Source organism: Streptomyces sp. NPDC050164 (assembly GCF_044459945.1).
Lineage (GTDB): Bacteria > Actinomycetota > Actinomycetes > Streptomycetales > Streptomycetaceae > Streptomyces > Streptomyces coeruleorubidus_A.
Genome location: NZ_JBITJK010000037.1, coordinates 1 through 55,085, shown reverse-complemented (window position 1 = coordinate 55,085; position 55,085 = coordinate 1). Strand labels below are relative to the sequence as shown.

Here is a 55,085-nt window from a genome sequence, read left to right as displayed (position 1 = left end):
GATCATGACGCAGGGCCCGAGAACAACAAGGGCGAAGCGGGCCGGTGCCGTTGCGCGGAAGCCGGGGGCGGTCAGTGCTCTGCCCGGACGAAGACCGGCTTGAGGTGTTTCTCCGGCAGTGCGGCCGGCAGGTCCTCCCAGTCGATGACGTGGGAGACGACCCGTTCGGGGGCGACCTTGCCGGAGGCGGCGAGTTCGAGGGCGTCGGGGATGTGGGCGCGTACGTTGTCGCGGGCGATGCGCAGGGTGACGCCGGTGAGGTACATGTCCAGCAGGGGCAGCTCGCCGGGGCGGAAGTGGTTGCCCGCGCTCTCGCAGATCCCCTCCGGGGTGAGGCACTTGACGGCCAGGCCGAGCTGGTCGACGCGGCCGGTGGCCTCCACGGCGATATCGAAGCCCTGCGGGACCGCCTCCAGTGTCTCGGCCGTAGCGGCCCCGAACGCGCGGGCCAGTTCGCGGTGTTCGGGGGCGGGGTCGACGTAGAGCACCTCGGAGGCGCCGAGCGCGCGGGCGATGTCGCACACGTAGAGGCCGATGCTGCCGCGGGCGACGACCAGCACCCGTGCTCCGGGGCGGGCCTTGAGATGGGGCGCGACCAGGCGCCAGGCCAGGGACCAGTTGTCGCTGGCGGAGGCCATGGCGACCGGGTCGAGACCGGTGGCCAGGGGGACGAGCATGGCGTCGGCGTAGGGCACGCGGACCAGGTCGGAGAAGAGTCCGCCCCAGTTTCCGCCGATCGGGGCGCCGTACATCGCCATGTAGGGCACGGCGGTGCAGTGCGCGGTCAGCCCGGCCCGGCAGCGGTCGCAGCCGCCGCAGTTGACGGACCACGGGACGACCACGAGATCGCCGGGGGCGACGGTGGTGACGGAGTCGCCGGTTTCCATGATCCGGGCCACGCACTCGTGGCCGAGGGCGAAGGGCGGCTCGATGAAGCCGTGCCCGGCGAGGATCGAGGAGTCGACGTCACAGGGGGTGGCGGCCACCGGGGCGACGATCGCCTCACCGGCCGACTGGATCCTGGGGTCTGGTGCTTCTCGCCATTCGACGGTGCGCTTGGCGACGTAGGTCAGTTCACGCATCGGTGCGCTGCCCTTTCGCCAGTGCCACCAGATCGGCGTACCGGATGACGGAGCCGCCCGCGCCCCAGGTGCCGTCGGGCTGCTCGTGCACCAGCACCCACACCCGCAGCGTGTCGTCCGGGCCGAGGCCGACGGCGCCCAGGACGGTCTTCGTCGCCTCCTCGACCAGCCCCGCCTTGCGGCGCTCGGACAGGGCGCCCTGCGGGACGACGACCTCCACCAGGAAGCGCGGTTCGTCGTCCTCGGCGGTGGTCTGCGCGCCGTCGGGCAGTTCGACGAGGTAGCTCCACGCCTGGGCGCGGAAGAAGGCGGTGTCGGGTGCGCCCTCCCAGCGCAGCAGCACGGCGGCCAGGTCGCGTTGGACGGTCGTGCGTCCCTGATCGGTAAGAGCACCGGTCGGGACGGTCAGCCTGATCATCGGCATGGCAGCTCCTCGAATCGCCGACAGCCGCTGTCCGTCGACGGCCAGTGTCCGTCGACGGCCACTGTCTATGACGGTCGTTATAGCGAGAGGTCACGGTAGACTATGACGGCCGTTATAGCCAGAGGGGATGTGCACAGGTGGCCGAGCGAAGTGCGCCGTCGCGTGAGCGGATCGTGGCCGGGGCCGCCGACATGATCAGTCGGCGTGGTCTGAGCGCCACGAGCATCCGGGAGATGGCCAAGCACGCCAAGGCGCCGCTCGGCTCGACGTATCACTACTTCCCCGAGGGCAAGCAGCAACTGGCCACCGAAGCCGTCCGGTACACGGGCGAGTGGGTCGCCCGCAGCCTGCGCAAGGAGCTGGAGTCGGGGCCGGTCGAAGGGCTGCGGGCGTTCCTCGCGCTGTGGCGCAAGATCGTCGTCGAGAGCGACTTCCACGCCGGTTGCCCCGTGTTGGCCGTGGCCATCGAGGAGCCCCCGGCCGATGAGATCCCGCCCGCTGTGGCTGCCGCGGCAGAGGTGTTCGCCCAGTGGGAGGCCCTGCTGACCGCCTCACTGCGCGAGCACGGAACCGAGGAGGAACAGGCCGCTCAGCTCGCGACCCTCGTCGTGGCGGCCGTCGAGGGCACGGTCGCCATGTGCCGCGCCAAACGCAGCGCACAGCCGCTCGACGACACCGCCGAGCAGTTGCAGGCGCTCATCGCCGGCGCGATCAAGCACTGACACCCGCCAGGACGGACGGACCCGGGTCAGGCGCCGAGTGCGGCGCGGACGGCCTCGGCCTTCTCCTCGGTGAACACGCCGCTGTCCAGGAGGGAGAGGACGGACAGCACGCCGCCGCGCGATCCCCAGCTGCCCTCGTCGATCACCCGGAAGGTGACCCACCAGGCCGGTGACGGCTCGGGGAGGCCGCAGGCGTCGGCCATCGCGGCCAGGACGCGTTCGATGACCTCGGCCCGGACCTCCGCCCGCCAGTCACCGTCCATCACCGTCACGTTGATGACCATGACGTCGGTTTCCGGGCCGGTGTCCGCGAGGAGCCGTCCGCCGATGGCCATCATGTCGGCCGCACGCTCGACGAAGTGCACCTGGAACCCGACCCGTGCGGCCGGGGCGAACTGCCCGACCTCCGGCACGAGCACCGCGTCCGTCAGCGTCTCGGCCAGCTTCCGGCGCTGCTCCTGGCTCAGGCGGCCCTTCGGGGCGTTCACCGGGATGATCGTCATGACATCCTCCTATGACAGTCGTTATAGACGGCGGTCAGGCTACACCCGTCTATAACGACCGTCATAAACGGTCAGTCGGAGATGACGGCCGAGCGACGGATCCACTCGCTCCCGTGTGCCGCCTGGTGCATGAAGGCGGCGACATCCGCCCGGCTGATCGTCGGATTGCCCTTCATCGGCAGCCGGTCGCCCACGCGGTACGCCCCCCTGGCCGGGCCGTGGGTCAGCCTGGTCGGGTAGACCACGGTCCAGTCCAGCCCGCTGGAGCGGATGCTGTCGTCGGCGATCTCCTTGTTCGCGTAGATCGACCGCAGGAGCGTGCGGTAGATCACCTTCTGAGGGCCGCTCGCCCACGCGAGGGTGTGGCCGACCCCGAACGACGACAGCCACACCAGCCGGGAAACTCCCGTCTCCCCGGCCGCGGCGATCAAGGCCGCCGAGGAGCGCGTGAAGAGGTCGTCGGCCACCACCGAACTGCCTCTGCCGAGGGCGGCGATGACGGCGTCCTGACCGGCCAGGGCGGTGGAGACGTCGCGGCGGGAGGTCGCGTCCCCGGCGAGTACGGTGACCTGATCCGCCAGGTCGCCCAGCGCCGCCGGGTTACGGACCATGGCGGTGACCTGGTCACCCCAGCGCAGCGCCAGGTCGACGACAGGGCGACCGGTGGGGCCGGTCGCACCCAGGATCAACAGCTTCATGACAGGGGCTCTTTCGTCTACGGGAGCAGTTCGGGGCGGTGGCAGAGACCGATCCGGTTCACATCCAGCTCGCCACCGAGGCGGAATCTGTTGCTCATGGCCTTGAGCCTGCGCGGCCCGTGATCCACCGGCGAGCCCGTGGCACCTTGCTGCCACAGGCACAATGGACCCATGCCACAGGTCATGGAGCTCCGCGGGGATCTCGAACTGTGGGCGCGGCTCAAGCCCCTGGCGGAGTCGGACGACGCGGAATGGGTCAACGTGGCCCGCGACCTCGACACCTGGCCCGGTGTCCGGGAGGCTGCCCGTCGGCAGATGCGGCGCGGCCCGTCACCTAGAGCACGCAAGCTGTACAGTCCCGCCGCCCTCGCCGACGAGCGCGACCGGGAAGCGCTGGGTGAGATGGCCGCCCACGGCTTCCAGGTGCGGATCACGGCCACCCCGCTCGCGCAGGGAACCGTCATCATCGACCGGCGCACCATGATCCTCACTGGCCCGGTGCTCCCCGCCGAGGCCGCTCACGACCGGCGCACGTACACCATGAGCGCCGCCCCGGCCCTGGTCGGCGGAGCCTACGCGCTGTTTGAGGCCGCCTGGGAAAGCGCCGCCGACCTCGCCGCCTTCCTCGGTTCGGGCCGGCCCGCCATCGACGCCCAGACCAGCAGAGTCCTGCGCGCCCTCGGCTCCGGTGCCACCGACGCGGCGGCCGCGCGGCACTTGGGCATGTCCCTGCGCACCTATCGCCGCAGGGTCGCGGACCTGCTCGTCGCCCTCAACGCGGGTTCGCGCTTCCAGGCGGGAGTGCGGGCGGGGGAGTTGGGCCTGACCCGCCCCGAGGATCTTCCGTAGCCCGGCGCCGCAGCCAACTCTCCCTGACCCGAGGCGCGTTGGGCCCTGCCTGGGCATGATGTACGGGTGGTGGACTTGCCTTCGGACGCGGAGAACCGGGACGAGGTGGTGATCCTTGTGCACGGCACATTCGCCGGTGACAAGGACGGCAACGATTCCGGAAAACGATGGTGGCAGCGCGGCAGCGGTACGTGGAAATGGCTGGAGTGCAATCTTCCGGCAGGAACGAGCCTGCCGCAGAACGGCAGACTGTTCCACTGGAACGGCGCGAACACACAGTCGGCGCGGTTGTCCGCCTCCGTGGACCTGTTGGCGCTTCGTCATATGGGAAGCGCTTCTGACGAGTCACGTGCTTCAGCGCAAGGGCATGCTGGTCGATCATCTGCATTACGCGCTGGTACGTCGGGGAGTCCTCTCAAGTGAAAAGGGTGATCCCGCTACGGACAGGAAATTCCTGGCTGACGAGTATCAGGAATTGAGTTAAGAGCTGGAGCTCGACCACCTGCGGAGCTGGACGACGATCGGAACGCCGTTCCTGTGCCATCTGCCGGAAGGTGGTTGGGTTTTCAGAGGATGGCGCCACGCGAAATTCTCGTTGGCGGGCGCAGTGAGTGCCGAGGATGTCAAAGCGCTACGCTGGCCTGTATGGCTCGTCCTGACCGTTTTCGCTGTCAGTATGCTGTTGGGATTGGGTTTGGCGATCTCTCAGGCGGTCGGACCGATGGGGATTGTTATTTGGTGCGCATCTTCCTTGACGGCCATCAAGACAACGATCTCGGTTGTGGTGAAGAGGGAAGTCGCCCACTCGCTGACCACCCGTGCGAAGCTTGCCCGGTCTGCGTTCGCGCGCTTTTCCGGGCGGTGGCTGGGCCTCTACGCCACGACGGACGAGGCCATCACGGGGCTTCGGACGCTGTGTCCGCCCCAAGCCCCCGATTATGCACAACTGTGCCTGCCGCCCGAGCAGCGCACAGCCCCGAGGAAGGCGACTGGGACGGGACCCGACCTTCCCACGCTGCTGCGCCTGAACGCACCTCTCAAACACGTTGCGCTTGCTCCCGAGGTCTCGTTCGGGCACGGGTACTACTACGCCGGCTCCACGTTGACCGACAAGGTCTATGACGGGGTCAACAGATGGATCATGCCGAAGATCAACAGACTTCTGGCCCATCGTCTGCTGCGCACTGCCCAGGGGTGCGATATTCCGTATGTCGACCTCGTCTACGTCTCGCCTTGGCCGGTGCCCCTTGAGGCCGGCGTCGCCGGATTGCCGGACCGCATCGACAAGTCATTGGAAGAGGGAGCGGCGTCGCACGCCGGTCTGCTCGGTCTCGAGGTGCGCCAGCTGATCACCCGCGCAGCCATGAGCGGCACGCGGCTGCCCGCAGTTCTCGCAGATCATCGGCTGGACACTGCCGGAAGGTTCATGGTCCACACGTCCTACTTCGACAACCCCGAAATCCTGCACATGATCCGCTGCCACATCGCCGATTCATGTCAGTCTTCCCAGGCCGGTACCACCCGCGCGGCAATTCCCTCAGATACCCGAGAGTGGCTGCTGGAGGCTCGCGCACGTACAGCCACGAAGGCGGCACTGCACAGCCCTGAGGGCTGAGTTGCGCGTCGGAGTCGAGCTCAGCCAGGCACCGGATCTTCGGAGGCGGGCAGCGGTTCTGCGGTCTTCGGGACCAGCGCGCTCACCCCGCACATGACAAAGGCGGGGCCCGAAAGCCCCGCCCGAACCCCATGAAGCCCCAGCTCAGGGCCACACCAGGCAATAGGGCTGATGCCCCGCCTCATGCAACCGATGGCTGAAGTCCTGCCACTCGTGCAGCGATTGGAAGAGGTGGCGTGCTGACCTGGGGTTTTTGGCGGGATGTGCGTTGACCTGCGGGAACACCTCCCCGCAGTTCTCATCGGTCTACGCCGTTTCCCATGCTCATGTGCCCTGGATGTGCCCTGGACGTGCCTTCGGCCGGTCGGGACGCAGCCCCCCCCCGCCCACGCTGATCTGGAGGCTGGCCACGACGTCTTGTGCGGGATTTACCCCTCGCCATACTCGGTGGATGATCACGCCCCGTGCCTCGCATCAACGCGTGACGAACTCTACGGAACGGCAGCGAGCTGACTTGGACGCCTACGAGGACAGGGCGCGTCGTGGGCCGTGCTTCGTGTGTGCCTTTGTCTCGGGGCACCCCGACTACGGGCATCACACGGTCTTCGAGGACGAGGACTACGTCGCCTTCCTCGACCGGTGGCCCACCCTGGCCGGCAAGGTCCTGGTCGCGCCGAAGAGGCATGTCGAGCATGTCGTTCGTGATCTCGACCAAGAGGCGTACGTCCGGCTCATGCTCGTCGTTCGGGAGGTCGCCCTCGCGGTGGAGGACTGCGTGGGAGCCGAGCGGACGTACCTGTACTCGCTGGGGAGCCGGCAGGGCAACGCGCATCTGCACTGGCACATCGCCGGCCTGCCGCCGGACGTGCCCTATGAGCAGCAGCAGTTCCACGCCCTGGTGGCCGAAGGCGGTGTGCTGGCCATGAGCCCCGAGGAGTCCGTCGACATGGCCGCGCGTATCCGTGAACGCATCGCGGCCCGCGGCGGACTCCGGGTGCTGTGACCGGATCTCAAGTCCCGGGAGCCCGGATAGTCGACTGGGCGAAGAAGCAGCCGACTCGACGATCAGCACGGGCACCGATCGCCCCGGCCGTGATGAAGGCTGCTGCCTGACCGACATCCATCTCATCGCCGGCCCATCGTCCTCACGTCGATGACCGAAGCGAACTGTCCGCCAGGATGCGCTCCAAGGATCGGTGACCCATCCGACTCATGGCCGGGTTGCTTTCGACGTAGTACCAGACCAACCCCATCGCTTGAACGAAAGCCCACGCCTTGCCTCGCTCCCATTCAAGGTCGTCGCTGCCCAGGTGATCACGGAGCACCTGCCGCGGTCCGGCCTCGAGCAGATGCCATGCGCTCACGAGATCCAGAGAAGGGTCAGCCGGTCCGAAGCCGCCAACGTCGAGAATCCCCGCCAGACGGTCGGCGGACACGAGCACGTTGCCAGGAATCAGATCGCAATGGGCCATGACGTCCTCAGCCGCACTTCGCGGCAGATCGCGCAAAGTTGCCCATATACGGCGAAGCCGAGGAACGTCCAGGAGTTGCTCACTGTGCCTGAAACAGGTCTCCATCCAGGCGTCATGGGTTTGCAGGTCGCCTCCTCGGCCTGTACCGGCAAACGTGCGGCCACGCGTGTCGATAGCGCGCAGGTCGCCGATGAGATCGGCCAAGTCGTGGGCAAACGCCACCGATTCGCCGGGGTCCTCATCGGCGGCCACGATCCCGGGCAGCCACGTCTGCACAGACCACGGAAGCGGGTAGCCTGCGCCGGGTTCACCGAGCGCGACCGGCTCGGGCGTGGGGAAACGCGTGCGACCTGCCAGCATTTGAGCTGCTTCCGCCTCGGACTCCAGCCAGCGCCGGGTCGGCTCGACTTCTGCGGACTCCAGAGGGAATCGAGCTGCGAACCGGTCACCGATACGGAAGAGGGCGTTGACCGTACCCTGCGCAGCGATGCTCCTGACCGGCAGGCTCCGCCACTCAGGAAACTGCTGATCGACCAACGTGCGCACCGTCTCAGGCGACACCGTCAGCTGGTTGGCGTGCATCTTCACGGTGAAAAGCATCCGCGTCAGGTTCTCCAACTGCAACCTGTTTCTTGTCGCGCGACCTTGCCTGTCGGCAGCCCGGCACCAGCCACTTCACAGCCGTCGTCGCTGTCGTAGCCGCACTGTCGAGGCGTCGGGAATCGTGGTGCAGGTGGCCTGACTCCCGCCCGATTCAGGCTTGCTGCGCGACGTCCTCGGCCAGCTCGGCGAGGGTTCGCTCCGCCAGCGACCGCGCCTCCGGCGTGCTGTCGGCCCCGGCAAGGGTGATCGCCGCCTTCCAGGCCGCCCAACCCTGGGCGCGGTGCCAGGTGTCCTGGTCCAGACCGGCCGCGCGGACGAACAGCGGACGCGTCTCGCGGTCGAACATCGTCCACGCGGCCACCAGGTCGCAGGCAGGGTCCCCGACGGCGGAGCAGCCGAAGTCGATGACCGCCGAGAGCCGTCCCTCGCTCAGCAGCAGGTTTCCGGGCGCGATGTCGCCGTGCAGCCACACCGGTGCCTCGATCCACGAAGACTCCGTGGCGCGGCGGACGCACCGCTCGCCCACCTCCCGCACTTCGGGCGCGAGCCCGGCGAGAGCCAGGATGGCCTCGTCGGCGTAGACCGTGAATTCGGCGCCACGCGAGGAGTTGTGCGTCCCCGGCGGCGGGGCGTCCTGCGTCGGCGCGGCGCGCAGGGCCGTCAGGAACTCGCCCAGGGCCACCGCGACAGCGGCCAGATCGGCTTCCCCGGCACCGGCGCGGTTCAGCGTCTGCCCGGGGTACCAGGCGTACACCGACCACGGACCGTCGAACAGCGGGCCCGGCGCACCCTTGGCGACCGGCTTCGGGATCGGCAGTGGCAGCACCTCGGCGAGCACCGGCAGCCAGCGGTGCTCTTTCTCGACCTGGGCGTCGTAACCCCGCGCGCTGGGTATCCGGACCGCGAGGTCGGAGCCAAGGCGGAAGGTGCGGTTGTCCCAGCCCTGCGGCTCGACCGGGCAAAGCGGCAGCTCGGCCCACTGGGGGAACTGCTCGCGCACGAGCCGGCGCGCGAGGTCCAGGTCGGGCACCGGCCGCTCGGCGGTGGGCACGGAACTGTCCTGGCTGGGGCTCATGGCGGGATCTCCTGCGGAGGTATCGGTCACGTCGATCACTGGTCACGGGTCGAGTACCGGTCACGGTCGGTCAGCGGCCCCGGGACCGCTCCGGCCGGCCGGGCGAAGCGGGTGCCTTCGGCGGACGGGTCCCGCCGCACCGTAGCGGCTGAAGCGGGGGACGAGCCGCGTAAGGGATCCGGCGAGCATGATCACCCCAGCGCCCAGCCCGGCCACGGCGCCCACCCCGACCAGCGCCGCAGCGGGCACAGCCCCAGCCATCCCGACGGGCTCCACAATCCGGGGACGGCGGCGTCGTGCAGCCTGCCCCGCGCGTCCGGCGGGCACGCGTGGTTGAGTGCGGTGTACCACCACACGCCGTGCAGGGTGATGCCCACGCCCCCGACCACGGCCGCCGCGATGTCGGCGTCGACCAGCCGGACCGCGCCGAGGCCGTCCCACAGACGCAGCGCCGGCATCTGCTCCTCCGTATGCCGGTCGGGCCAGGTCAGCTTCAGCGCCGGCGGCTCGCCGTCTCGGCCGACCGGCACCACGAGGCTGTGGTAACCGTGCATGGGCTGCCCGTCGACCTCCAGGTTCCACCGGTCGCACCACTCGGCGCCGGTGTCCGGCAGGGCCGCCGGCCACCGGCGCCCCGCCTCGCCCTGGTGCTGCCGGCGGTCGAAGCCCCGAAGGGCCTCGGGCACCTCTACCGGCTTGCGTTGCTGTGGACCTCAGCAGTCACCGCATCTCCCTCACGATCACAACTGTGCGCGGCGAGAGGTTGCCGCGCTTTGGAAGGGCGGAAGAGCCAGGGCCCGTCCGGTGGGCGGGGAGGGCACCGGACAGGCCCTGGCTGTCTCAGGGGGTGGATCGGGGCGGGCAGTTGTCCGACGTTCTTTCCTGTGGTGGCTATGCCGAGAGCCAGGCTGCCTGGTCAGGTGCCAGCAGGTCGTCTTCTACGGGGCCGCTGGAGAGCAGGATCGAGGCGTGTTCGGGGAGTGGGTACGGCTCGGCGGAGAGGTTGACCACGCAGGTGAAGCCTTGGCCGCGACTGAAGGCGAGGACTCCCTCGGGGCTGTCCAGCCAGGTGAGGGTGCCGTCGCCGAGGGCGGGGTGTTCGCGGCGCAGGTGCAGGGCCGTGCGGTAGAGCTCCAGCATCGACGTCTTGTCGCCGGTCTGTGCCTGCACGGTGCGCTCGCCCCAGTTGGCGGGTTGGGGGAGCCAGGGGGCGGCGGAGGCGCCGTCGGGGCTGAAGCCGAAGGGGGTGGTCCGGCCGGACCAGGGGATCGGAACCCGGCAGCCGTCCCGGCCGCGGTCGGTGTGGGCGGAGCGTTCCCAGATGGGGTCCTGGAGGACGGATTCCGGGAGGTCCTCGACCTCGGGCAGGCCGAGTTCCTCACCCTGGTAGACGTAGGCGCCGCCGGGGAGGCCGAGCATCAGCAGGGCCGCCGCGCGGGCGCGGCGGGTGCCGAGGGCCGGGTCGGGGGGTCCGTCGGGTCGGTAGGGCTCGGTGGGTGACCAGCGTCTGACCGTCTTGCGGGCGTAGCGGCTGGCGTGGCGCATGACGTCGTGGTTGGAGAGCACCCAGGTGGCCGGCGCGTCGACCGCGCTGAGGAGAGTGAGCGAGTCGTCGATGACCGTACGTAGGTCCTTCGGATCCCAACTGGCCATCAGAAAATCGAAGTTGAAGGCGGTGTGCAGGCCGTCCCCGCGGACGTAGGCGGCGAGGCGCTCCGGGGTGTCCGTCCAGGCTTCCGCCACGAACGCCCGGTCGCCCCCGTACTCGTCGGCCAGCCGGCGCCAGGTCCGGAAGATGTCGTGGACCCCGTCGCGGTCCCAGTGCGGGTGTCCCGTGTCCTGGCGGGGTGGCAGGTCGGGCAGTTCGGGGTCCTTGATCAGGCCGTGCGCCACATCGATACGGAAGCCGTCCACGCCCCGGCTGAACCAGAACCGCAGGATCGACTCGAACTCCTCCCGCACTTCCGGGTGTTGCCAGTTGAGGTCGGGCTGTTCCGGAGCGAACAGGTGCAGGTACCACTCGCCGTCGGGCAGCCGGGTCCAGGCGGGGCCGCCGAAGACCGACACCCAGTTGTTGGGCGGCTGAGTGCCGTCGGGACCGCGGCCGGGGCGGAAGATGTAGCGCTCCCGCTCCGGAGTGCCGGGGCCGGCGGCCAGTGCCGCCTGGAACCAGGCGTGTTGGTCCGAGGTGTGGTTCGGGACGATGTCCGGGATGACGCGGATCCCGTACCCGTGTGCCTCCTCGATGAGCTGCTCGGCCTCGGCGACGGTGCCGAACAGCGGGTCGATCTCGCGGAAGTCGGCCACGTCGTAACCGTGGTCCGCCATCGGGGACTTGTACCAGGGGTTGATCCAGAGGGCGTCCACACCGAGCGACTTGAGGTACGGCAGACGGGAGCGGAGGCCGGCGATGTCGCCGACGCCGTCACCGTTGCCGTCGGCGAAGCTGCGGATATAGACCTGGTAGATGACGGCGCTGCGCCACCACGGTGCGGTGTTACCGGTTGTCGGCATGCGGTTGTGCACTCCTTCGGTGGGGGCGCGGTGCGGGTCGCTACGGGTTCGCCCGCCGCTACTCCTTGACGGCTCCGGCGTTGGCGCCCCGGACGAAGTAGCGCTGGAAGCAGAAGAACAGCACCGCCACCGGCAGCGTCGACAGCAGGGCCGCCGCCAGTTTCAGCGGGTACTGGGTGCCGCTGCCCAGGCCACCGGAGACGAACCGGGCCAGTCCGGTCGTCAGCGTCTCGTACTGGGCGGACTGGGTGGCGACCAGGAAGTGGGTGAACTCGTTCCAGGAGCCCTGGAACGACAGGATGGTCAGAGTGATCAGGGCGGGCCGGGCCATCGGCAGGACCACCGACCAGAAGGTGCGGAACACCCCGGCGCCGTCCACCCGCGCGGCTTCCTCCACTTCCCGCGGGATGGACTCGAAGAACTGCTTCATCATGAAGATGCCGCCCGCGCCCACCAGCATCGGCAGGATCATGCCGGTGTAGGTGTCGAAGAGCCCGAGGGTGTTGAGCACCAGGAACCGCGGGATCAGCAGGGCGATGCCGGGCACCGCCATCACGGCGATGACGAAGCCGAACAGCAGCGTGCGTCCCCGGAAGCGCAGCCGGGCCAGCGCGTACCCGGCCATGGAGTCGAACAGCACATGCCCGGCCGTGGCCACGACGGCGATGAACGTCGAGTTGCCCAGCCAGCGCAGGAAGGGGACGCCGTCCCCGTTCTGGCTCAGCCCGAACAGTCGCTGGTAGGAGGCGGTCGTCGGCGGGGACGGGATCAGTCCGAGGGGGTGGGCCGCCGCGTCCGGGTCCGTCTTGAACCCGGTAACGAGCTGGATGACGAACGGCATCAGATACAGCAGCCCGAGCCCCAGCACGAGCGTGTATCCAAGTATCCGCAGGTGCGTCGGGTGCCGTCCGAGCACGGGGCGTTCCTGGGCCCGGACGGCCGTGGCCTTGGCCTTCATCGGTTCCTCCCGAGACGGAGACGGATACGGGAGCTGGGCCGGGGGGCGCGCTCGCGCAGCGCCCAGCGCTGCAGCACGGTCATGGCCAGGATCAGGGCGAGCAGGATGAAGGCGATGGCCGCGCCCTGGCCGAAGTCGCCGTCACCGAAAGCCGCCGTGTAGGACAGGAAGGCGGGCGTCAGTGTCGTGTTGGCCGGGCCGCCCTGACTCACGACGTACACCTGGTCGAAGACCTGCCACGAGCCGATCATGCCGAGTGTGAGGACGAAGAAGAGTACGGGTCGCAGGGCGGGCAGCGTCACATGGCGCAGCAGCTGCAGACGGTTGACGCCTTCGATGGCGGCCGATTCCTCCAGTTCCCGGGGGACGTCCTGGAGGGCGGCCAGGAAGATCAGCATCAGGGTGCCGGACGTCGTCCACACGGCGAGCACGATGAGCGTGCACATCGCGACGGACGGCCCGGACAGCCACTCGAACCACGAAAGGCCCATGAAGGAGTGGTCGGCCAGGAATCCCGAGGGCCTGTCGGGGTCGACGATGCCGAGGGCGCCGAGCAGGAGTGAGAGCACGCCGCGCGAGTCGGCGAACCAGTTGGGTCCCTTGATCCCGGCCCAGGACAGCAGCGTGTTGACGGCGCCGCTGCCCTGGAACAGGAAGAGGAAGATGGTGGAGACGGCGATGGAGCTGGTGACCGACGGGAAGTAGAACGTGGTGCGCAGGGCGCCCCGGGCGCGCAGCAGCCGCTGGTTGACGATCATGGCCAGGCCCAGCGCGAGGCAGGTCTGGAGCGGCACGGTGAGCAGCACGTAGTAGGCGGTGTTGCGCAGCGAGGTCGTGAACAGCGTGCGGTCCAGGCCGTCCTCGGTGAGGAGTGCGCGGTAGTTGCCGAGGCCCACGAACGTCGCCTGGCCGCTGAACGGGTTGGACTGGCCGTCCCAGTTCAGCAGGCTCACCCAAGCCGCCATCAGGATCGGCAGCACCAGGAACAGGCCGAGGATGATCACCATGGGGCTGACGAACAGCCAGCCCCAGAGTCCTTCCCGGCGGCGCCCCGCGCGCGGGGCGAGGTGTGCGCGGGGCGCCGCGTGCGGACCGGTCCCACCGGGCGTGTCAGGTGTGCCCGGTGAGCCGGCCGTTCGGGGGTCCGCAGCTGCGGACGCCGGGGTGGCGGTGGGGGTGGCGCCGCCGGGCGCCCGGCTCGAGCGGCGCGTCGGACGGGAAACCATGGCGGCTCATTCGCCCTTCGCCAGGGCTTGTTCGCCGTTGCGCTGCAGGTCGGCGAGGATCTTCGCCGGATCGCCGGTGCGCAGCGACTGAAGGCCGGTGTTGAACTGGCCGAGGACCTTCTCGAAGCCGGGTATGGTCACCGGGCCCTGGGCGTAGGCGTTCGCGTCGACCCATGCCTTTGCGGCGGGCACCTTGTCGGCGTAGGTGGCCTGGGCGCTGGTGCGCGAGGGCATCACGCCGAAGGCGTCGGCGAACTTCAGCTGCTGGGTGGCGGAGGTCAGATACTTCACCAGGTCCACGGACGCGGCCCGGTGCGTGCTGTCCTGGGCGACACCCCAGCAGGTGCTGAAGGCGAGCGAGCCCTTCCCTGCTGGTCCTTCGGGCAGGGGCACGGCCTTGTACTTGATGTTCGGGAAGTCGAGCTTCATGGCGCCGGTGAGCCAGTTGCCCTCGATGGTCATGGCGGCCTTGCCCTTGCCGAACGCCTCACCGCCCCATGCGGTGTCGACCTGCTTGGCGTACTTCAGGGAGCCATCTTTCAGCAGCGACTGCACATAGGTGAGCGCTTCGATGTTCTGGCTGCTGTCGGCGGTCATCTTCGTCTGGTCGGCGTTGGTGATCGCACCGCCGGCCTCCTTCATGAAGGCGCCGAGCCGCACGTACTCGTCGTTGGTCACCAGGCCCGTGACATCACCGCTGGTGAGCTTGGCCGCGACGGTCTTCAGCTCGGCCCAGGTGGTCGGGTAGTCCTTGTCCGTCAGCCCGGCCTTCTTCCACAGGTCGGTGTTGATCGCCAGCGCGAGCGTGGAGGTGTCCTTGGGCAGACACATCAGCTTCCCGTCGTAGGTGAAGGACGACCGCAGCGGCGCGGCGAAGTCGTCGACGTCCTTCACCTGGTCGCCGTAGGCGTAGAGGGAGCCGCCCTTGGCGTAGTTGGCGAACAGGTCGGACGGAACGTAGAAGACGTCCGGCGGATTGCCCCCGGCGAATGACTGCGTGAGCTGCTGGTTGAGATCCTTGGCGAGCTCCACGGTCACCGTGTTGCCGGACTGCTTCGCGTACGCGGCCACGGCCTCCCTGACGGCCTTGGTCTCGGCGTCGCCCGAGGTGCCGATGAGGACCGTCAGTTTCTGGCCGGAGCCGGTGTCCTGCTGTGCTTCCTTGCCGCCGCCGAAACTCGACGAGCAGCCCGTGGCGGCCAGCAGCGCCGCGCAGGTGACGATGGCCGCGGTGGCCTTTCGGTTGACCATGGAAATCCTCCGTGGGATGCGGGTGTGACGTGCGGCTCCACCCGGTCCGCGCGGGATGCGGGTCCGGGGTGGGGGGGAGGAGAGGGAGAGGTCTCGAAGATGAAGGGGTGCCGGGCAGACTGGTCACCCGGCCTGGCGGCTGCTGTCCGGGGCAAGGGAGGGGGCGCCGGAGCGGCTGCCTGGTCAGGGCGGCTGCACTCGGCTCCGGGCGCCCAGCGGCTGCTACTCGGCTAACTCGGTCGTGTCCGCGGTGCCGTCGCACGGTGCGCCGCTGCTGTCGCGCACGACCAGGGACGGCTCCAGCAGAAGGCGCTCCGGCGGTGCGTCTGGCGCGGCGATCCGCGCCAGCAGCAGCCGTACGCACTCCCGGCCGACCTCCTCCAGCGGCTGGGCGACGGAGGTCAGCGCGGGGAAGAGGTTCTCGGCGGTCGGCGAGTCGTCGAAGCCGACCACGGCGACATCGCGGCCGGGGGCGGCGCCGCGCTCGCGCAGCGTCTGGTAGCAGCCGAGGGCCAGCATGTCGCTGGCCGCGATCACGGCGGTCGCGCCCGCGTCCAGGAGCGGTTTCACGGCGGTGCGGGCCGCGTCGATGTCACCCACCGTCTGCGCGCGCCGCCCGCGGGTCGGCAGTCCGTGCCGGCGCATGGCCCGCTGCCAGCCCTCGGCACGGTCGTCACCGGAGCCGGAGCCGCGTTCCCAGCCCAGGAAGGCGATCTTGCGATGCCCGAGGGCGACCAGGTGCTCGACCGCGGCGTCCGTGCCCGAGGCGCCGTCGACGTCGACCCAGTCGCCGATCTGCCGCCCCGACCAGATTCGGCCGAAGGCGACGAACGGTACACCCCGCTTGGCGAGCCACGCCTGGCGCGGGTCGTTGCGGGCGGTGCCGCTGAGCACGAAGCCGTCGACCTCGTGCTGGTCCAGCAGTTCCTCGTACCCCTGAAGGGTCGGGCCGCCGGGCGGGCAGGCGAACAGCAGGATCCGGTATCCGGCCTCATCGGCGGCCTGCGACAAGGCGTGCAGGAACCGGTCCAGGACCGGGTTGCTGCTCAGTGTGGGCAGGATGCCGTAGCCGATCAGCTTGCTGGAGCGGGTGCGGAGCGTCTGCGCGGCGCGGCTGGGGCGGTAGCCCATCTCCTCGATCACGCGGCTCACCCGCTCCAGGGTCTCGGGACGCAGCATGCCGGGCGAGTTGATCGCGTTCGACACGGTCTGCGGGGAGACCCCGGCCCGGGCGGCGACCATCGCGAGGGTCACCGGGCCGTTCTTGGCCGAGGCAGTGTTCTTGGCGCGGGGCATGCGGCTCTCCGGCTTGCTGAGGAGATGTGGGTCGGTTTTAGCGTTCCAAAAGCGTTGTCATCGCTCTGACGTTTGACTTAGTGTCCTTTGAACGATCTAACGCTGAGAGGTTCTACTTCCTTGGACACCACTGTCAAGACCCAGGACACCAACGGCTCGGTCACGGCGCCCTCCTCCGCGACCGGCGGCCTGCAGCCGTTCCTGCATGACGCGGTCGTCACACTGCACGCGCCGAGCCTCGTGATCTCGAGAGAAGACGGGCAGCTCAGCGGGGGTGCGGACGGCTTCTACCACGGCGACCGACGGGCGCTTTCCCGGCTGACCGTCACCGCCGAGGGCATCGCTCTGGCGCCCGTTCAGGGCGGGCTGCGGGGCGCGGACCGCGCCGGCTTCCGGGCGGTCCTGCGCGGGCTCGGCGAGGTGACACCGGACCCGGCCGTCGCCCTGCACCGCCGCCGCAGCACCTCCGACGGCCGCTTCGAGGAGGTCTTCGAGGTCACCAACGCGGGCGGCGAGCACGTCCGCCTCCGGCTGACGGTGAGCGCGGGCACGGACCTCGCCACCATGGAGCAGGTCAAGTCGGGACACGTCATCGCGGAGGCGTCGCCGCAGGTCGCGGACGGCGACACCGTCGGCCTCGCCTGGTCCACGGACGACTTCACCGTACGACTGGCCGCCGAGCCCGCACCGGACGCGCTTCAGGTGCCGACGGGCGAACTGTCCTACGACATCGACCTCAAGCCCGGCACATCGTGGACGGCGACACTGACCTGCACCGCCACCTACGCGGACGGCGACCAGTTCCCGGCGCCGCCCGCGGGCCGACTGCCCTGGCGCATCCCCGTGCTGCGCAGCGCGGACCGTCGCTTCGACCGGTGGCTGGAGCAGTCCCTCGCCGACCTGGACCGGCTGCGCCTGACGGACCCGCGGTCGCCCGACCCGGACCGCCCGGACCAGTTCCTGGCCGCCGGCGCCCCCTGGTTCCTGACCCTCTTCGGCCGCGACTCGCTCTGGGCCGCCCGCATGCTCCTCCCGCTCGGCACCGAGCTCGCCGCCGGAACCCTGCGGACACTCGCCCGGCGCCAGGGCCTGGTCACCGACTCGGCCACGGAGGAGCAGCCGGGCAAGATCCTGCACGAAGTGCGCCGCGACACCCTCCAGATCGCGGACCGCCTCTCCCTCCCGCCGGTGTACTACGGCACGGTGGACGCCACACCGCTGTGGATCACCCTGCTCCACGACGCCTGGCGCTGGGGTCTGGCCCCGGAGGAAGTCGAACTACTGCTGTCCCACGCCGAGTTGGCGCTCGCGTGGATGCGTGACCAGGCAGACGCCAGTGGTGACGGGTTCCTCAAGTACGTCGACCAGACCGGCCACGGCCTGTCCAACCAGGGCTGGAAGGACTCCGACGACTCCATCCGCTACCGCGACGGCCGCCGCGCCCACGCTCCGATCGCGCTGTGCGAGGTCCAGGCGTACGCCTACGAGGCCGCACGCGCCGGAGCTGCGCTGCTGCGCGCGTTCGGCCGCCCGGGCGCGGACGCCTGGGAGGACTGGGCGGACCAGCTGGCCGCCCGCTTCCGGGCGTGTTTCTGGGTGGAGGACGAGAAGGGTCCGTACCCGGCGGTCGCGCTCGACGGCGACGGCAGGCCGGTCGACTCGGTCACCTCTGGCTTCGGCCACCTCCTGGGCACGGGCCTGCTCAACGCGGAGGAGAGTGCGCTGCTGGCCGCCCGGATCGCCGGGCCCGACCTCGACGCGGGGCACGGTCTGCGCACTTACAGCAGCGACGCGGTGGGCTACAACCCGTACGGCTATCACGTCGGTTCGATCTGGCCGCACGACACCGCGATCGCCGTACACGGCCTGATCAGGGCCGGCTTCCCGGACGCCGCGGCATCCCTGGCCGACGGCCTGTTGACGGCGTCGGCAGCATTCGACGCCCGCCTGCCCGAACTCTTCGCAGGCCACGGCACCGAGGCGGGCCCCGGCCCGGCCCCCTATCCAGCGTCCTGCCGTCCCCAGGCGTGGGCGGCCGCGTCCTCGGTCCTCGTGCTTCAAGCGGCCTTGGGCCTGAACGCGGACGTCCCGGGCGGCACGGTCACCGTGGCCTCCACGTTCGCCCGGAACTACGGACCGCTGTCCCTGAACGGGTTCCAGGTCGATGGGAACCGACTGGACGTCACGGTGACAGCGGACGGAGCAGCGCAGGTGACGCCACCGGGGGAGTTGGTCGTGACCATGGCCTGATGTGACTGAGCGCGCTACGTGGTGCTGGCCGCCCATCCGGACACGCGGTCAGAACCCGCTACATGGCCATCACATGACGAGGGCGGGGTCGGAAACCCCGCCCGCTACTCATGAAATCCCAGGTCAGAGCCACACCAGGCAATAAGGCTGATGCCCCGCCTCATGCAGCCGATGCGAGAAGTCCTGCCACTCATGAAGCCGATTGAGGGCGGGAGGGTGCTGGCCTGGGGTTTCTTGGCGATGTGTGCGCTGACCAGGGGAAACGTCTCTCCGTAGTTCTCACTGGTCTACGCCGTTTCCCGGGCTCATGTGCCCTGGATGTGCCCTCGGGCTCGATACGAGCGACTTGTGCGTGCCGGCTCGACAGCCGACTCGCCGTTCTCTGAGTGTGGTTCAGTCCCGGAGGTCTTGGACCATCACCGCGTACACGGGTGAGTCGGCGAATGGTTGTTGCTCGCCGACTTTGGAGTACCCCCACGACTCATAGAGTTCCTGCACCTTGGGGTGGGTGACGTCGACCAGGAGCACGGCGAGGTCTTCCGTACGTTCCTTGAGCAGCGCCTCGTGCAATCGCTCGGAGATGCCCTGCTTGCGCCAGCCGGGGCGGACCATCACCTCGGACACGGCATAGGTAGAGGTGTAGCCGTTGTTCGGCTCGTAACCCGTGGAGCGCCACCACTCCCGGCCAGGGGCGAGCTGGGCGCCGTAGGCGAAGCCGACGGGTTCCTCTCCGTCGTAGGCCACGACACAGGAGAAGCCCTCCATGCCGCTCCAGTGGTCGACGAACCAGGCGAAGCGCTGGTGGAAGGGGTCGTCCATCTGGTCGGCGTAGGCGTCGGCGTGTACGTCGATGAGCATCTGCCGGAAACCTTCGGGGAGGTTTCCGTGCTGGAAGTGACGTAGGTCGGTCACGCTCGACTCCATTCGGTTCGCATTCGGTCTGCCCAGTCTCGTGCGCAGGAGGTGGAAGGGGACAGGGCGAACAGGCCCCGGTGGAAGTCGCCGATGAGCGTGCGCATACGGCCGGGCAGGGGATCGCCATCCATGATGGTGAAGACGTCGGCGGCTGTCACTGTGGCTTGTTCGGCGTCGCCCTGGTGCAGTTGCGCGAGAGCAAGTTGGGCCGTTGCGAGCGCCCTGTTGCGCCGGAAGGTTGTCGGGATCTTGGCCAGGGCGCGGTGAGCCATGGCTTCGGCGTGGGCGTGGTGTCCGCTGTTGTAGTGGACGATGGCGGCGAGGTGATCGAGTTCGGCCTGGCCGTAGAAAGCTGTCCAGCGCGGGCGCTCGCGTTCCGGAGTCTTGGTGAAGGCGTCCTGGGCCGATCCGAGGGATCGCCCAGCGATGCGGCCATCGCCGAGTGCCGCGTAGGCGAGGGCGGCGCGGATACGACCCAGGGAGTCGAAGAACGGGTCACGTCGAGCGGCCGGGGAGGCTTGTGCGGCCTGAGCTGCCGCGAGAGCTTCCGGCCAGTTCTGGCGCTGGTAGGCGAGCATGGACAGGTTGACCCACACCCGCATTTCGGTGGGGCCGTCCTGGGATAGGCCGGCGTACGTCGCGGATTCGTTCAGGTGCCGTTGCGCCTGGTCGAGGTTGCGGGCGTCGATGCAGGACCAGGCCGCGATGGTGGAGTATTCAGCGGCCAGCGCGTACAGAGCTCGGCGGACGCGTTCGCCGGCGTTGCGCTGCTGCAACTCCAGTACGCCGTCGCGGCCTTTCATTGCCGCCTTCTCCAACTCCGCGTGACCACCCTGGCGGTCGTCGGCTGCGACGAGGGCGTTCATCCCGGTGGCGGCTCGAGCCACATCTGACATGCCGACCGCGCGGCGCTGGGCGATCTGGGGAACCGCGGCGGCTGCGGTCCCGGTGGCCGAAGCGATGAAGGTGCGACGCCGCACAGGGTCCTCCTGCGGGTGGTGCATGGTGCGTGGTGCGCTGAACCCTAAGTCCTCGACGGGGCACCCGAACACCCACTCCAGCGCGGCGCATGTACGGCTGATGGGGCGGCGGGACGTTCCGTTGAGCAGGTTGCGGACGGTGCGGGCGGAGACATCGCCGGGTCTGCCGGTGATCTCTGCCAGCGCAGTGTTCATCCGACCAGCCAATTCATCCTGGGTGAGGCCGAGTTCCTCCAGCCGGCTCTTGAGGATGGCGTTCGCTCCCATGCCACCGACCGTAGACCGGCAGTCACCGACTGAACCAGACCCCAGGTCACGGGAATGCAAAGTCTTCCGGTTCGAGGCGGCGGTGGGAGCACGACCTTTCCTGTTCCTCTCGGGCCACAGGCGGTTGACTCGGTATCAGCCCGTCGAGGTCCTGATTCCCCCTTCCTCGACGGCTTGGAGGAGAGCCCGCCCCCGGCGCCACCCCGTCGCGGGGGCGGGCGTCCACCCCGGAGGGATGTTCCTGTGACCATGACCGCAGCCCGACCTACTGCGACCGGCGCCCCCGGTTACACCGAGACGATGCCGTGCGAGCCGGAATCCGCTCGCCGGGCCCGCCTGCTCGTCTCCGCAGCCCTAAGCACTTGGGGCATAGGCGAGTTGGCTGAGGCTGGGGTGCAGATTGTGGCCGAGCTGGTCAACAACGCAATCGACCACACTCGGTGCCGGAACGTCCGTGTCCTGGTCACGCGTCCAACCCAGGGCGTGGTGCGTATCGGCGTCGCCGACACATGCAGGGAAGGCCCCGAGCTGGGCAGCCCCGACGACGACGCCGAGGAGGGGCGCGGCCTGCTCCTGGTGGAGGCCCTCAGCTGGAGATGGGGATACGACCGGAAGCGCTGGGGCAAGGTCGTGTGGGCCGAGCTGGAAGTGCCGGCCGAGTGCTGAGGCCCCGGGTGTCCTTACGTCTGATGGATGCCGACGAGCTGGTGGACGATCCCAGCCCAGAGGCGTGTGTAGAACTCACCCTCGGTCCCTTCCGTGCGACGAGCGACCCCGGCACCGAGATATTCGCCGCGCCCCTGCGCATCACGCCCGTGGATCTCCTCCGGCTGCACATGGAGTCGGACCTTGCGCTCGGGGAAATCCGAGCCGAGGCCACAAGGGCGGAGACCGAGTATCAGCGGCGACTTAGCCGCTGGCACGAGGAGGGCCGAGCGGCGGTCGAGGGCAGGGAGCCGGAGGTGACACTCCTCGTGCGTGTGCTTGAGGGACTCCGTCGGCAAGTTGTCGCGCCGGTCTGACACCGCTCCGAGGCGACCGGCGCTTGACAACTCCCGCTGGGCGCCTCGATGTCCGATGCGCTTGGTGAGCGAGCAAGGCAGTCGAGACACAGGCACTATCCGTAGAGAAAGGAAGACCGTGTTCAACTACATGGACCGATTCCCCACCGGCAGCCCGCTGCCACAGGGACACCTGACCGCCGCTCCTTGGGGCCTGCGTCGCATCGCCCCGTACCCGTCCGTCGAGGCCCCGGACTACGTGGCGGTGGAGCTGGACCCGGCGACCCAGACCGCCCGGTACTTGGACGCGTCCGGAGCGCCCACCATGTCGCCGGGGCATGGCACATCTTCCGGTACCAATCCGTCCACCGGCACCACGGGCCAGGGCGACCGTAACAGCGACTCCCCTGACAGCGACACGGGGAACGACACCGACCAGTGACTCCAGTGGCGAACGACGATCGTCCGGTCCTGGTTGTCACAAACCTTGACGACCCGACCACGGACATCGTGATCAGCGAGCTGCACGACCGGGGTGTCCCGGTCGTGCGGTTCGACTCCGGTGACTTCCCCGCCACCCTGTCGTGCTCCGCCTCGATCGGCGACACCGACAGGTGGCGTGGAAGCGTGCAGACCCTGAGCAGGCGTGCCGACCTGGGCGCCGTGAGGTCGATGTACTACCGTCGCCCCTCTGGGTTCGCCTTCCCTCACCTCGACAGGCAGGAAGAGCGGTTCGCCATCGCGCAGGCCCGCTACGGGCTGGGTGGCATCCTCACTTCGCTGCCCGGCTGTCTGTACATCAATCACCCCAACCGCATCGGCGACGCCGAGTACAAACCGTCCGGACTCGCGGCCGCAGCGGCGGCCGGCTTCACCCTGCCGCCCACGCTGATCACCAATGTGCCTGACGACGCGCGGGCGTTCATCAAGGGTCACGGCCCGGCCATCTTCAAACCCATCTCGGTCCCGCTCTACCTGGTCGACGGCAAGGCCCAGACGGTTCCCGTGACTGAGGTGACCACCGACGAGATCGACGACGCGGTGGCCGGCACCATGCACCTGTTCCAGAAGTGCGTGGACAAGGTCGCGGACGTCCGGGTGACGGTCATCGGCGAACAGATCTTCGCGGTGCGAATCGACTCCGGTCTCCTCGACTGGCGCACCGACTACGGCACCCACACCTACACGCCCGTCACCACGCCGCCTGAGGTGGAGCGCGCCATGCGTGCCTACCTGAAGCACTTCGGGCTTGTCTTCGGGGCGTTCGACTTCGCCTTGACCGACTCCGGCGAGTGGGTCTTCATCGAGTGCAATCCTTCGGGGCAGTGGGCTTGGATGGAGCCGCCGACCGGTCTGCCCATGACCGCGGCACTCGCCGATCTCCTGGAAGGAGGACTCCGTGGCTAGTGAGCCCCATGCCGAGACAGCGGCAGCCGACTTCCGACGCCAACTGGCAGCCGGACTGGAGAAGGACGGCTGGCTGCGCTCGCCGGAGTGGCGGGCAGCCGTTGAGGCAGTACCCCGCCACGTGTTCATCCCGCGCTTCTACCGCGAGAGCGACGGCCCGGGTGTCACCACCTGGGAGCCGGTCACCGAGGCGAACGTCGGCCAGGACGCGTGGCTCCGCCTCATCTACTCCGACGAGACGTGGATGACCCAGTTCGACGGCCGGGACATCGACTGGGCCGATCCGAAGCCGATCAGCAACGCGGTCCCGACCTCATCGTCCACTCTGCCGAGCCTCGTAGTCCGGATGCTCGAAGACCTGGATGTGCACGAGGGCATGAGCGTGCTGGAGATCGGGACAGGCACCGGCTACTCGACGGCACTGATGTGCCACCGGCTCGGCAGTGAGGCCGTGACCTCGATCGAGACGGACGAAGGTGTGGCACGGCGAGCCCGCGAGGCTCTCGCGAGGTCCGGCTATACCCCTGACCTGGTGGTGGGGGACGGCCGCGTCGGCCACCTCGACGGAGCCCCCTACAACCGGCTGATCGCCACGTGCGGTTTCCGGAACATCCCCCCTGCCTGGCTGGAGCAAGTGCCGCCCGGCGGCGTCATCCTGACCACTCTGCGCGGCTGGATGCGCTCCCTCGGCCTGGTGAAGCTCATCGTCACCGGCGACAGCGCGAGCGGCTGGTTCAGCGAGGACGACCCGAGCTTCATGATCGCCCGCCAGCAGGATGCGCCGGAGAGCCTCGGCATGGTGCCGGGGCCCGACGATGGCACGAAGCGGAAGGTCACGCACGGGCCGGAAGTCCTCACCGGTTCGGGGCCCGGCTTCATGGCACAACTTGCGGTGCCAGATGCCCGCTTCTTCTCCATGCCGGTCGATGGCGGACCGGTGAGCACGTTCGTGCTGGACGGCGGCACTGATTCGTTCGCCGTCCTCGCTCCCACGGACAGTGGCTGGGAGGTCCGCCAGGGTGGCCGGCGCCGACTCTGGGATGCGGTCGAGTCGGCGGTGGCCACCTGGGAGGAGTACGGCTCACCGAGCACTGCCGCGTTCGGGGTGACGGCATCCCGCGATGCGCAGGTGGTCTGGCTCGGGAACCCGAACGGCCCTCAATGGCCGCTTTCCGCCTCGTGATCAACGCCGCCGAGCTTGATGCTCCTGCGAAGGCCGTACGGCTGGGCGCTCTGGCACATGGCGGGCATTTGCTGCCTGCGCTCTCGGTCCCGGCGCGTGGCGTTCGCCGAGGCGACGGACGCGCCAAGTAAGGGCGCGGGCAGGGCTGCGGGCGTCGTCCAGGGTGCGTTGGCTGAGTGCCCGGTCGAGGAGGGTGGACGCGTTGTGGCCAGCAGCCTCTGCCTCGGCGAGCACGGTGGACAGGGCATCCCAGGCAGGGTCGTTGAGGATGCGTTCGGCGTGCTCGGGCAGCGCCTGTTGGAGGTGGTAGGCGTAGCGCCGCTTGGTCTGCAGGCTGGGTGCCCGGCTGGCGAGGCCGACCAGGACTGGTTCGGCGATCTGGGCGTACACGGCCTGCAGGTGGATCAGGGTCTGTTCGGCTGCCGCCTGCTGTTGGGCGTGCTGGCGGGTGCGGTGCCAATGCATCGCGTAGGCGACCGCGGTGAGCGCCACGTCCAGCAGCATTGCCAGTCCGGCGCCGTCCCCGTGCGGTACCGGGTCCTTCCAGATCGCCCGAACGCTGCGGCGCAGAGCGCGGGCGCTGTCGTGGTCTGCGGCGATGCGGGAGCGGGTGGCGCGCTCGAAAGCGATGGCGGCTCGTTCGAGTTCGGCCCGCACTGCGGCCGGGGCCGTGAGTGGGAGCAGATCGAGGGCTCCGCCAAGCGCGTCCAGCTGGCCTTGGCCCACTTCGTCGTTGCCGTTGCCGAGGTGGTGGGGGATGCGTTCGGTGGCAGCAGTGGCCTGGTGCCAGGGATTGCCCGGGCGGACGGGAACCGGTTCAGGAGTGGTGGCGGCGAGACGTTTGCGGATCTTGGGCAGGGAGAGGTTGCCGGCCAGGGTGGAACCGGCGTACCAGATGGGTTCCTTCTGCTTGTTGACGTCACCGGGCAGGGAGACGCTGTAGCCGATTACAGCGCCGGATGGCTCCGTTTTCGGCCGCACGTTCAAGCCGGTCGCATCAAGCAGGGCGAAGAACTCGGTCTCGGTGGACGCGGCGGCCATCGCGCGGCGCACACGCAGACGCAGGATCTCGCGGGATGTGGCGTCCTCGCCCAGACGCTTGGCCTTGAACACTTCCTTGCTGGTGGGGCGCTTGGCGGCCGTGCCGTCGCCGGGCTTGAGCCGACGGAGCCCGTAGTCGATCTCGATCTTGCGGGCCTCTCGTTGGACGGCGCGGATGTCGTGGTCGCGGCGGGGGCGGCGGCCGTCCTGGCGGACGAGGGTGGCTGCGATGTGGATGTGGTCGTCGGCGTGCCGTACGGCGACCCAGCGGCAGGCGTCGGTGTCTCCGGCGGGGGCGATACCGGCGGCAGCCACGATCCGGCGGGCGATCTCCGCCCATTGGGCATCGGACAGGATCGGGTCCTCGCGGGCGGCACGGACCGGGCAGTGCCACACCGTGGTCTTCGGAGCCCGGCGGCCGAGCATGGCCACCGGCTGGTCGAGCTGTGTGTGGAGCTGCTTTTCCACCTCTTTGGGGTCACGGTGCGGGCTGCGGCCGGGGTCTGGGGCGAAGGCGTTCCAGGAGGCGACAAGGTGCGGATCAATGTGCTCGTTGGCGGTGCCTTTGCCGAAGAGGTAGGCGATCAGGCGGCGGGTACTGCCCTTGCCGGTGATGATCTTCGGTATCACCGGCTCACCGACCCTCGGTGACCTGGGCGATGGCAGTGTCCAGCTCGGCAATCGACGCCTCGACGCGATCGAGGAGCCGGTGGACGGTGTCGGGCTGGGGCCAGGTGCCGTCCTTGTTGAGGTGCCAGGTGAGCTGGTTGAGGTTGTTGCCGATGCCGGCGAGCTGCCTGTTGGCGGCCATCAGCACCTGAACCATGGCGCGATAGTCGGCGACCGCTGCCGTGGGATCCTCGGCGCGGGCGGCGGCGAGCGATGCCTCGGCGACGTAGCCACCGGGTTTCATGCGGCTGAGTGCGGCGGCGTGCTCGACTTCGGCGAACTCGCTGTCGCTGTAACGGGGGTGGACGCGGTGTTCGCGCAGGCGCGGCTGACGCAGGCGGCGTCGCGTCGTGGGCGTCTGTGCGGTGTGCGGCGATGGTGTGGTGGCTCCCGTATCGGTCGGCTCCCCCGGGCCAGCCGACTCCGGTGCTCCCTCGGCGCCGGATGCCTCCGCCCCCTCTGGGGCGGAGGCCGGGTAAGGACTCCTTACCCGACAACTTGCTGCGCTGTCTGAGGCTGAGGTGGTGTGCATCTGCTGCTGAGCTGTGGGGAGTTCGTGGTGCTGTTCGTGCATGGGGGTACTCCGGTGGCGAGGGGAGGGAGGTGTGTCACGTGTGTCGCATCCGTCCCATGCCTGGTCAGGACAGGTACGGACACTCGGTCAGGTACGGAGAAGTCCGTCCCGGCGAGAGCATCCGTCCCCGCGCTGACCTGCGCGGGGACGGATGCGACGCCGAGATACGGCCCCAGGGGAGGCGGGTCAGCGGGCGCGTTTGGGGCCGGCGGGGCTGCCGGGCGGGCCGATGGGCAGCGAGCCCGCCGGGGCGGCGGGCGGCTTGCCCTGGGCCGGGCGCGCGGGCGTGGCGTCGTGGGTGGGGGCAGGCGCCGTCTCGGCGAGGTCGGGGCAGTGTCGGGCCCAGCTGTCGAGGAACCTGTTACGGGCGTACCCCTTGGCCTGCCTGCCCTTGTCGAACCGGTAGTTGGCCGGACGGATATCGAAGTCCCGCAACATTCTGACCAGGTAGTAGGCGTTGAGCCCCTTGGTGCCGTGCTCAGCCCAGGGGGCGTCGGGGTCCTGGAGCAGGGCGGCGACCAGATCCTGGCTGGACAGGGCCTCGGGGTTGCCGTGTGCCTCGAATACGCGGTGGATGTCTCGTAGCAGCCGCGTCTTCAGGTTGGTCTGCTCGTCCTGGACAGCCTCGAACCGGGTCATCGCCCCACAGGCCGCACGAGCACTGGCGGGCCAGTGGCCGCCGGCCAGGTCGGCGATGATGACCAGCGGTTCCCAGGTGTCCGCCGCCCGGTCCTCGACAGGCATCGTTGGCGCCATGCGGCTGGCCGTGCCGCGCAGCGGGCCCAGCCAGGCGGCCAGTTTGTCCCGCACCGCGTTCAGCTCCGGTGTGGCGTAGCGCGAGCGGAACGGGGTCACCTTCTCGCCCGGCTTGCGCTTTTGCATGCGGAGCACGACCGCCCGGTCCGTGATCGTGTCGGGCAGGTCACCGATCGAGGCCAGCGCGGCCATGGCGAAGGTCGGATACGGGGTCGGCTTGTGCTCCGGACCGGAGATGCGCCAGGCGGGCCGGTTGCGCTGGTGTCCGGCGTTCAGCAGGCCGCGCAGTTCCTCGTTGTCGCCGGCCTTGCTGAAGATGGCGTCGGCCTCGTCCACGAGGATCGTGCGCGGGTTCTTGCCGATGATGCGGAAGAGCACCGCCGTGGACATGTTCACCGTCATGATCGGCTGGTGGACGGTCTCGTGAAGCACGTCCAGAACACGGGACTTGCCGCAGCCCTTCGTCGGGCCTACGACCGCCAGACGCGGCGCGTGCTGCAGAACGGTCTGGATGTGCGTGGCCGCCACCCACAGGGTGACCGCTGTCAGCGCCTCGTCACTGGGCAGCACGACGTACTTGCCGATCGCCGCCCGCACCTCATCCAGCAGTTCCGCACCCTCACCGGAACCCCGTTCCCCAGGGTCTGCCGGTCCCCGAGGAGGCCGGGAGCGGGTCCCGTGATCCGGTCCCCGTGCGTCGACGGGACCGGTCCCCTCCTGCTGGGCGGTTCCCGCCACGGGGTTGTCGGTCCCCAGCGCCTGGTGGGGACCGTGATCACGGTCCCCAACAGCGGCATCAGCAGACGGCTGGGGACGGTCCCCGTGTGCCTCCACATCCGCCGAGTGCTCGACGGTCCCCGACGCCGGGGACCGTGTGTCCACCTGATCCCTGCGGCGCCAGGGGATGCCTTCGCCGGGGACCGCGGGAGTGGGCCAGTCGGTCGGGGAGGCGTTCGTGGAGCTGGGGGACGTAGAGTCCTCCATAGGCGTTCCTCTCCGGTGAGAGGCAGGACGGGCAAGGTCCCACCCCTCACCAGCTCATTCGTTCAGGGATGGGCGATCAGTTGGGAAGTCTTCGGCCCTCGGCGTTGTCGCGCCGGGGGCCGCTTCGTTGTCCGCGCCAGACGCGGGGTCAGGCCGTGAGGTCGTACGACGTCTGGGCATCCAGCCACGCGTCCACCTCCCGCCAGCGGTAGCGCAGGTGACGGCCGACCTTGTGGACGCTGGGGCCGATGCCCCGGTACTTCCACTGGTAGAGGGTCTTCACCGGTACCCCGAGGTACGCAGCCACGTCGGCGGGAGTGGCGAGCTGGTCACGCTCGGCGCCGGCAAGGCGCGGGGAGTGGTTCGGCAATGAGGTCTCCGTATAGGAATCAGGGTTTTGGATGGCAGGCGTGGGCAACACAGCCACACCACTTGGGAAGCGTCCAGGGTGAATTCTGAAACTCCCGGCTACTTCCCTCGGTGTCGCCGGGGAAGACCAAAACAGTAAGGGCAGATCCCCGGTTGCCGAAATCGCTCCCCTGGAAGCCGAAATTTTCTGCGGAGAAGCAGCCGACTGAAGTGCCGGAATCCGGTACCTCAGCAGTTCAGAGGCGGTGTCCAGTGCTGAGAAGTGGCGTGGCCAGTCCAGCGGATATGCCATCCGATAGCCGCTCAAATCGCCCGCTTCTTTGACGCGGCGGGAAGGTAGCACAACCTCCCCAGCGAAACGGCTCGTGATGTGCCGGAATTCGACGAGACGAACACCACTTCGCCTCCGGGCGACTTTTGGAGAGTTTAAGAACTAACTCTTGCCATGGCGGCCGACTGCAAGTTACAGCTATTTGTCATGTCCAACCGACCTGTCGAAATAGGCCCCGCCGGCCTCCACACGGCCCGCGCCATCGAGCACCTACGCCTCGTGCGCAGCCTGCCCCAGCACCAGCTCGCGACCCCTCCCGCAGCCCTGCTGCTCCCGTGGCTGACGCACATCGCCGCGCCCTACGCCACAGCCCAGTCCCCTAACCTCATCCAGGAGGCCCTTCTTGGCTGACGTGTACGACCGCTGGCACAAGTCCCACCCCAAGCCCACCGAGGCCGAGTGCGGCGAACACAAGAGCCGTACGAAGCGGATAGTCCCTACCGCCGATCACGGCATCGGCAAGCGCTGGCAGGTCCGTTACCGCGACCTGGACGGCCGCCAGCGCAAGGAGAACTTCCACACGAAGGCCGAAGCGGACAACCGTGCCGCCGAGGTCGACGTCGAGATCCGGCGCGGCTCCTACGTCGTCCCGGCCGAGACGAAGCAGACACTCGGCGCCTACGCGCAGAAGTGGCTCGACGCGAACTCCGTCGGCCCCACGACCGCGCTCCGCTACGAGGCGACCGTCCGCAACCACATCGTGGAGCACCTCGGTCGGCGCGAGCTGCGGTCCCTCAACCAGCCCTCGATCATTCAGGGTTGGATCCGCACGCTCCAGGACGCGGAACTGGAAGTGTCGACGATCGAGGGCATCTTCGACATCCTCTCCAGCATCCTCGGCATGGCCGTGGAGGACGGGCTGCTGCCGAAGAACCCCTGCAAGTCGAAGTCGGTCAAGCTGCCGACGGCGACCAAGAAGAAGATCATCCCCTGGTCGTTGGAACGCGTACGTGCGGTCGTCGCCGGACTCCCGAAACGCTTCCAGGCAGGCGGCAAGCTCGCCTTCGGCTGCGGCCTGCGGCAGGGCGAGGTGTTCGGCTTCGCAGTCGACGACATCGACTTCAAGGGCCGCTGGATCCACGTCAACCGCCAGGTGCGGCTGGTCGGTACGAAGCCTGTCTTCGCCCTGCCCAAGGGCAACAAGATCCGGTCAGTGCCCCTGCCGGCCCAACTTGCCGCCACCCTCAAGGCCCACATGAAGGAGTTCCCACCCGTCACCGTCACGCTGCCATGGGCCAAACCGGACGGCGAACCGAAGACCTTTCGCCTCGTCTTCGTGGACGAGAAGAGCCGGGCCTACAACCGCAGCGTCTTCAACATGGGTGCCTGGAAGCTCGCCCTGGCCGCCGCCGGCGTGATCCCTCCGCGCGAGCGCGGAGCGCGCTACCTCCAGGCGGCCCCGGAAGACGGCATGCACGCCCTCCGACACGCCTACGCCTCCGTGCTCCTGGACGCGGGGGAGAGCATCAAGGCGCTCTCCGAATACCTCGGCCACTCGGACCCGGGCTTCACGCTGCGTACGTACACGCATCTGCTGCCATCCAGCGAGACCCGCACCCGCAAGGCGATCGACGACGCCTTCACGGAAACGGAAACGGGAACGGGAGCCGAGGCGGAAGACAACGGCGACCCACCCGCCACCCAGGGCACATCAGCGCCCCCGGCGAAACCAATGTGCCCTCAATGTGCCCTGGCCGCCTGACGGCCCCTTCCCGGCGCCAAAGAGGGCGAGGCCCGAAGACCCCGCCCGATCCGCAAGAAACCCCAGGTCACGGCCACACAAGGCAATACGGCTGATGCCCCGCCTCATGCAACCGATGGCTGAAGTCCTGCCACTCGTGCAGCAGTTGGTACACATTGAACGCGTCCCGAGGCCCGCCCCGGTCCGGGACCGTCGACCAGATGAAGGCCGCCGCGCCCACCGCCTCCTCGCCGATGCCGCGCAGGGGGTCGACGACGGTCATCGGGAGTTTCACGACCGCGTAGTCGGGGTGCAGGACGACCAGTTCCAGGGGTGGCACCTTGTTCAGGGGGACGCCCTCGATGCCCGTCAGGACCATCGCCGCCATGGTCTCCGGCTTGATCTTCGTGAACATGCCGTTCATGCCGAGCTCGTCGCCGCCGAGTTCCTCGGGACGCATCGAGATCGGGACGCGGGCAGCGGTCGCGCCGTCCGGCGCGCCGAAGTACTTGTACGTCACCCCCACCCGACCACCATTCCTGCTCCCGGCCCGAAGATCTTCCAACCGGCGTTCAGTACGTCCGTCGAGCCGCTCCGGTTCACTCGGTAGTCCCTGGGTCCGACGTGCTTCCTGCGTGTCCTCCGCCTCGCGCCGGTGCCTTCCCCGCCGGGCACGTCGAGGACCCAGGTCATCAGTCCCCTCGCCCAGTCCGCCACCGCGATGCATATCTCCACCCGACTGCTTTTCTAGGACGCGTCGCCCCCGCCGCGCAACCCGATCATCGTGTCAGTGACCTCCCCCGCGGCCGCTCGCCGAAACGTGCGCTGAAACATCTGTCCGCGGGATCTTCGCAGCCTCCGACCACCCTGGGCCGTCTGAGCTGTGTGTATCACGTCCCAGTCTCGCAGACGCCGGAGGTTCGGGTACCGGTTGCAGGGCACTGTCCTACCCTGAACAGGTCACTCACACCCGGAGTCCGACGTCGTCGGAGAAGGTCGGAGAAGTCGCAGGTCATGAGCGAACTGGCATATCCGTATGAAGCACCGGCCTCGCAGGCTCTGTTCGACCGTGCGGCGGCCGTCACACCCGGTGGCGTGAACTCGCCGGTGCGGGCCTTCCGCGCCGTCGGCGGCACACCCCGGTTCATGGTGTCCGGCAACGGGCCGTATCTGACCGATGCCGACGGGCGGGAGTACGTCGACCTCGTGTGTTCCTGGGGGCCCATGATCCTCGGGCACTCGCACCCCGAGGTCATCGCCGCCGTGCAGGACGCCGTCGCCCGCGGTACGTCCTTCGGCACGCCCGGTGAGGGCGAGGTCGCGCTCGCCGAGGAGATCGTCGCCCGGGTGGAGCCGGTCGAGCAGGTGCGGCTCGTGTCCAGCGGGACCGAGGCGACCATGTCCGCGATCCGGCTCGCGCGCGGGTTCACCCAGCGCAGCAAGGTGATCAAGTTCGCCGGGTGCTACCACGGGCACGTCGACTCGCTGCTCGCCGCCGCCGGCAGCGGCGTCGCGACCTTCGCGCTGCCCGACACCCCGGGCGTCACCGGCGCCCAGGCCGGCGACACCATCGTCCTGCCCTACAACGACCTCGACGCCGTACGCGCCGCCTTCGCCGCCCACCCCGGCGAGATCGCCTGCCTGATCACCGAGGCCTCGCCGGGCAACATGGGCGTCGTACCGCCCGCGGACGGCTTCAACCAGGGCCTCAAGGACCTCTGCGCCGAGAACGGCGCCCTCTACATCTCCGACGAGGTCATGACCGGGTTCCGGACCAGCCGGGCCGGGTGGTACGGGGTCGACGGGGTCCGGCCCGACCTCATGACCTTCGGCAAGGTCATGGGCGGCGGCTTCCCCGCCGCGGCCTTCGGCGGGCGCGCGGACGTCATGGCGCACCTCGCCCCGGCCGGGCCCGTCTACCAGGCCGGCACCCTCTCCGGGAACCCCGTCGCCACCGCGGCCGGCCTCGCCCAGCTGCGGCTCCTGGACGACGCCGCCTACGACAAGGTCGACGCCGTGTCGCAGGAGATCCAGGGGCTCGTCACCGACGCGCTGACCAAGGAAGGCGTCGCGCACCGGCTCCAGAACGCATCCAACATGTTCTCCGTGTTCTTCACCGACCGGCCCGTGCGCGACTACGAGGACGCCAAGGCGCAGGAGTCCTTCCGCTTCACCGCCTTCTTCCACTCCCTGCTCGCGAGCGGCGTCTACCTGCCGCCGTCGTCCTTCGAGTCCTGGTTCGTCTCCACCGCGCACGACGAGCGGGCCGTGCAGCGGATCGCCGACGCCCTCCCGGCGGCGGCCCGGGCGGCTGCGGAGGCGACCGCATGAGCGACCAGAACAGCGGCGACATCACCGTCGTCCACGTCATGCGGCACGGCGAGGTCGCCAACCCGGACGGCATCCTCTACGGGCGGCTGCCCGGCTACCACCTGTCCGAGCTGGGCCGGCGCATGGCCGACCGGGTCGCCGAGCACCTCGCGGCCCGCGATGTGACGTACGTCGTCGCCTCCCCGCTGGAGCGTGCGCAGGAGACGGCGGAGCCGATCGCCAAGGCGCACGGGCTGGACGTCGCCAGCGACGAGCGGCTGATCGAGGCCGGCAACATCTTCCAGGGCAAGACGTTCGGCGTCGGGGACGGGGCGCTGCGCAGGCCCGGCAACTGGAAGCACCTGCTCAACCCGTTCCGGCCGTCCTGGGGCGAGCCGTACGTCGACCAGGTCGTGCGGATGATGAACGCGCTGAGCGCCGCGAAGGACCAGGCCCGGGGGCACGAGGCCGTCGTGGTCAGCCATCAGCTGCCGATCTGGATCGTGCGGTCGTACGTCGAACGGCGGCGGCTCTGGCACGACCCGCGCAAGCGGCAGTGCACGCTCGCCTCGCTGACGACCTTCACGTACCAGGGCGACCGGATCGTTTCTGTCGGCTACACCGAGCCGGCCCGCGATCTCGTCCCGGCGCATCTCCTCGCCGGTGCCAAGCCGGTGAAGGGGAAGGACAAGGCGTTCGGCGCGTAGGACCTTTCTGTTCGCTTCTGACGCCTCCGTTACGGAATCGGCAAATATCACCGGAACCTCCCCGTTCGTCACGTCCTCTGACTGGGTGACCACCAGAGAACGTGATGAACGGGGATGCAATGCGCCCTTACTCCCGCAGGGGAATGCTCGGAATCGGCGCGGGTGCCGCGGCCGCCGTCTCGCTCGCCGGGTGCGGCGGACTCACCGGGTCAGATGGGTCCAGCCACTCCGACGGTTCCGGAGACTCCGCACAAGGCGGGTCGAAGCCGAAGCCGGCCGCCCGGCCCATCGGCGACGGCTCCACCGCCTACACCGGCAAGCAGCCCCACCAGCCCGCGAAGCCCGAGCCGCTGGAGCCGGGTCAGACCCCGCCGCAGTTCGTCGTGTTCTCCTGGGACGGCGCGGGCGAGGTCGGCAACGGGCTCTTCCCGCGCTTCCTGGACCTCGCCAAGGAGCACGGCGCGAGCATGACCTTCTTCCTGTCCGGGCTGTATCTGCTGCCCGAGTCGAAGAAGCGCCTCTACGACCCGCCGAACAATCCGCGCGGCGCCTCCGACATCGGTTACCTCACCGACGAGCACGTCAAGGACACGCTGAAGAACGTCCGCCGGGCGTGGCTGGAAGGTCACGAGATCGGCACCCACTTCAACGGGCACTTCTGCGGCGAGGCCTACGGCTCGGTCAAGAACTGGACGCCCCGGCAGTGGCGCAGCGAGATCGACCAGGCGAAGTCCTTCGTGAAGGAGTGGCGCACCAACACCGGCTGGAGGGACCTGCCGTCGCTGCCGTTCGACTACGACAAGGAGCTCGTCGGCGGCCGCACGCCCTGTCTGCTCGGCCAGGACAACCTCCTGCCCACCGCCCGCGAGCTGGGCTGGCGCTACGACGCCTCCTCGCCCGGCGGCCGTCAGGTGTGGCCGGTGAAGCGGCAGGGGATCTGGGACCTGCCGTTGCAGCAGATACCTTTCCCCGGACGTGGCTTCGAGGTCCTGTCCATGGACTACAACATGCTGGCGAACCAGTCCATCAGCACCACGAAGGCCCCGGCGCACAACTATCCGGGCTGGCGGGAGCAGTCGGCGCAGGCGTACATCCAGGGATTCAAGCGGGCATATGAGACGAATCGGGCGCCCCTCTTCATCGGCAACCACTTCGAGCAGTGGAACGGCGGTATCTACATGGACGCCGTGGAGGAGGCCTTCAAGCACATCGCGCGCGAGAAGGAGAAGGGCGCGGATGTGCGCCTCGTCTCCTTCCGGCAGTTCGTCGACTGGCTGGACGTGCAAAAGCCCGAGGTGCTCGAAAAGCTCCGCACGCTGGAGGTCGGGCAGCAACCGGCCGGTGGTTGGAAGGGGTTCGTCGAGAAGGCCCCACCAAGTGCCGGTACGCCCTCCCGGAACGCCGCCTGAAATGCGGTTTTCCGCCCGCAAGGGGGGTGGGCGAGAGCCCCGGAACGGACATGCGAAACTTTTCACATGAGTGCCGCCAGCTGCGCCCCCCTGCGCTCGAACCGCTCGACCCGCACGACCCTCTCGACCCGGGTCCGTCGCCGCGCCGCCCTGACCGCCGGTGCCGCCGTGGCCGCGCTGCTCGTCACCGCGTGCGGCTCCGGCGGCACCTCCGGCGGGGGCGGCAACACCAACTTCGTCACCGGCACCGACGGCATCGCCACGGTCGCCGAGGGCGAGCGCACCCCGGCACCCGACCTGTCCGGCAAGACCATCGCCGGCAAGACCCTCGACGTCGCCGACTACAAGGGCAAGGTCGTCGTCCTCAACGTGTGGGGTTCCTGGTGCAACCCCTGCCGCGCCGAGGCCAAGTACTTCGCGAAGGTGTCCAAGGAGTACGCCGGCAAGGGCGTGCAGTTCGTCGGCATCAACACCCGCGACACCTCCACCGGCGCCGCGCTCGCCTTCGAGAAGGACTTCGGCATCACCTACCCCAGCCTCTACGACCCGACCGGCAAGCTGCTGCTGCGCTTCGACAGGGGCACCCTCAACCCGCAGGCGATCCCCTCCACCCTGATCCTCGACCGGGACGGGAAGATCGCGGCCCGCTCGCTGTCCGCGCTCAGTGAGGAACGGCTGCTGAAGATGCTCAAGCCGGTCGTCGCGGAGAAGTGACGTGAGCGCGCTCACCCTCGCCGCAGTCGCGGACCCCAACGGCACGGTGCTCAACGGCGCCCTGCTGGTGGCCCTGCCCATCGCCCTGCTCGGCGGACTCGTCTCCTTCTTCTCGCCCTGCGTGCTGCCGCTCGTACCCGGCTATCTCTCCTACGTCACCGGCGTCAGCGGCACCGACCTGGCCGAGGCCCGGCGCGGCCGGATGGTCGCCGGGGCCTCGCTGTTCGTGCTCGGCTTCACGGCTGTCTTCGTCTCCGGCGGGGCGTTCTTCGGATACTTCGGCCAGACGCTCCAGGCGGAGCGGGGCGTGCTCTCCAAGGTGCTGGGCGTCTTCATGATCCTCATGGGCGTCTTCTTCATGGGCCTGATGCCCTGGCTCACCCAGCGCGAGTTCCGTTTCCACAGGAAGCCGGCCGCCGGGCTCGTCGGCGCCCCCGTGCTCGGCGCGCTGTTCGGCATCGGCTGGACGCCCTGCATCGGCCCGACGCTGGCCGCCGTCCAGACCCTCGCCCTGAACCAGGGCAGCGCGGGTCGCGGGGCGGTACTGACCATCGCGTACTGTCTGGGCCTGGGCGTTCCGTTCGTGCTCGCCGCGGTCGCCTTCCGCAAGGCCCTCGGCGCCTTCGGGTGGATCAAGCGCCACTACGTCTGGGTGATGCGGATCGGCGGCACCATGATGATCGTGACCGGTCTGCTGCTGCTGACCGGCGCCTGGGACCGCATCGTGCAGGAGATGCAGGTCTGGTCCGACGGCTTCACTGTGGGGATCTGATCGATGAGCAAGACCACCGCCTCCGACCCGGCCCCGACCGCCGCCGAGGACCAGGAGCTGGGTGACGCCGGCTCCCAGTTGTCCACCGCCCCCACGGAGGACGCGCCCAACCTGCCCTCCCTGGGCGTCATCGGCTGGGCCCGCTGGTTCTGGCGGCAGCTGACCTCCATGCGGGTCGCGCTGCTGCTGCTCCTGCTGCTCTCCCTCGGCGCGATCCCCGGCTCGCTCATCCCGCAGTCCGGCCAGGACGAGACGAAGGTCGCCGACTTCCGCAAGGCCAACCCGACCCTCGGGGACGTCTACGACAAGCTCGGCCTGTTCCACGTCTACAGCTCGGTGTGGTTCTCCGCGATCTACATCCTGCTGTTCATCTCCCTCATCGGCTGCATCGTCCCCCGCACCTGGCAGTTCGTGGGCCAGCTGCGCGGCCGCCCGCCCCGCGCGCCCAGCCGGCTGAACCGGCTGCCCGCCCACACCACCTGGCGCACCACGGCCGAACCCGAGCAGGTCCACAGCGCCGCCCTGGCCCTGCTGAAGAAGCGCCGCTTCCGCGCCCACCTCGCCGGTGACGCCGTCGCCGCCGAGAAGGGCTACCTGCGCGAACTGGGCAACCTCGTCTTCCACATGGCCCTCATCGTGCTGCTGGTGGCCTTCGCCTGGGGCCAGCTGTACAAGTCCGAGGGCAACAAGCTGGTCGTCGAGGGCGACGGCTTCTCCAACACCCTCACCCAGTACGACGACTTCAAGTCCGGCAGCCTCTTCACGTCCGACGACCTGGTGCCGTTCAGCTTCAACCTGAAGAAGTTCACCGGCACCTACGAGCGCAGCGGCCCCAACAAGGGCACCCCGCGCGTCTACCAGGCCGACCTCACCTACAGCGACGGTCCCTACGGCAAGGACGAGAAGACCACCGTCAAGGTCAACCATCCCCTGGAGATCGGCGACGCCAAGGTCTACCTCGTCAGCCACGGCTACGCCCCGGTCATCACCGTCCGCGACGCCAAGGGCAACGTCGTCTACGACGACGCCGTACCGCTGCTGCCGCTCGACGCCAACGTCACCTCCTCCGGCGCCATCAAGGTCCTCGACGGCTACCGCAACCCCGAGGGCAAGAAGGAACAGCTCGGCTTCAACGCGTTCTTCGTGCCGACCTTCGGCGGCGCCGCCAGCGGCACGATGCTGTCGCAGTTCCCCGCGCTGGACTCTCCGGTGCTCGCGCTGTCCGCCTACCACGGCGACCTGGGGGCCGACTCCGGCATCCCACAGAGCGTGTACCAGATGGACAAGACCAACATGAAGGAGTTCAAGGACTCCCAGGGCAAGCTGTTCAAGAAGCTGCTGCGGCCCGGCGAGACCATGAAGCTCCCGAACGGCGCCGGTTCGGTCACCTTCGGCAAGGATGTCAAGGAGTGGGCCGGCTTCCAGGTCGTCCAGGAGCCCGGCGGCGGCTGGGCCCTCGCCGGGGCCCTCGCGGCCATCGGCGGCCTCGCCGCCTCCCTGTTCATCCAGCGCCGCCGCGTCTGGGTGCGCGCGGTCAAGGGCGCCGACGGCGTCACCGTCGTGGAGATGGCCGGCCTCGGCCGCAGCGAGTCCGCGAAGGTCCCCGAGGAGCTGGGCGACCTCGCCGGGATCCTCTACGACCAGACACCGGCCGCGCCCGGCCCGGACGACCCCGCAGATTCCCCCGACACCGACCAGGAGCCGGGTACCGCCACCCCCGTACCTGCCGAAGGGGCTGAGAAGTGACCCTCGCCGCCGCCACCAACGAAAACCTCGCGAACATCAGCAATGTGCTGATCTACTCCGCGATGGCCGTCTACACCCTGGCGTTCTTCGCGTACATCGCCGAATGGCTCTTCGGCAGCCGCAGCAAGGTCGCCAAGACCGCCGCCGCACTCACCGCCAAGCCGGCCGAGGCGAAGAAGGCGCCCGCCGTCACCGTGAACCAGGCGGGCGGCACCGCCGTCCTGGAGCGGCCGAAGGTCACCGTGCGGGCCGCGACCGGTCAGCGGGACGTGCCGGACGGGCCCGGGGCGCACGGCGGTGACGAACAGGGCGACCTGTACGGCCGGATCGCCATCTCCCTCACCGTGCTGGCCTTCCTGATCGAGCTGGGCGGGGTCATCGCCCGCGCGGCCTCGGTGGAGCGGGCGCCGTGGGGCAACATGTACGAGTTCAACATCACGTTCTCCACGGTCGCCGTCGGCGTGTACCTCGGGCTGCTGGCGCTGAAGAAGAACGTGCGCTGGCTCGGCCTGTTCCTGATCACCTCGGTCCTGCTGGACCTGGGCCTCGCGGTCACGGTCCTCTACACCGCCAGCGACCAGCTGGTCCCGGCGCTGCACTCGTACTGGCTGTACATCCACGTCTCCACGGCGATCTTCTGCGGCGCGGTCTTCTACGTCGGCGCGGTCGGCACGATCCTGTACCTCTTCAAGGACTCCTACGAGAACAAGCTCGCGAGCGGCGGCACGCCCGGCACCTTCGCGACGTCCGTCCTGGAGCGGCTGCCCTCCTCCGCCTCCCTCGACAAGTTCTCCTACCGCGTCAACGCGGCCGTCTTCCCGCTGTGGACGTTCACGATCATCGCGGGCGCCATCTGGGCCGGCGACGCCTGGGGCCGCTACTGGGGCTGGGACCCGAAGGAGACCTGGTCCTTCATCACCTGGGTCGCCTACGCCTGCTACCTGCACGCCCGCGCCACCGCCGGCTGGAAGGGCCGCAAGGCCGCCTACCTGGCCCTCATCGCCTTCGGCTGCTGGCTGTTCAACTACTACGGCGTGAACATCTTCGTCTCCGGCAAGCACTCCTACGCGGGCGTGTAAGCCCCCAACACCCCCACTCCGGCGGGCCGGCTCCTGTGATTCCACGTCACGGGAACCGGCCTTCGCCGTCTCGGGGTGCTCAGTTGACGTCGGCCGCGGCGACCCGGTCCAGGTAGGCGTGGAGGGCGCTCGCGCCCTCGACCATGACCCTGGTGCGAGCCGTCAGGGCCTCCCCGCGCGCCGCGATCGCCGCCCGCAGGGCCTCGCTGCTGCCCTCCCGGCGCAGCCCCTCCAGCACGGGCCGGATCTGGTCGAAGAGATAGTGACTGCGGCGCAGCGTGTGCACGAGCCGGGCGTCGCGCACGTCGGCGGGTTTGTAGACCCGGTACCCCGTGCCGCGCTCGCGCCCCGGCGTGAGCAGCCCGGCCCCCTCCCACACCCGCAGCGCGGACGTCCGTACGCCCAGCAGCGCGGCCACCTCCCCGATGCGCAGCCCGCCGGACCGCGGCAGTGGGGCGGGCGGCTGTGCCGCCAGCAGCTCCAGGGCCTCGCTCGCGGCCCCCAGGGAGACCCGCTCCTCGTGCAGGGCGGCATGCGCGGCGTCGACCAGCGCGAGCGCGCCCGGGACGTCCCCGTCGTGCAGGGCGCGCATGATCCGCGTCGCCGTCACCGGCCCGTACCCCCGCATCAGGGCCCGGTACGCCAGCAGCGCGCTGCGGTGCACGTCCCCGAAAACGCGGTAGCCGGACGCGGTCCGCGCGGCGGGCGGCAGCACGCCGGCGTCCTCGTAGTTGCGGATCTGCTGCGTCGAGACACCGGCCAGCCGGGCGAGGTCGACGGGACGGAGACGGCCTTCGTTGGTCATCGATTTGAAGGTTACGGCAGAAGATCCACCGCTGAGACCTGGAAAGACTCAACACCGCTTTTCAATGGAGGACTTGAAGGAAAGGACAACTTCATCCGGGGCACCGGCGCCCGTCTCCACAACCTCCGGAACGTCGCCCCTCTCGTGATCGTCAGGAAGCCGAGGCCGTGGGATCGTCCGGGACCTCGGAGGGCGGCGTGGTGGGCTCGTAGCCGGCATCCGTGGGCCACTCGCTTGGCGACGTGCTGCCGGGCCCTTCGCTTTCGGTGGGAGTGATGGCCGGTCCCTCGTAGGCGGGTGGCTGCCCTTGACCGTCGTTGGATGTGTTGATGCCGAAGGCCAGCGCGCCGACGACGAGTGCTGTCGTTGCTGCCCCGATCAGGAGCATCGTCCTTCTTCGCGAAGGCGGTGAAGAGGCTGAAGGCGCAGCGACGACCTCCTGTCCTGGCTGTTCTTGACGGTTGGCCTTGTGACCATGCGCCACATCGGCGGCAAGAGCGATTGGTTTGACTACCGGCGTGGAACCAGTGGACGTTGGGCCACTCACCTCAGCAGCCACGATGTCCGCAGGAGGCCCCAGTCGTTCCAGGACGATGCGGACTGCCTCGGCGTGCCGGGCGTCTGCTTCTTCCAGGCCGGCATCTATGTGCTCAACGATCTCCTGCTTGAGCTCCTCGCGTCGATCAGCGGGGAGGAATACAGATGCGGTGTCGAAGCGGTGCAGGTACTCGTCTATGAGCTGATTGCGCCTCGAGGTCACTCGTGGCTCCCCTCGCTGTCCAGGAGGTTGTCAACGGCGGTTTTGAAAGGCCCCCACTCACCAGCGAACTCATCCAGCGCTCGTCGCCCCGTCGCGGTCAGCGTGTAGTACCGGCGGGGAGGACCTGAGTCAGATTCCTTCCAGACCGTGTTGACCCACCCCTCCTTCCGAAGCCGTGAGAGCAGCGGATAAATGGTGCCTTCACTGGTCACGAGTCCGTGGGCGTCGCACAGTTCCCGCACCAGTTCAAAGGCGTACCTCTCGCCGTCACGCAGCAGCGCCAAGACGCAGAACTGCAGGATCCCCCGGCGTAGTTGACTCACTCCAGAACGTGCCCCACCCGGCAGTACCATGCTTAACAAGGTACCTGCTGAAGGCTCGCCCCGCCAGCGTCTCCGTCTCAGGAGCCGTATGCATCACCGGCCCGTAGCCCCGCAGCAGCGTCCGGCAGGTGAGCAACGCACGGCGGCGCACGTCCTCGAAGGCCCGGTAGCCGGACGCGGCGCGTGTGGCCGGCGGCAGGACACCGGCCTCCTCGTAGTTGCGGATCTGCTGCGTCGAGACACCGGCCGGCCGGGCGAAGTCGACGGGACGGAGATGGTGTTCGTTGGTCATCGATTTGAAGGTTTCAGCAGGAGAGGCACCGTTGATGCCTGGAAAGTCTCAACATCGCACTTCAATGGAAGACTTGAAGGAATGGACAACAGCATCCGGGTCACCGGCGCCCGCCTCCACAACCTCAGGAACGTCTCCTTCTCCCTCCCGAAGAACAAGCTGGTCGTCCTGACCGGCCTGTCAGGGTCCGGCAAGTCCACGCTCGCCTTCGACACCCTCCACCGCGAGGGCCAGCGGCAGTACCTGGAGTCGCTGGGCATGGTCACCGGCTTCGTCAGCAAACCCGCCGTCGACTCGATCAGCGGCCTGTCCCCGTCCATCAGCGTCGACCAGCACCTCACCAACCGCAGTCCGCGATCCACGGTCGGCACGGTCACCGAGGTGTTCACCTACCTGCGGCTGCTGTGGTCGCGGATCGGCACCCGCCCCTGCCCCGGCTGCGGCAAGAGCATCCCGCCGTCGTACGTGAACGAGGCGGAGGCCGACGAGGACGCCGAGGGCGAGCAGACCCCCTGCCCGCACTGCGGCACCCTCGTGCCCGAGCTGGTGATGGGCTCCTTCTCCTTCAACAAGCCCGCGGGCGCCTGCCCGTCCTGCACCGGCCTCGGCGAGGTGATCCGGCCCGACGTACGGCGCCTGGTCGACGGCTCCCGCTCGCTCGCCCAGGGCGCGGTACGGGGCTGGAACCCGAAGCTCACCGAGTGGAACCTCACCGCGCTGCGGGCCGCCGCCCGCCACTACGGCTTCACCTTCGACGCGGACCGCCCCTTCGGCGAACTGGACGAACCGCAGCAGGACTTGCTGATCCACGGCGTCGAAAGCCCCGAGTTCCGGCGGCACTTCCCGCAGACCGACTCGCCGACTTCCGTGTCGTCCGGCCGCTTCGAAGGGGTCGCGACGGCACTGCTGCGGCGCTACACCGAGCGCGCCGACGACCCCGAGTACCGCGAACGGGCCGAGAAACAGGGCCTGGTGAAGCAGCCCTGCGGTCAGTGCGAGGGCACCCGGCTGCGGCCGGAGAGCCGGGCGGTGACCGTGCGCGGACTGACGATCGTCGAGGCGGCACGACTGCCGCTCACCGAACTCGACGGCTGGCTGGCCGGCCTGAAGGCGCGGTCGGCCGGGGACGAGTGGCTGCTGGTGGAGCCGGTCGTCGCCGACCTGGAGGAGCGGGTACGGCGCCTGGTGGACGTCGGAGTCGGCTACCTCAGCCTGGAGCAGTCCACGCCGAGCCTCTCCGCCGGGGAGACCCAGCGGCTGCGGCTGGCCGCCCTGCTCGGCTCCGGCCTGACCGGTGTGCTGTACGTCCTCGACGAGCCGACCATCGGCCTGCATCCCTCGGACACCGCCCGCCTGATCGGTGTCCTGCGCCGCCTGCGCGACCTGGGCAACACCGTGCTGGTCGTCGAGCACGACCTGGACGTGCTGCGGGCGGCGGACCACGTGGTGGACGTCGGCCCGGGGGCGGGCCGGGACGGCGGCCGGATCGTGGCGGCCGGGACGCCGCAGGAGGTGGCCCGGGCCGAGGCCTCGGTGACCGGCGCGTATCTGTCGGGCCGGCTGCCCGCGCCCGAGTCCCGTGGACGCGGCGACAGCGACTCGGCCGTCGTGATCCGCGGGGCCCGCGCCCACAACCTCAAGGACGTGACCGTACGGATCCCGCTGAACCGCCTGGTGACGGTCACGGGCCCTTCCGGCTCCGGCAAGTCGACGCTGCTGCTGGACATCCTGGGCCGGGCCGCCCGCCGCCACTTCCACGGGGCGGGGGACCTCCCGGCCGAGCACGACGGCATCGACGGCTGGGAGCACCTGTCCAAGGCCGTCCTCATCGACCAACAGCCGATCAGCCGCGTCCCGCGCTCCAACGCGGCGACGTACTCGGACGTCTTCACCCCCATCCGGGAGGTCTTCGCGGCCCGCAGCGAAGGCCGCCTGACAGCGGGGCACTTCTCCTTCAACGTGCCGGGCGGACGCTGCGAACGCTGCGAGGGCGCGGGCGTGCTCACCGTCCAGATGCACTTCCTCCCGGCGGTGGAGGTGCGCTGCCCGGCGTGCCGGGGCCGCCGCTTCCGGCCGGAGGTTCTCTCCGTCCGCCACGAGGGACACGACATAGCCGAGGTGCTCCAGGCGACGGTGGACGAGGCGCTGACGGTGTTCAAGGACGTCCCACCGGTGGCCACCCGGCTGAAGCGCATGGCGGACGTCGGCCTCGGCTACCTCCCCCTGGGCCAGCCCGCCACCACCCTCTCCGGTGGCGAGGCCCAACGCCTCAAACTCGCCCGGGAGCTGGGACGGCGAACGACCGGACGCGCGCTGTACCTGCTGGACGAGCCGACGACCGGCCTGCACGCCGCCGACACCGCCCGCCTCCTCGACGTCCTCCAGCGCCTCGTCGACGCGGGCCACTCGGTCGTGACCATCGAGCACAACCTGGATGTCGTGCGGGCCTCCGACTGGCTGATCGAACTGGGGCCCGAAGGCGGTGCGGCCGGGGGACAGTTGATGGTGGAAGGAGCACCCGGGACCTGAACCTTTCCCGACCCCCGCACGTCTTCGTTCCGTATCCAATGAGCCGGAGCCCAGGCTCCAGAAGGAGGCGTACCGATGAAGACGCCACTCCAGCGCGGCAGACGCGCACCCGCGTGGGGGCTGCTGGCGGCGACCGTCGCCTCGCTGTCCGTGGGCTGCACGTCGGAGTCGTCGTCGGACGACGGCGACGGCGCGCGGCCCGCGCCGTCCTGCGCGTACGTCGTCGAGTACGACGGCCGCAGGTACCTGGGCAGGGACGAGACCGACGTCCCCGTGGGGAAGTCGCTCGGCCATGCCACCCGCCCGGCGTGCGACGACACTCCGGGCGACGGCGACGGCGACGACGGGGAGGGCCCGGCCCTGATGACCGCGTTCGCCGTGCGGGGGGTGGACCCCGGCGTCGCCATCGCGGTGGCGGAGGACACCGACCACTACCGTCTCGTCGTCACCGACACCGTCGAGGAACTCCCGCCCGAGCTGAAGAAGCTGACCGACCGTTCCTGACGCCCGACCGGGCCTCAGCCTCGCTTCTCCAACACCGCGTAGTCGGCGAAGCTGCGGCGGTAGCGCAGGTGCCGGGTCTCCTGGGTGTGCCTGCGCTGCCACTCCTCGACCTCGCCGGGCGCCTGACACGGCCCGGAGGTCGCCCCGCAGTCCGCGTCGTCGCCGGAGACGCAGTACGCCTGGTACTCGGGCAGGGCCGAGGCGTCCTGCACGATCGAGTAGGGGACGTACCGGAAGATCCGGCGCCCTGCCGGTTCCCCGCCGTGCACCTCTCGCTGGTGCTGGCGGAGCAGGACGTTCGCGTCGGTCACCGCGCTCGCGTCGAACGCGGCACGCGCCTTGTCGCGCCGGGCGGCGAGTTCCTCGCATGCCGCACACCCGGGTACCGGTGCGGGAGGCCGGGTGGGATCGGCCGACAACCCTTCCCTGGAACGGTCGTTGGCCGCGCGTACGCCCGCCCTGAGCCGCTCCTCCAGCGTTGCGACCCGGATCCGCGCCGGGTCGGCCTGCCACTCCCGACCGCCGCCGACCGGGCGCAGCATCACGTACGGGCCGGTCTTGTCCTGATACTCGCCGACCTTGCGCGTTTCAGGGTCGTAGACGAGCGTTCCCGGTTCCATTCCCTGCACCTCCGTAACTCTGGGTGTATCGAGCGTTGCTCAGGGGAATGGGCCGGTTCAATGCTTGGCGTGTGACACCGGTGCACTGTCACGGAGGGGGAGGCCGTGAGTCGACGGAACGGCGGGGCGGAGTCGGGGGCGAGCACGGCCGCCGTGTTCGGGGAGGTGCTGCGGCATTTCCGCGAGGCGGCGCTGCTCACGCAGGAGGGTCTGGCGAGGCAGATCCCGTGCGACCGCTCGCACGTGGCGCGGGTGGAGGCGGGAACGAGGGTTCCGCAGGAGAGTTTCGCGAAGAAGTGCGACGAACTTCTTGATACGGGTGGGGTGTTGCTGCGGTTGTGGGGGCGGATCGACTGGTACCCGCAGGTGGAGCATCCTGACTGGTTCCGGCGGCGGGCTGAGATGGATGAGGTGGCCGTCACTTTGCGGGAGTACCAGGAGCGTGTCATCCCGGGCTTGTTGCAGACGCCGGACTACGCCCGGGCGTTGTCCTCGCGCTACGTGAGCGGAGTGGAGCTGGAGGAGCGCGTCCGAGCCCGGATGAGCCGACAGCAGCGCTTCCTTGCCGATGGCGGTCCGCTGTACATCGTCGTCCTCGACGAGAGCTGCCTGCGCAACGTGGTCGATGGTCCAGCCGTCATGCGGGACCAGTGCGCGCACTTGCTCAGCGTCGCGCAGCGCCCCAACATCCGTATCCAGGTCGCGCCCGCAGGCCCTCTCGAAATCGTCCGCCCCAGCGGCTCCATGTCGCTGATCACGCTGCCCGAAGGGCGCCAGTGGCTCTACTCGGAGTCCCTCAACCGTGGCCACTTCACCAACGATCCGGCCCTCTACGAGCGCTATAACCAGTTCTATGATGTGCTCAGGGCGGACGCCCTGTCAGCTCCCCAGTCCGCCGCTCTGATCCACGAGGCGATGGAGAGGTACGAGCACTATGGACCGGAACGAGCTCGGCGCAGTGACCTGGATCAAGAGCAGCTACAGCGATGGCAACGGCGGCAACTGCATCGAAATAGCCCCCGATACCCCCGACATCGTCCCCATCCGCGACAGCAAAACCCCTGACGGCCCGATCCTGCTCGTCACCCGATCCGCCTGGTCCGCTTTCCTCGCCGGCGTCTGCTGAGGGTGCTCACCCGGTCGCGAGGTCTTCCAGGGCGTCGCGCTCCAGCGCGGCGGAGGCCGCGACGACGCCGCCCATGATCGCGCCGCTGACGCCGGCCGACGCCACGTCCTGGCCGGTGAGCAGGAGACCGGGGACGTGGGTGTGGGCGCCGAGGTCGCGCAGGGCGAACCGCTGCGGGGTGTGGGCGAGGGACATGAAGTCACCCTTCTCCCTGCCGAGGAAGTGGTTGAAGCTGAGCGGCGTCGCCAGCTCGGTGTGGTCGATGCGGCCCTCCAGCTGGGGACAGAAGCGGAAGACCTGGCCCAGCAGTTCCTCGGTCAGCCTGTCCTTGAGGCGCTCGTAGTCGGCGCCCCGGCGCATCCACGCGCTGCCCGCGTACGGCTCGAACAGCGACCAGCTGGTCAGCCCCGCGATGTCGATGGTGGTGCGTCCCGGGTACCGGCTCTCCCACGTCGGGTCCTTCAGGGACGGGAAGGTGAGGAAGTACGTCGGCATGGCGCGGTGCTCGGGGTCGGCCTCGAACGCGGCGATGTCGCCGTCGATGTCGGGTCCGGCGTGCGCCCAGATGTTGGCCGGGTCCAGGTCGAGCCGGTCGCCGGACTCCCGGATCCCGATGTTGAGCATGACGTACGTCTGTGAAGGGCCGATCGCGCGCAGGGAGTCGACGAGCCCGGTGGCGGCGGGAGTCCGCTCCGGCAGCAGCCGGGTCAGGGTGTTGAGCGCACCGGCGTCGCTGATGACCAACGGCGCCCGGAAAGTCTTCCCGTCCGTCATGACGACGCCGCGGGCCGAGCCCTTGTCGTCCAGCTCGACGGTTGCCACGTCCGCGGAGATCAGGACGGCTCCACCCGCTCCGGTGATGACGTCGGTCGCCGTCTCCGCAAGTCGTGCGGAGCCTCCGACGGGGAAGTTCGCGCCGTTGATGTAGTGGCGGATGAGCATGGCGTGCATGCCGAACGAGGCGCGGCCGGGGGCGAGCGAGTAGTCGCCGTAGTGGCCGCTGAGCACCGCACGCAGCTCCGCGTCGTCGGTGAGGTCGGTGAGCACCTCGGTGACCGTCCGGTCCGCGTACGAGCGGAAGGGCGCGGCCAGGTCGTCGTAGAGGGCGTCTCCCGCGGAGTGCGGCAGGCTGCGGTGGGCGAGGTAGGGGCGAGCCGCACGGTTCGCCGCGAAGACCAGGTCGACGTACTGGTCGATGGCCCCGGACTCGTGGCGGAAGTATTCCTTCATCCGGTCCTTGAACCGCTGGACGCCGGACCGGTACTCGTACTCCCGGTCCCCGATGAAGACCCGGCTGTACACGTCCGGCATGGGAGCCCACTCCAGCTTGCCGCCGCTGATGTGGTCGAAGATCCGGCGCAGTTGGCTGTTGGGCCGGTGGACGTCGCCCATGTAGTGGAGCCCGGCGTCCCACTCGTATCCGGCGCGCCGGAACGTCTGGGTGGCGCCGCCCGCCGTCGAGTGCTTCTCCAGCACGAGGACCCGTTGTCCGGTCCGGGCCAGGAAGGCGGCTGTGGTCAGACCGCCGATCCCCGATCCGATGACGATCGCGTCCCATGTCTGGCCGGCCGTACTGCGGTGGTAGCTCTCACCGATGTTCACGTGGTGCCCTTTCGTCTAGCTTCGCAAAACCGTAGTCAGCCTAGAGGGACGGATAGACTCGGGCAACACACAGGAGAGGGAGACGTGAGCGACGCAGCCGAAGCAGCGACTGGGGGCCACCCGGAACGGTGGCAGCGGGACGCGTGGGACATCGAACCCGACTCGATCAATCTCGCCCTGGAGTCCCTGAGCCCGCGGACCACGGGCGTGATCATCAGGGAGGCCTTCTACGGCACACGCCGCTTCGACGACTTCGAGCGCCACTGCGGCATCAGCCCGAGCGTGCTGTCCGCCCGCCTGAGGGACCTCGTCGCCAACGGCATCCTGGAGAAGACCCGCTACCGGGCTCCCGGTGCGCGCGGACGCGACGAGTACCGCCTCACCGACAAGGGCCGCGGCCTGCTGCCCATCCTGATCGCCCTGAACGACTGGGCCGAGCAGTGGATCGTCCCGGCCGGCGCCTCCACGGTCTCCCTGCTCCACCGCGACTGCGGCAGCCCGGTTAGGACGGTGGTGACCTGCGCGTCAGGGCACGAGATCACCGCGCCAGGCCAGGTGGCGGCGGCCCCGGGTCCCGGGGCGAGGCCCGCGTCCGCGTCCGACTGACGGCGGCGAGCGGGACGTTCAGATCGCGGTGTCGCGGTCCGTCAGGGCTCGTCCCGCTTGGGGTCGTCGTCCCGCTTCTCCTCGTCGAGGGACTTCAGGAAGTCGGGGTTGTCGTCGGGCGCCACCCACTGCCGGGGACGCGGACGGCCTCCCGCCACACCACTCCGCTTCTTGCCGGCGATGAGCCAGGAGATCGAGCCGACGAGCGGAAACAGCAGCACGAGGATCGCCCACAGCGGCTTGGGCATGTGACGGATGTCGTCGTCCTTCGTGCTGATGCAGTCGATGAACGCGTACACGCTCAGCGCCAGCGGCACGAGCAACATCAGTACCCGGAGCATGCGCGGCCTCTCAGCGAAAGCGGGTGGGCGGTTCAGGGCCAGGGTAGCCGCTCGGGGATACTGGACCGCATGGCTTACGACGATCTTCGCTCCCTGCTCAGGGCTCTGGAGCGCGAGGGCGACCTCAAGCGCATCAAGGCCGAGGTGGACCCGTATCTGGAGGTCGGAGAGATCGTCGACCGGGTGCAGAAGTCCGGCGGTCCCGCGCTGCTCTTCGAGAACGTGCGCGGGTCGAGCATGCCGCTCGCGATGAACGTGTTCGGCACGGACCGGCGCCTGCTGAAGGCGCTGGGCCTGAAGTCGTACGCCGAGATCTCGGAGCGGATCGGCGGGCTGCTGAAGCCCGAGCTGCCGCACGGGTTCGTCGGCGTGCGCGAGGCCTTCGGGAAGCTCGGCGCGATGACGCACGTACCGCCGAAGAAGGTGAAGGACGGGCCGGTGCAGGAGGTCGTCCTGACCGGGGACGACGTGGACCTGGAGCAGCTGCCCGCCCTGTTCACGTGGCCGAAGGACGGCGGCTCCTTCTTCAACCTGGGGCTCACCCACACCAAGGACCCGGAGACGGGCATCCGCAACCTCGGGCTGTACCGCCTCCAGCGCCACGACAAGCGCACGATCGGCATGCACTGGCAGATCCACAAGGACAGCCGCAACCACTACCAGGTGGCGGCCAGGCGCGGGGAGCGGCTGCCCGTCGCGATCGCCTTCGGGTGTCCGCCCGCCGTGACGTACGCCTCCACGGCCCCGCTGCCCGGGGACATCGACGAGTACCTGTTCGCCGGGTTCCTCGCGGGCAAGCGGATCGAGATGGTCGACTGCAAGACCGTGCCGCTCCAGGTGCCGGCGCAGGCGGAGGTCGTGATCGAGGGCTGGTTGGAGCCGGGCGAGATGCTGCCCGAGGGGCCGTTCGGCGACCACACCGGCTTCTACACCCCGCAGGAGCCCTTCCCCGCCCTGAAGATCGACTGCGTGACGATGCGGAAGCGGCCCCTGCTCCAGTCGATCGTCGTGGGCAGGCCCCCGACGGAGGACGGGCCGCTGGGCCGGGCGACGGAACGCTTCTTCCTGCCGCTGCTGAAGATCATCGTGCCGGACATCGTGGACTACCACCTGCCGGAGGCGGGCGGTTTCCACAACTGCGCGATCGTCTCGATCGACAAGAAGTACCCGAAGCACGCGCAGAAGGTCATGCACGCCATCTGGGGCGCGCACATGATGTCGCTGACCAAGCTGATCGTGGTCGTCGACTCCGACTGCGATGTGCACGACCTGCACGAGGTCGCCTGGCGGGCGCTCGGCAACACGGACTACGCCCGCGACCTGAGCATCGTCGAGGGGCCGGTCGACCACCTCGACCACGCCTCGTACCAGCAGTTCTGGGGCGGCAAGGCCGGTATCGACGCGACGAAGAAGTGGCCCGAGGAGGGCTACACGCGCGACGGCGGCTGGCCCGACATGGTGGAGTCCGATCCGGAGACCGCGGCGAAGGTGGACCGCCGCTGGAAGGAGTACGGCCTGTGACCTCCGCTTCCGCCGCGATCCCGCAGCCGGGACGCACGAAGGCCTTCCTCCGGCTGGTGATGATCGAGCACTCGGTCTTCGCGCTGCCCTTCGCCTACATCGCCGCCCTGACGGCGATGTACCAGTGGGACAAGAACGTCCACTGGGGGCGGCTGCTGCTGGTCACCATCTGCATGGTGGGGCTGCGGACCTTCGCGATGGCGGTCAACCGGATCATCGACCGGGAGATCGACGCCCGTAACCCGCGCACGGCGCACCGCGAACTGGTGACGGGCGCGATGTCGGTACGGCACGCGTGGACGGGGGCTCTGATCGCCCTGGTCGTCTTCCTCGGCGCGGCGGCCCTGCTGAACCCGCTGTGCCTGGCGCTCGCCCCCATCGCGGTGATCCCGATGGTGGTCTACCCGTACGGCAAGCGGTTCACGAATTTCCCGCAGGCCATCCTCGGCCTCGCGCAGGCGATGGGACCGGTCGGCGGCTGGCTGGCCGTCACGGGTTCCTGGTCCTGGGACGCGGTGATCCTCGGTCTCGCCGTCGGTATCTGGATCGGCGGCTTCGACCTGATCTACGCCTGCCAGGACGTCGAGACCGACCGCGAGATCGGCGTCATGTCCGTCCCGGCCCGCTTCGGCATCCCGGCGGCGATCTGGGGCGCGCGGGTCTGCCACACCCTCACTACGGCCCTGTTCGTCTGGTACGCCCTGGCCACCGACGCCGGCGCCTTCTTCTGGCTGGGCCTGCTGATCGTCGCCGGCGCGTTCCTCTACGAGCACAGCATCGTCCGCCCCCACGACCTGTCCCGAGTGAACAGGGCGTTCTTCAGCGTCAACGGCTTCATCGGGATTGCCCTGTTCGTGTGTGCGCTGCTGGATCTTCTGGTGCGTGGTCTGACCGTCTGATTACGGTGCGGTCCATGGACCGCCTGCGTGCCCAGCTCGCCCGCTTCGAGGACGCGTTCCCGGGGTTTCGCACGGAGATCGTCGAAGGCAGTGTCGTGGCCAGCCCGGTGAGGCCGTCCGACGGGGAGACCGTCCAGCGGCTGTGTGCGATCGTCGAACGGCAGCTGCCGCCAGGGTGGGACGTCGTCAGCGATGTCCTGTTCCCCTTCGACGACGCCTATGAGTTCTGTCCCGACCTTGCCGTCATCCCGGCAGGGGCGGTGGCCGAGAACCGCAGCGCGTACCCCGCCGACCTGATCGAGCTCGTCGCCGAGGTGGTGTCCCCGGAAAGTGTCCGCCGTGACTACTCACCGTCGACTCCCCGCTCGGCAAGCTGACGATCCCCACCGCCCGGCTCCCGGTGGACCCGAAGGCGCGTTCCTAAGACGCGAGCGCTCGGTTCGCTGCCGGGCGGCGGAAGACGAACGCCGCAGCCACGCCCGCCAGCAGGCCCAGCAAGTGACCCTGCCAGCTGACGCCCGTCTGGGTGGGGGCGAGGCCCGCCAGGATCGAGCCGCCCCAGATCGCGGCGATCAGTATGCCGACCAGGACTCCCCAGGGGCGGCGCTCGACGAAGCCGCTGATCAGGAGGAAGCCGAAGAGGCCGAAGATCAGGCCGGAGGCGCCCGCGGTGTTGGTGTGTGGCGGGGCTATGAGCCATACGCCCAGGCCGTCGACGATCACGATCAGCGCGCAGACCAGCAGGAAACGGCGCAGCCCCGCCAGCGCGGCGAGGAAGCCGAGGACCAGCAACGGCACCGTGTTCGCGGCCAGATGGGCGAAGCCGAAGTGGATGAACGCCGAGGGGACGACGTCGACCAGCTCGGACGGGGTGCGCGGGGTGACGCCGAGGCCGTCCAGCGCGTGGCCGCTCACCACGTCCACCACTTCCAGCAGCCACAGCAGCGCGATCCAGGCCAGCATCAGCTTGCCCGCGGCCATCGCACGGCCGCCGCGTGACCACCCGGCTCCCGCACCCGACATGGCGACCCCCAGTGCTCGCTCGTCCCCTCCGGGGAACGCCCGGCCCCCCTTGGCCGGTTCCCACCCTGCGACGCCGGATAGGCTCGTGTTGTGAACCCAGTCAAGCCAGGCGAGACACCGCGTACGCCTTGGATCGTAGGGGTGTCCGGCGCCTCCGGCACCCCGTATGCCGCTGCCGTGCTGCGGGCGCTCCTCGCCGCCGGCGAGAGCGTCGACCTCGTGGTGTCCCGGGCCTCCCGCCTCACCCTGCTCGACGAGACCGGGATCTCCTTCCGGGACGCCCACTGGCAGGACGACCTGCGGGAATGGCTGTCCCGGGGCGCCGACGGCAAGCCCGGCACGTTCTCCGTGGACATCGACGCCATACGGCACTGGAGCGCCGGCGACCTGGCCGCCGGGCCCTCCTCGGGGTCGTACCCCACCAAGGGCATGCTGATCGTGCCCGCCTCGACCGCGAGCGTGGCCGGGGTCGCGCTCGGGCTGTCGAAGGACCTGTTGCAGCGGGCGGCGAGCGTGACCCTGAAGGAGGGACGCAAGCTGATCGTGGCCGTACGCGAGACCCCGCTGAACGGCCAGACCCTGCGGCATCTGGTCACCCTCGACGACGCGGGCGCGACCGTCGTGCCCGCCTCACCCGCCTTCTACGCGGGCGCGACGCACATCCAGGACCTGGTGGACTTCGTCGCCGGACGCGTACTCGACGCGGCGGGCGTGCCGCACCGGCTCTACCGCCGTTGGCAAGGTGAGCTCGGCGGCGGATCACACCGCGCCGACTGAGCCACACCCCTTGCACGGCATCTGTACGTCATCACAACCACAGACTTTTCAGACAACTTCAGCGGAAGGCTTCGATCGCAATGGACGCGGTGGACAGGCAGCTCATCCAGGCCCTGAGGGAGAACGGCCGGGCCTCCTACGCGGAGCTGGGACGCCTCGTCGGACTGTCGGGACCCAGCGTCACCGACCGCATCAACCGGCTGGAGGCGGCCGGTGTCATCACCGGCTACCGGGCCACCGTCGACGCCGCCTCGCTCGGCCTCGGTGTCACCGCCCTGATCGGCATCTCGCTCTCCGACGCCACCGACCACGAGGACGTGGCGCAGCGGCTGCGGGACCTCTCGGAGATCGAGGACTGCTGGTTCATCGCGGGCGACGACTCGTACATGCTCAAGGTGCGGGCGGAGAACGTGGACGGCCTGGAGAAGATCATCCGGCGGCTCAGCGGCACGAAGGGCGTCTCCCGGACGCGTACGACCATCGTGCTCTCCACGAAGTGGGAGAACCGGGTCGGAGATCTGCCGGAAGAGGCGTAGGCGCGTAGCGCCGAATGGGGGTCCCCCCGCCCGAAGGGTGGGGGAGTACGGTTGGTCGGGCTGTCGGAGAAAGGTGTGGCAATGGACGTCGGGCTCAAGCGCGAGCTGGAGGAGAAGGTCCGCTCCGGTGAGCGGCTGACTCGTGAGGACGGCATCGCGCTGTACGAGTCGGACGACCTGGCCTGGCTCGGCGGCCTGGCACACGAGGTGCGCACGCGCAAGAACGGCGACGTCGTGCACTTCAACGTCAACCGTCACCTCAACATGACCAACGTGTGCACGGCCTCCTGCGCCTACTGCTCCTTCCAGCGCAAGCCGGGAGAGAAGGACGCGTACACGATGCGCATCGAGGAGGCCGTCAAGCTCGCGAAGGCGATGGAGGGCGAGAACCTCACCGAGCTGCACATCGTCAACGGGCTGCACCCGAACCTGCCGTGGCGCTACTACCCGCGCTCGCTGCGGGAGTTGAAGGCCGCGCTGCCGAACGTCTCGCTGAAGGCCTTCACGGCGACCGAGATCCACCACTTCGAGACCATCTCCGGGATGAGCGCGTCCGAGATCCTGGACGAGCTGATCGACGCGGGGCTGGAGTCGCTGACCGGCGGCGGTGCGGAGATCTTCGACTGGGAGGTCCGGCAGCACATCGTGGACCACCGCACCCACTGGGAGGACTGGTCCCGTATCCACCGGCTCGCGCACGAGAAGGGTTTGAAGACCCCGTGCACGATGCTGTACGGCCACATCGAGGAGCCGCGGCACCGGGTGGACCATGTGCTGCGGCTGCGTGAGCTCCAGGACGAGACCGGGGGTTTCCAGGTCTTCATTCCGCTGCGGTACCAGCACGACTTCGTCGACGTGCAGGACGGCAAGGTGCGCAATCGCCTTCAGGCGCGGACGCAGATGGCGACGGGGGCGGAGGCGCTGAAGACCTTTGCCGTGTCGCGGCTGCTGTTCGACAACGTGCCGCATGTGAAGGTCTTCTGGGTCATGCACGGTGTGCAGACCGCGCAGCTGGCGTTGCTGCACGGGGCGGACGACATGGACGGGTCTGTCGTCGAGTACAAGATCACGCATGACGCGGACAACTTCGGGACGCCGAACAAGCTGACCCGTGAGGACTTGCTGGATCTCATCCGCGATGCCGGGTTCCGGCCGGTGGAGCGGAACACGCGGTACGAGATCATCCGGGAGTATGAGGGGCCGGACCCGGAGCGTCGCGAGTCGCCGCAGCCGATGCGTGTCTGAGCGATTTCGGGCGCGGGTGTGTGGGGGCTTGGCGCGCAGTTCCCCGCGCCCCTAGGGCGTGTTTTTGAACTGAGCTCCTGAACACGCCTCAGGCCGTGATGATCTCGGTGTGGGGCGTGGGGACCTTTCGGACGATCAGTGGT

57 protein-coding genes and 1 pseudogene are annotated in these 55,085 nt (G+C 69.1%); 31 read left to right on the top strand and 27 right to left on the bottom strand.

Translation table 11 applies throughout. The features are described from left to right. Window positions 1–71: 71 nt before the first annotated feature. A complete protein-coding gene (locus ACIBNA_RS35250) occupies window positions 72–1,082 on the bottom strand; it encodes a zinc-binding dehydrogenase (protein ID WP_399169249.1) in 1,011 nt (336 codons plus the stop codon). After that, entirely contained in the window at window positions 1,075–1,506 is a 432-nt protein-coding gene (locus ACIBNA_RS35245; protein ID WP_399169248.1) for a 4-oxalocrotonate tautomerase family protein, read from the bottom strand. Before ACIBNA_RS35245 ends, ACIBNA_RS35250 begins: the two co-directional genes overlap by 8 nt. Window positions 1,507–1,643: 137 nt before the next feature. On the opposite strand from ACIBNA_RS35245, the gene ACIBNA_RS35240 reads away from it, so the two are divergent. Then, window positions 1,644–2,228, top strand: a complete 585-nt coding sequence (locus ACIBNA_RS35240) for a TetR/AcrR family transcriptional regulator (RefSeq protein ID WP_399169247.1) — start codon at window positions 1,644–1,646, stop codon at window positions 2,226–2,228. 26 nt (window positions 2,229–2,254) lie between these two features. On the opposite strand, the gene ACIBNA_RS35235 is transcribed toward ACIBNA_RS35240, so the two are convergent. Continuing rightward, a complete protein-coding gene (locus ACIBNA_RS35235) occupies window positions 2,255–2,731 on the bottom strand; it encodes a 4-oxalocrotonate tautomerase family protein (RefSeq protein ID WP_399169246.1) in 477 nt (158 codons plus the stop codon). 71 nt (window positions 2,732–2,802) lie between these two features. Continuing rightward, window positions 2,803–3,429: an NAD(P)-dependent oxidoreductase gene (locus ACIBNA_RS35230; protein ID WP_399169245.1), complete on the bottom strand. Its 627-nt coding sequence runs from the start codon at window positions 3,427–3,429 to the stop codon at window positions 2,803–2,805. A gap of 171 nt (window positions 3,430–3,600) precedes the next feature. On the opposite strand from ACIBNA_RS35230, the gene ACIBNA_RS35225 reads away from it, so the two are divergent. The 4 genes from ACIBNA_RS35225 to ACIBNA_RS35210 all read left to right on the top strand — a co-directional run bounded on the left by ACIBNA_RS35225 (window position 3,601) and on the right by ACIBNA_RS35210 (window position 6,896). Then, window positions 3,601–4,278 (top strand): helix-turn-helix transcriptional regulator, encoded by a 678-nt coding sequence (locus ACIBNA_RS35225; RefSeq protein ID WP_399169244.1) that lies wholly within the window; start codon window positions 3,601–3,603, stop codon window positions 4,276–4,278. Window positions 4,279–4,344: 66 nt separating this feature from the next. Next, window positions 4,345–4,701, top strand: a complete 357-nt coding sequence (locus ACIBNA_RS35220; protein WP_399169243.1) for a hypothetical protein — start codon at window positions 4,345–4,347, stop codon at window positions 4,699–4,701. A 328-nt stretch (window positions 4,702–5,029) separates the two neighbouring features. Beyond that, complete coding sequence (locus ACIBNA_RS35215) at window positions 5,030–5,893, top strand: hypothetical protein (protein WP_399169242.1); 864 nt, start codon at window positions 5,030–5,032, stop codon at window positions 5,891–5,893. A 481-nt stretch (window positions 5,894–6,374) separates the two neighbouring features. Next, complete coding sequence (locus ACIBNA_RS35210; protein WP_399169241.1) at window positions 6,375–6,896, top strand: HIT family protein; 522 nt, start codon at window positions 6,375–6,377, stop codon at window positions 6,894–6,896. 142 nt (window positions 6,897–7,038) lie between these two features. On the opposite strand, the gene ACIBNA_RS35205 is transcribed toward ACIBNA_RS35210, so the two are convergent. From ACIBNA_RS35205 to ACIBNA_RS35170, 8 genes are all read right to left on the bottom strand, one after another. Next, complete coding sequence (locus ACIBNA_RS35205) at window positions 7,039–7,947, bottom strand: aminoglycoside phosphotransferase family protein (RefSeq protein ID WP_399169300.1); 909 nt, start codon at window positions 7,945–7,947, stop codon at window positions 7,039–7,041. Window positions 7,948–8,119: 172 nt separating this feature from the next. Next, a complete protein-coding gene (locus ACIBNA_RS35200) occupies window positions 8,120–9,043 on the bottom strand; it encodes an aminoglycoside phosphotransferase family protein (RefSeq protein WP_399169240.1) in 924 nt (307 codons plus the stop codon). A 191-nt stretch (window positions 9,044–9,234) separates the two neighbouring features. Then, window positions 9,235–9,729 carry an aminoglycoside phosphotransferase family protein gene (locus ACIBNA_RS35195; RefSeq protein ID WP_356925323.1) on the bottom strand — a complete coding sequence of 165 codons (495 nt, stop codon included), beginning with the start codon at window positions 9,727–9,729 and terminating at the stop codon, window positions 9,235–9,237. 205 nt (window positions 9,730–9,934) lie between these two features. Beyond that, on the bottom strand, window positions 9,935–11,557 hold the full coding sequence (locus tag ACIBNA_RS35190; RefSeq protein WP_356925322.1) for a glycoside hydrolase family 13 protein: 1,623 nt from the start codon (window positions 11,555–11,557) through the stop codon (window positions 9,935–9,937). A 58-nt stretch (window positions 11,558–11,615) separates the two neighbouring features. Continuing rightward, window positions 11,616–12,515: a carbohydrate ABC transporter permease gene (locus ACIBNA_RS35185; RefSeq protein WP_149830125.1), complete on the bottom strand. Its 900-nt coding sequence runs from the start codon at window positions 12,513–12,515 to the stop codon at window positions 11,616–11,618. Next, on the bottom strand, window positions 12,512–13,522 hold the full coding sequence (locus ACIBNA_RS35180) for a carbohydrate ABC transporter permease (protein ID WP_149830145.1): 1,011 nt from the start codon (window positions 13,520–13,522) through the stop codon (window positions 12,512–12,514). Before ACIBNA_RS35180 ends, ACIBNA_RS35185 begins: the two co-directional genes overlap by 4 nt. 225 nt (window positions 13,523–13,747) lie before the next feature. After that, entirely contained in the window at window positions 13,748–14,992 is a 1,245-nt protein-coding gene (locus ACIBNA_RS35175) for an extracellular solute-binding protein (RefSeq protein WP_149830124.1), read from the bottom strand. A gap of 222 nt (window positions 14,993–15,214) precedes the next feature. Then, window positions 15,215–16,288: a LacI family DNA-binding transcriptional regulator gene (locus ACIBNA_RS35170; RefSeq protein ID WP_362934643.1), complete on the bottom strand. Its 1,074-nt coding sequence runs from the start codon at window positions 16,286–16,288 to the stop codon at window positions 15,215–15,217. 120 nt (window positions 16,289–16,408) lie between these two features. Between ACIBNA_RS35170 and ACIBNA_RS35165 the strand changes: the two genes are divergently transcribed. Continuing rightward, window positions 16,409–18,538 (top strand): glycogen debranching N-terminal domain-containing protein, encoded by a 2,130-nt coding sequence (locus ACIBNA_RS35165; protein ID WP_362934640.1) that lies wholly within the window; start codon window positions 16,409–16,411, stop codon window positions 18,536–18,538. 393 nt (window positions 18,539–18,931) lie between these two features. Here ACIBNA_RS35165 and ACIBNA_RS35160 read toward each other — a convergent pair whose 3' ends face one another. Both ACIBNA_RS35160 and ACIBNA_RS35155 read right to left on the bottom strand, forming a co-directional pair. Beyond that, window positions 18,932–19,462, bottom strand: coding sequence for a GNAT family N-acetyltransferase (locus ACIBNA_RS35160; RefSeq protein WP_149830121.1), 531 nt, complete (start codon window positions 19,460–19,462; stop codon window positions 18,932–18,934). After that, complete coding sequence (locus ACIBNA_RS35155) at window positions 19,447–20,700, bottom strand: helix-turn-helix transcriptional regulator (protein ID WP_149830120.1); 1,254 nt, start codon at window positions 20,698–20,700, stop codon at window positions 19,447–19,449. The genes ACIBNA_RS35160 and ACIBNA_RS35155 overlap by 16 nt, the downstream gene beginning before the upstream one ends. A gap of 54 nt (window positions 20,701–20,754) precedes the next feature. On the opposite strand from ACIBNA_RS35155, the gene ACIBNA_RS35150 reads away from it, so the two are divergent. From ACIBNA_RS35150 to tgmC, 5 genes are all read left to right on the top strand, one after another. Next, a complete protein-coding gene (locus ACIBNA_RS35150) occupies window positions 20,755–21,366 on the top strand; it encodes an ATP-binding protein (protein ID WP_399169239.1) in 612 nt (203 codons plus the stop codon). 23 nt (window positions 21,367–21,389) lie between these two features. Further along, entirely contained in the window at window positions 21,390–21,722 is a 333-nt protein-coding gene (locus ACIBNA_RS35145) for a hypothetical protein (protein WP_246204293.1), read from the top strand. Window positions 21,723–21,840: 118 nt separating this feature from the next. Further along, window positions 21,841–22,143: a putative ATP-grasp-modified RiPP gene (gene tgmA / locus ACIBNA_RS35140; protein ID WP_149830118.1), complete on the top strand. Its 303-nt coding sequence runs from the start codon at window positions 21,841–21,843 to the stop codon at window positions 22,141–22,143. A 5-nt stretch (window positions 22,144–22,148) separates the two neighbouring features. Further along, window positions 22,149–23,108, top strand: coding sequence for an ATP-grasp ribosomal peptide maturase (tgmB, locus tag ACIBNA_RS35135; RefSeq protein WP_149830117.1), 960 nt, complete (start codon window positions 22,149–22,151; stop codon window positions 23,106–23,108). Continuing rightward, a complete protein-coding gene (gene tgmC, locus ACIBNA_RS35130) occupies window positions 23,101–24,291 on the top strand; it encodes an ATP-grasp peptide maturase system methyltransferase (RefSeq protein ID WP_399169237.1) in 1,191 nt (396 codons plus the stop codon). The genes tgmB and tgmC overlap by 8 nt, the downstream gene beginning before the upstream one ends. Here the strand turns inward: tgmC and ACIBNA_RS35125 are convergent, their stop codons facing one another. The 4 genes from ACIBNA_RS35125 to ACIBNA_RS35110 all read right to left on the bottom strand — a co-directional run bounded on the left by ACIBNA_RS35125 (window position 24,292) and on the right by ACIBNA_RS35110 (window position 28,685). After that, window positions 24,292–25,962: a relaxase/mobilization nuclease domain-containing protein gene (locus ACIBNA_RS35125; protein WP_399169236.1), complete on the bottom strand. Its 1,671-nt coding sequence runs from the start codon at window positions 25,960–25,962 to the stop codon at window positions 24,292–24,294. It lies immediately after the preceding gene. A 4-nt stretch (window positions 25,963–25,966) separates the two neighbouring features. Further along, window positions 25,967–26,533 carry a plasmid mobilization relaxosome protein MobC gene (locus ACIBNA_RS35120; RefSeq protein ID WP_149830143.1) on the bottom strand — a complete coding sequence of 189 codons (567 nt, stop codon included), beginning with the start codon at window positions 26,531–26,533 and terminating at the stop codon, window positions 25,967–25,969. Window positions 26,534–26,761: 228 nt separating this feature from the next. Next, window positions 26,762–27,928 carry a DUF3631 domain-containing protein gene (locus ACIBNA_RS35115; protein ID WP_399169235.1) on the bottom strand — a complete coding sequence of 389 codons (1,167 nt, stop codon included), beginning with the start codon at window positions 27,926–27,928 and terminating at the stop codon, window positions 26,762–26,764. Between the two features lie 535 nt (window positions 27,929–28,463). Continuing rightward, a complete protein-coding gene (locus ACIBNA_RS35110) occupies window positions 28,464–28,685 on the bottom strand; it encodes an AlpA family transcriptional regulator (protein WP_240103720.1) in 222 nt (73 codons plus the stop codon). A gap of 477 nt (window positions 28,686–29,162) precedes the next feature. Here ACIBNA_RS35110 and ACIBNA_RS35105 point away from each other — a divergent pair, with 477 nt between their 5' ends. Then, window positions 29,163–29,366, top strand: coding sequence for a hypothetical protein (locus ACIBNA_RS35105; protein ID WP_399169234.1), 204 nt, complete (start codon window positions 29,163–29,165; stop codon window positions 29,364–29,366). A gap of 1 nt (window position 29,367) precedes the next feature. Further along, window positions 29,368–30,717, top strand: a complete 1,350-nt coding sequence (locus ACIBNA_RS35100; RefSeq protein ID WP_399169299.1) for a tyrosine-type recombinase/integrase — start codon at window positions 29,368–29,370, stop codon at window positions 30,715–30,717. A gap of 67 nt (window positions 30,718–30,784) precedes the next feature. On the opposite strand, the gene ACIBNA_RS35095 is transcribed toward ACIBNA_RS35100, so the two are convergent. Further along, complete coding sequence (locus ACIBNA_RS35095; protein ID WP_019061278.1) at window positions 30,785–31,222, bottom strand: hypothetical protein; 438 nt, start codon at window positions 31,220–31,222, stop codon at window positions 30,785–30,787. A gap of 488 nt (window positions 31,223–31,710) precedes the next feature. Here ACIBNA_RS35095 and hemL point away from each other — a divergent pair, with 488 nt between their 5' ends. From hemL to ccsB, 7 genes are all read left to right on the top strand, one after another. Beyond that, complete coding sequence (gene hemL / locus ACIBNA_RS35090) at window positions 31,711–33,027, top strand: glutamate-1-semialdehyde 2,1-aminomutase (RefSeq protein WP_399169233.1); 1,317 nt, start codon at window positions 31,711–31,713, stop codon at window positions 33,025–33,027. After that, on the top strand, window positions 33,024–33,713 hold the full coding sequence (locus ACIBNA_RS35085) for a histidine phosphatase family protein (RefSeq protein WP_399169231.1): 690 nt from the start codon (window positions 33,024–33,026) through the stop codon (window positions 33,711–33,713). Before hemL ends, ACIBNA_RS35085 begins: the two co-directional genes overlap by 4 nt. Before the next feature lie 119 nt (window positions 33,714–33,832). Beyond that, entirely contained in the window at window positions 33,833–35,122 is a 1,290-nt protein-coding gene (locus tag ACIBNA_RS35080; RefSeq protein WP_399169230.1) for a hypothetical protein, read from the top strand. 66 nt (window positions 35,123–35,188) lie between these two features. Further along, on the top strand, window positions 35,189–35,836 hold the full coding sequence (locus ACIBNA_RS35075; RefSeq protein WP_399169229.1) for a TlpA family protein disulfide reductase: 648 nt from the start codon (window positions 35,189–35,191) through the stop codon (window positions 35,834–35,836). A gap of 1 nt (window position 35,837) precedes the next feature. Beyond that, window positions 35,838–36,608 (top strand): cytochrome c biogenesis CcdA family protein, encoded by a 771-nt coding sequence (locus tag ACIBNA_RS35070; RefSeq protein ID WP_086563960.1) that lies wholly within the window; start codon window positions 35,838–35,840, stop codon window positions 36,606–36,608. A 3-nt stretch (window positions 36,609–36,611) separates the two neighbouring features. Next, on the top strand, window positions 36,612–38,354 hold the full coding sequence (locus ACIBNA_RS35065) for a cytochrome c biogenesis protein ResB (RefSeq protein WP_399169228.1): 1,743 nt from the start codon (window positions 36,612–36,614) through the stop codon (window positions 38,352–38,354). Beyond that, window positions 38,351–39,433: a c-type cytochrome biogenesis protein CcsB gene (gene ccsB / locus ACIBNA_RS35060; protein ID WP_399169227.1), complete on the top strand. Its 1,083-nt coding sequence runs from the start codon at window positions 38,351–38,353 to the stop codon at window positions 39,431–39,433. The genes ACIBNA_RS35065 and ccsB overlap by 4 nt, the downstream gene beginning before the upstream one ends. A 79-nt stretch (window positions 39,434–39,512) precedes the next feature. Here the strand turns inward: ccsB and ACIBNA_RS35055 are convergent, their stop codons facing one another. The 4 genes and pseudogenes from ACIBNA_RS35055 to ACIBNA_RS35040 all read right to left on the bottom strand — a co-directional run. Continuing rightward, complete coding sequence (locus tag ACIBNA_RS35055; RefSeq protein WP_399169226.1) at window positions 39,513–40,238, bottom strand: MerR family transcriptional regulator; 726 nt, start codon at window positions 40,236–40,238, stop codon at window positions 39,513–39,515. Between the two features lie 151 nt (window positions 40,239–40,389). Then, window positions 40,390–40,998: an HAAS signaling domain-containing protein gene (locus ACIBNA_RS35050; protein WP_399169225.1), complete on the bottom strand. Its 609-nt coding sequence runs from the start codon at window positions 40,996–40,998 to the stop codon at window positions 40,390–40,392. Further along, complete coding sequence (locus ACIBNA_RS35045; protein ID WP_059417520.1) at window positions 40,995–41,351, bottom strand: PadR family transcriptional regulator; 357 nt, start codon at window positions 41,349–41,351, stop codon at window positions 40,995–40,997. The genes ACIBNA_RS35050 and ACIBNA_RS35045 overlap by 4 nt, the downstream gene beginning before the upstream one ends. Before the next feature lie 55 nt (window positions 41,352–41,406). Continuing rightward, window positions 41,407–41,613, bottom strand: a pseudogene (locus ACIBNA_RS35040) (MerR family DNA-binding transcriptional regulator); the annotation flags it as partial. An 81-nt stretch (window positions 41,614–41,694) separates the two neighbouring features. Between ACIBNA_RS35040 and uvrA the strand changes: the two are divergent. Further along, complete coding sequence (gene uvrA / locus ACIBNA_RS35035; RefSeq protein ID WP_399169223.1) at window positions 41,695–44,142, top strand: excinuclease ABC subunit UvrA; 2,448 nt, start codon at window positions 41,695–41,697, stop codon at window positions 44,140–44,142. A 75-nt stretch (window positions 44,143–44,217) separates the two neighbouring features. Continuing rightward, window positions 44,218–44,646, top strand: coding sequence for a DUF6281 family protein (locus tag ACIBNA_RS35030; RefSeq protein ID WP_399169222.1), 429 nt, complete (start codon window positions 44,218–44,220; stop codon window positions 44,644–44,646). A 14-nt stretch (window positions 44,647–44,660) separates the two neighbouring features. On the opposite strand, the gene ACIBNA_RS35025 is transcribed toward ACIBNA_RS35030, so the two are convergent. After that, a complete protein-coding gene (locus tag ACIBNA_RS35025; RefSeq protein WP_399169220.1) occupies window positions 44,661–45,266 on the bottom strand; it encodes a hypothetical protein in 606 nt (201 codons plus the stop codon). A gap of 153 nt (window positions 45,267–45,419) precedes the next feature. Here ACIBNA_RS35025 and ACIBNA_RS35020 point away from each other — a divergent pair, with 153 nt between their 5' ends. Both ACIBNA_RS35020 and ACIBNA_RS35015 read left to right on the top strand, forming a co-directional pair. Next, window positions 45,420–46,331, top strand: coding sequence for a Scr1 family TA system antitoxin-like transcriptional regulator (locus tag ACIBNA_RS35020; RefSeq protein WP_399169219.1), 912 nt, complete (start codon window positions 45,420–45,422; stop codon window positions 46,329–46,331). Continuing rightward, window positions 46,279–46,392 carry a DUF397 domain-containing protein gene (locus tag ACIBNA_RS35015; RefSeq protein WP_399169298.1) on the top strand — a complete coding sequence of 38 codons (114 nt, stop codon included), beginning with the start codon at window positions 46,279–46,281 and terminating at the stop codon, window positions 46,390–46,392. The genes ACIBNA_RS35020 and ACIBNA_RS35015 overlap by 53 nt, the downstream gene beginning before the upstream one ends. A 6-nt stretch (window positions 46,393–46,398) precedes the next feature. On the opposite strand, the gene ACIBNA_RS35010 is transcribed toward ACIBNA_RS35015, so the two are convergent. Then, window positions 46,399–47,994, bottom strand: coding sequence for a phytoene desaturase family protein (locus tag ACIBNA_RS35010; RefSeq protein ID WP_399169218.1), 1,596 nt, complete (start codon window positions 47,992–47,994; stop codon window positions 46,399–46,401). A gap of 84 nt (window positions 47,995–48,078) precedes the next feature. Here ACIBNA_RS35010 and ACIBNA_RS35005 point away from each other — a divergent pair, with 84 nt between their 5' ends. Next, window positions 48,079–48,600, top strand: a complete 522-nt coding sequence (locus ACIBNA_RS35005) for a winged helix-turn-helix transcriptional regulator (protein ID WP_399169216.1) — start codon at window positions 48,079–48,081, stop codon at window positions 48,598–48,600. Between the two features lie 41 nt (window positions 48,601–48,641). Here the strand turns inward: ACIBNA_RS35005 and ACIBNA_RS35000 are convergent, their stop codons facing one another. Further along, entirely contained in the window at window positions 48,642–48,941 is a 300-nt protein-coding gene (locus tag ACIBNA_RS35000) for a PLD nuclease N-terminal domain-containing protein (protein WP_399169214.1), read from the bottom strand. Window positions 48,942–49,010: 69 nt separating this feature from the next. Here ACIBNA_RS35000 and ACIBNA_RS34995 point away from each other — a divergent pair, with 69 nt between their 5' ends. From ACIBNA_RS34995 to ACIBNA_RS34985, 3 genes are read left to right on the top strand one after another with little or no spacing between them, the layout of a single operon-like run. Continuing rightward, the gene (locus ACIBNA_RS34995; protein WP_399169213.1) at window positions 49,011–50,462 is read left to right on the top strand and encodes a menaquinone biosynthesis decarboxylase; all 1,452 of its coding nucleotides are present in this window, start codon (window positions 49,011–49,013) and stop codon (window positions 50,460–50,462) included. After that, window positions 50,459–51,361, top strand: a complete 903-nt coding sequence (gene mqnP / locus ACIBNA_RS34990; protein ID WP_399169211.1) for a menaquinone biosynthesis prenyltransferase MqnP — start codon at window positions 50,459–50,461, stop codon at window positions 51,359–51,361. Before ACIBNA_RS34995 ends, mqnP begins: the two co-directional genes overlap by 4 nt. A 14-nt stretch (window positions 51,362–51,375) precedes the next feature. After that, window positions 51,376–51,738: a Uma2 family endonuclease gene (locus ACIBNA_RS34985; RefSeq protein WP_399169209.1), complete on the top strand. Its 363-nt coding sequence runs from the start codon at window positions 51,376–51,378 to the stop codon at window positions 51,736–51,738. Window positions 51,739–51,781: 43 nt separating this feature from the next. Here the strand turns inward: ACIBNA_RS34985 and ACIBNA_RS34980 are convergent, their stop codons facing one another. Then, window positions 51,782–52,384 carry a rhomboid family intramembrane serine protease gene (locus ACIBNA_RS34980; protein ID WP_399169208.1) on the bottom strand — a complete coding sequence of 201 codons (603 nt, stop codon included), beginning with the start codon at window positions 52,382–52,384 and terminating at the stop codon, window positions 51,782–51,784. 90 nt (window positions 52,385–52,474) lie between these two features. Here ACIBNA_RS34980 and ACIBNA_RS34975 point away from each other — a divergent pair, with 90 nt between their 5' ends. The 3 genes from ACIBNA_RS34975 to mqnE all read left to right on the top strand — a co-directional run bounded on the left by ACIBNA_RS34975 (window position 52,475) and on the right by mqnE (window position 54,942). After that, the gene (locus ACIBNA_RS34975) at window positions 52,475–53,161 is read left to right on the top strand and encodes a UbiX family flavin prenyltransferase (RefSeq protein WP_399169207.1); all 687 of its coding nucleotides are present in this window, start codon (window positions 52,475–52,477) and stop codon (window positions 53,159–53,161) included. Between the two features lie 80 nt (window positions 53,162–53,241). Further along, a complete protein-coding gene (locus ACIBNA_RS34970; RefSeq protein ID WP_399169206.1) occupies window positions 53,242–53,697 on the top strand; it encodes an Lrp/AsnC family transcriptional regulator in 456 nt (151 codons plus the stop codon). An 81-nt stretch (window positions 53,698–53,778) separates the two neighbouring features. Beyond that, window positions 53,779–54,942, top strand: coding sequence for an aminofutalosine synthase MqnE (gene mqnE / locus ACIBNA_RS34965; protein ID WP_399169205.1), 1,164 nt, complete (start codon window positions 53,779–53,781; stop codon window positions 54,940–54,942). Window positions 54,943–55,085 lie beyond the last annotated feature (143 nt).

Bases quoted from the DNA above. Each gene is read 5' to 3' on its own strand.
- ACIBNA_RS34985 (WP_399169209.1), top strand. From the start codon at position 51,376: ATGGACCGCCTGCGTGCCCAGCTCGCCCGCTTCGAGGACGCGTTCCCG.
- ACIBNA_RS35120 (WP_149830143.1), bottom strand. From the start codon at position 26,533: ATGCACACCACCTCAGCCTCAGACAGCGCAGCAAGTTGTCGGGTAAGG.
- uvrA (WP_399169223.1), top strand. From the start codon at position 41,695: ATGGACAACAGCATCCGGGTCACCGGCGCCCGCCTCCACAACCTCAGG.
- ACIBNA_RS35190 (WP_356925322.1), bottom strand. From the start codon at position 11,557: ATGCCGACAACCGGTAACACCGCACCGTGGTGGCGCAGCGCCGTCATC.
- ACIBNA_RS35250 (WP_399169249.1), bottom strand. From the start codon at position 1,082: ATGCGTGAACTGACCTACGTCGCCAAGCGCACCGTCGAATGGCGAGAA.
- ACIBNA_RS35155 (WP_149830120.1), bottom strand. From the start codon at position 20,700: ATGGGAGCGAACGCCATCCTCAAGAGCCGGCTGGAGGAACTCGGCCTC.
- ACIBNA_RS35075 (WP_399169229.1), top strand. From the start codon at position 35,189: ATGAGTGCCGCCAGCTGCGCCCCCCTGCGCTCGAACCGCTCGACCCGC.
- ACIBNA_RS34970 (WP_399169206.1), top strand. From the start codon at position 53,242: ATGGACGCGGTGGACAGGCAGCTCATCCAGGCCCTGAGGGAGAACGGC.
- hemL (WP_399169233.1), top strand. From the start codon at position 31,711: ATGAGCGAACTGGCATATCCGTATGAAGCACCGGCCTCGCAGGCTCTG.
- ACIBNA_RS35185 (WP_149830125.1), bottom strand. From the start codon at position 12,515: ATGAAGGCCAAGGCCACGGCCGTCCGGGCCCAGGAACGCCCCGTGCTC.
- ACIBNA_RS35055 (WP_399169226.1), bottom strand. From the start codon at position 40,238: ATGACCAACGAAGGCCGTCTCCGTCCCGTCGACCTCGCCCGGCTGGCC.
- ACIBNA_RS35025 (WP_399169220.1), bottom strand. From the start codon at position 45,266: ATGGAACCGGGAACGCTCGTCTACGACCCTGAAACGCGCAAGGTCGGC.
- ACIBNA_RS35105 (WP_399169234.1), top strand. From the start codon at position 29,163: ATGTCCAACCGACCTGTCGAAATAGGCCCCGCCGGCCTCCACACGGCC.
- ACIBNA_RS35170 (WP_362934643.1), bottom strand. From the start codon at position 16,288: ATGCCCCGCGCCAAGAACACTGCCTCGGCCAAGAACGGCCCGGTGACC.
- ACIBNA_RS35080 (WP_399169230.1), top strand. From the start codon at position 33,833: ATGCGCCCTTACTCCCGCAGGGGAATGCTCGGAATCGGCGCGGGTGCC.
- ACIBNA_RS35180 (WP_149830145.1), bottom strand. From the start codon at position 13,522: ATGGTGATCATCCTCGGCCTGTTCCTGGTGCTGCCGATCCTGATGGCG.
- ACIBNA_RS35150 (WP_399169239.1), top strand. From the start codon at position 20,755: ATGCAAAGTCTTCCGGTTCGAGGCGGCGGTGGGAGCACGACCTTTCCT.
- ACIBNA_RS35085 (WP_399169231.1), top strand. From the start codon at position 33,024: ATGAGCGACCAGAACAGCGGCGACATCACCGTCGTCCACGTCATGCGG.
- ACIBNA_RS35030 (WP_399169222.1), top strand. From the start codon at position 44,218: ATGAAGACGCCACTCCAGCGCGGCAGACGCGCACCCGCGTGGGGGCTG.
- ACIBNA_RS35145 (WP_246204293.1), top strand. From the start codon at position 21,390: ATGGATGCCGACGAGCTGGTGGACGATCCCAGCCCAGAGGCGTGTGTA.
- ACIBNA_RS34995 (WP_399169213.1), top strand. From the start codon at position 49,011: ATGGCTTACGACGATCTTCGCTCCCTGCTCAGGGCTCTGGAGCGCGAG.
- ACIBNA_RS35225 (WP_399169244.1), top strand. From the start codon at position 3,601: ATGCCACAGGTCATGGAGCTCCGCGGGGATCTCGAACTGTGGGCGCGG.
- ACIBNA_RS35175 (WP_149830124.1), bottom strand. From the start codon at position 14,992: ATGGTCAACCGAAAGGCCACCGCGGCCATCGTCACCTGCGCGGCGCTG.
- ACIBNA_RS35230 (WP_399169245.1), bottom strand. From the start codon at position 3,429: ATGAAGCTGTTGATCCTGGGTGCGACCGGCCCCACCGGTCGCCCTGTC.
- ACIBNA_RS35000 (WP_399169214.1), bottom strand. From the start codon at position 48,941: ATGCTCCGGGTACTGATGTTGCTCGTGCCGCTGGCGCTGAGCGTGTAC.
- ACIBNA_RS35200 (WP_399169240.1), bottom strand. From the start codon at position 9,043: ATGAGCCCCAGCCAGGACAGTTCCGTGCCCACCGCCGAGCGGCCGGTG.
- ACIBNA_RS35235 (WP_399169246.1), bottom strand. From the start codon at position 2,731: ATGACGATCATCCCGGTGAACGCCCCGAAGGGCCGCCTGAGCCAGGAG.
- ACIBNA_RS35045 (WP_059417520.1), bottom strand. From the start codon at position 41,351: ATGGTACTGCCGGGTGGGGCACGTTCTGGAGTGAGTCAACTACGCCGG.
- ACIBNA_RS35245 (WP_399169248.1), bottom strand. From the start codon at position 1,506: ATGCCGATGATCAGGCTGACCGTCCCGACCGGTGCTCTTACCGATCAG.
- ACIBNA_RS35065 (WP_399169228.1), top strand. From the start codon at position 36,612: ATGAGCAAGACCACCGCCTCCGACCCGGCCCCGACCGCCGCCGAGGAC.
- mqnE (WP_399169205.1), top strand. From the start codon at position 53,779: ATGGACGTCGGGCTCAAGCGCGAGCTGGAGGAGAAGGTCCGCTCCGGT.
- ACIBNA_RS35160 (WP_149830121.1), bottom strand. From the start codon at position 19,462: ATGGAGTCGAGCGTGACCGACCTACGTCACTTCCAGCACGGAAACCTC.
- ACIBNA_RS34980 (WP_399169208.1), bottom strand. From the start codon at position 52,384: ATGTCGGGTGCGGGAGCCGGGTGGTCACGCGGCGGCCGTGCGATGGCC.
- ACIBNA_RS35205 (WP_399169300.1), bottom strand. From the start codon at position 7,947: ATGCACGCCAACCAGCTGACGGTGTCGCCTGAGACGGTGCGCACGTTG.